Raw genomic sequence first — 57,671 nt, 5'->3', positions numbered from 1 at the left:
AGGCGATTATACTTATTTGCTATTTTTAATCTGTGGCTTGTCTGCTTTCTTTGTAGCCATAGGTTATAAGTATCGATTAGCAATTATTACCTTTTTTATCAGCTTTACATATATAGAGCTCATGGATAAAACCACGTATTTAAATCATTATTACTTTATAAGCATACTTAGCTTTTTAATGATTTTTTTACCAGCGAATGCCATTTTCTCACTAGACAATTATACTGCAAAGATTAGTTATAAAACTATACCGAAATGGACTATCGATGGTATAAAACTACTTTTAGGCATCGTTTATTTTTACGCAGGACTAGCTAAGATAAATAGTGATTGGCTACTAAAAGCACAGCCTTTAAAAATATGGTTGCCTTCTAAATACGATTTACCTCTTATTGGCGATACGTTAATGCAACAAGAATGGTTTTATTATGCTATGAGTTGGACAGGTATGTTGTACGATTTATTGATTCCGTTTTTCTTATTATACAAGCGTACTAGAGTTGCAGCCTTTGCAATGGTTGTCTTTTTTCATGTGTTTACACGAATATTGTTTCCAATCGGGATGTTTCCGTTTGTAATGATTGTAAGTGCATTAATCTTTTTCGATGCTTCATTTCATCATAAAATAATAAGCAAAATCAAGTCGTTACTAGCATTTACTTCCGCGAAAGCGAAAAAAATAGACTATAAAACCGTTTATAAAGTAAGGTATAGCAAGTTATTGCTACCAATGCTTGGATTGTTTTTTGTGGTGCAATTGGTGTTTCCGTTTAGATACCTATTATATCCTGGCGAACTGTTTTGGACAGAAGAAGGTTATCGTTTGTCTTGGCGTGTAATGCTAATGGAGAAAATGGGTAACACTACTTTTAAAATTAAAGATGGAGAAGGAAACTCGTTTCTAGTTAATAACTCAGATTTTTTAACACCTTTACAGGAAAAACAAATGAGTTTTCAACCGGATTTTATTTTAGAATATGCACATTATTTAGGCAATCATTTTACCAAACAAGGTCACAAAGGCGTAGAAGTATATGCTAAAAGTTATGTGGCTTTAAACGGCAGATTAAGTCAATTATTTATTGATGAAAGCGTAGATTTGTACCAAGAAAAAGAATCGTTTAAACATAAACACTGGATTTTACCATTTACAGATGAAATTAAAGGACTATAGCTTACTAATTATAACATTACTTATCACTTTTGTAACACTTGCTCAAGAGCAAATTACAGGTGTGATAGTAAATGAGCAAGGAGAAAAACTTAAAGACGTTGAGGTTTACAGTAAAAACTTAGGCCTTTTAGCAAAGTCTGATGCTAATGGATTTTTTAAAGTTGAAACAGAAGAAGAAAGTATTGTTTTAACTTTTTTTACATACGAATACAATGTGCTTGAGCAAACCATTAATGTTAGCAAGAATAAGAATGTAAAAATAACGTTATTACCTTTTGCAGAAACAACACTATCTGAAGTAGAATTAACTTCTAGAAAAGCACAAGCATTTAGTTTAAAACGCTTAAAAGATGTAGAAGAGACTGCTATTTATGCTGGTAAAAAAACAGAGGTGGTTTTAATAGACCAGTCTATGGCGAGTTTGGGTACAAACAATGCAAGACAATTATACAGTCAAGTAGCAGGTTTAAATATTTACCAAAACGACGATGCTGGTTTGCAGTTAAATATTGGTGGTCGTGGTTTAGATCCTAATAGAACAGCTAATTTTAATACACGCCAAAATGGTTACGATATTAGTGCCGATGTTTTAGGATACCCAGAGAGTTATTATTCTCCACCGGCAGAAGCTTTACAAGAAATTCAAATTGTTAGAGGTGCTGCTTCTTTACAATACGGAACACAGTTTGGAGGTTTGGTTAACTTTAAAACAAAAACACCAAATACTAAAAAGCCATTAGAGGTAATTACTAGAAATACTATTGGTAGTAATGGCTTGTATACTAACTTTACTAGTGCGAGTGGTACTAAAGGCAAGTTTAGTTACTACACTTATTTTAATTATAAAAAAGGAGATGGATTTAGAGATAATTCTAACTTCGAATCTAAAAATGTATTTGCACATTTAGGCTATCAGTTTAATGATAAAACTAAGATAGAAGGTGAGGTTTCTTATTTAAGATATTTAGCAAAACAAGGCGGAGGATTAAATGATTCTCAATTTGAAGAAGATCCCTACCAAAGTAATAGAGCACGTAACTGGTTTCAAGTAGATTGGTTGTTGTATAATTTAAAATTATCTCACCAGTTCTCTGAGGATACTAATTTTACTTTTAATGCCTTCGGATTAAATGCCTCTAGAAACGCTTTAGGTTTTAGAAGTAACCGTGTAGACCAACCAGATGCTAATGGAGTTAGAGATTTAATAAAAGGAGAGTTTAATAATTATGGATTCGAAACACGATTACTAACCAATTACAGTCTTTTTAATAAAAAGTCAATTGGATTGATTGGTGCTAAGTTTTACAAGGCTGAAAACACATCGGAACAAGGTCCGGGAAGTGATGGGTCTGATGCTAATTTCGATTTTCAATACGATACGTTTCCGAACTATAGTAATCAGTCAGACTTTACGTATCCTAATTTAAATGTTGCTGTTTTTGGTGAGAATATTATCTACTTAAACGATAAATTATCGGTTACACCAGGTTTTAGATTTGAATATATAAACACGCAAAGTGATGGTTTTTTTAGACAAATAAATACAGATGCAGCTGGTAATGTTATTTTAAATGAAAAAAATGAGGATGCATTAACTAGAGAACGCTCTTTTGTTTTATTAGGATTAGGACTAAGTTACAAACCAGGGACTAATTTTGAGTTATACGGAAACGTGTCGCAAAACTACCGTTCTGTTACGTTTTCCGATATTAGTATTGTTAATCCTGCGTTTACCATTAATCCAGATATTGATGATGAAAATGGTTTAACGGTAGATGCCGGAATTAGAGGAAAGTTAAACAATAAAATATCTTATGATGTTAGTGCTTTTAGCCTTTTTTATAATGATAGAATTGGATTTGTACAACGTGTAGGTTCAGATACGAGTGTAAAAAGCGAACGTGGTAATGTTGGTGATGCTGTTTTATATGGTGTAGAAAGTTTAGTAGAATTTAATTTAGAAAGTTTATTACTTAATAATAAAGACTATATCTTTAATTACTTTATTAACGCCTCTTTTGTAGACTCAGAATACACTAAGTCTGATGAGAATGGAGTAGAAGGTAATAAAGTAGAGTTTATACCTAATTACAATATTAAAACAGGAATAAGACTTGGTTATAAAGACTTCTTATCTAATATTCAATATACATACTTGTCGTCTCAATTTACAGATGCAACAAATGCTGTCGAAGGTAATTTAAGTGGTGTTATTGGAGAGATTCCTGCTTACAATATTCTTGATGTATCACTATCTTATAAATACAAGAAGTTTAAGCTAGAAGCAGGTGTAAACAACTTTTTAGATACTGCATATTTTACTAGACGTGCAACAGGATATCCTGGACCAGGAATTATACCTTCGGCTAATAGAAACTTTTATACAACGTTAGAGATTAAGTTTTAAAAGCGTGCTTATTTTAAAACAGTCTAAATACAAACTATTGACTTTCAGTGTGTTTTAAGTGTTTTTGAGATGTGATTTTCTTATATTTAAGAAGTATTAACCTTTAAAACAAGAAATTATGTCGATAAGAATAGGAAATAGTTGTGTTAATTGTCAAAGTTTAACTGCTAACGAAGTCTGTAAAGTACATGCCGTAAAAGTAAGCGATAATTATACTTGTGATAGTTTTGAAATGAAGGCTTCTTTAAAAAATGATCCTAATTGTAGTTCTTGTGCACGTTTTGAATCATCAAACTGTGCAAACCCACAAAAAGCAGCACCAGGAATGTTATGTTCTCAATGGGCGCCGCAAAATGCTCAAGCTTAATTTTTAATAATAGTTTAAATAAAAAAAGACACTTTTAAGTGGTCTTTTTTTATTTTTTAGTCTCCATCATTATCTGTGGAAGTAATAATTATGGATAGTATACTTCTAACATCTACACTAAATAGTATGCCTAATGCATCTAATTCTGTATGTAGTGTTTCTACTTGATTAGGATGAGATGTTATAGCATCGAATAAAGGTACAGGAATGGCATCAATAGCATTCTGCACATCATTAATCTTGTTTTGAATCGCTAAGTTTAAATCGTTGTTTTTAATAACATGATAAGTGTAATCATCGATACCAACTCCTTCTGTATTAAAATAAACTTCTTCAACACTATTTATGTTTTCTTTTAAAATACTTAAAGATAAACTACTAAAATAAGCCTGAGTTTGATCTGGGTTTGTAGCCTGAGAATTTTCTAAGCCAGCAGGTTTGCCTATTTTGGTTATTTTGGCAGTATCGATTAGGTTGTTTAAACCATTAAACAATCTGTTAAAAGAATCTCTAATGCCAGTCTCGTTATTATCTATAAATGTAGAGGCGTAATTTCCAGGCGTATTCCAAATACCTTGTAATCTTTTGGCTTGAAATTCGAACTCTAAAGCAGTAAATTTTAAATAGTTTTGCCTTTTCACCGAATTTATAAATTGAGTATTTAATGTTGTTACATCACTTCCAAATAATAAATACTCTAAACCAGATAGTGTTTTTATTTGCGGACTTAAACTAGCTACTAACTCTTCTGTAATAGCATCATTATTTGTAATAACGTTTTCTAAAGCACTAGGTAGAGTTGGCCAATTGTATAATGCCAAGTGCATAAACTGGTCTCTAACATCACCAATGTTAAAGGCGTATATTTTACCATAGGCTTTAGCAGTTGCTTTCCATTGGTTTCTTGCTAAATTTAAGTCTGTTTCTGTATAAGTAGTTAAGTAATTTTGTACCGTAGCGTTTAGAGTAATGCTTTCTGCTGTAAAAGTATCAATACTAGGTAATATTTGTTGATTTGTAACATCATCTAAAAGTTGCATAACATTAAATGCAACTTCTTGTTCTTGATCGTTATCACTATTACAGCTAAAAATTAATAATAGTAGTAGTAATACTTTAGATTTTTTTATCATAATTATAAAGAGTTTACAAAATCAATTAATTGTTGACGTTTTTGTGCAGATAGATTTTTAAAGTTTTGTTTAATTGTTTCGGCTTCACCACCATGCCATAAAATTGCTTCTTCTATGTTTCTTGCGCGACCATCATGTAAAAGATTAGTATGGTTGTTAACTGTTTCAATTAAACCAATTCCCCAAAGTGGTTGTGTTCTCCATTCATTTCCATTGGCATTAAAATCGTTTCTATTATCAGCTAAGTCGTCTCCCATATCATGTAATAAAAAATCTGAATATGGTTTTATAGTAATATTTTCTAGAAACTCACTTTCGGCATCTGTACCAGTTGTTTGGTTTATGGCATGACATCCAATGCAATTAAGTTCGGTAAAAAGCACTCTACCTTGCTGCACATCTTCATCTAAATAATTACGACGATTAGGTACTGCTAAATGCGCTTGGTAAAAAAGAACTTTGTCTAATTGGCTATCTGTAACTTCTGGAGTCCCTCCATTTGGAGCATCAAAGCAATCTTGTTGAGGTGAAGGACAGTTTTGTTCAGAAAAAATAGAAGTGGTTAATCCCATATCACCATGAAAAGCTCCTGCTATTTGTTGTTTTAAACTTGGTGCATTGGCTTTCCAACCATACTTACCTAAAGCTGTTGTATTTGTTTCATAATTATAAACAAAATTTGCACGACCTGAAATGCCATCGTTATCACTATCATTTATATCTTCAAATTTTATAATTTCAATGTCTGGCAAAGCCGAAATTAAACCTAAACCAATAGTTTGTTGTGCAACTCTAGGAGATGTGTTAACACCTGCTAAAGAACCAAATTGTTCCTCTTGAAAAGTATATATTGGTTTTTGAAGTTGATATTCACTACCATCTGCGTAAGTACCATTTATAATTTGATAGTTAACATTTATTTTAGTTTCGTATGGAATGCCATTATTAGCAAGATCTTGTAATTGTAAACCATAACCAGGAACAGGATTTGCATCTCCATTAGCATCTTGTCCGTCTAAACTAATACGCATTAAAAAGCCATTAGAATTTGTACCATTAATTAATGGAAATCCTCTACCATCTTTAAAGTGACAAGTAGCACAAGCCCGCGCATTAAATGTAGGGCCTAATCCATCTCTTCCAGTTGTAGAAGCAGGAGAAGATACCCAAGTTTGATTAAATAAAGAGTTTCCAGAAGCAAAGGTTGCTTGTTGTTGAAACGATAAACCATTAATCTCAAAACCAAAAGCGTTAGCGCTTGTAGAGTTAACACCTAATGGTCCTGTTAAGAATTCTTCTCCTTCTACATAATTAGATGTAGGTTCTAGTACGGCTATATAATCATCATTATTACAATTAAAGAAAGTTAAAACGAGTAAAGAGACAATGGTTAATTGGTATTTCATATTGCAATTGTTTTAAATAGAAAAATCTCGAAACTAAATTCGAGATTTTTTTAACTTTAGAAAGAGAATTATTTATAGACTAATTCCTATAGTTGTAGCTGATGCACTGATCTCGTCAGCCCAATCTTGAAGTGCTTGAACGCTTTGCATTACAACACCAAAGTTAGAATCTGTTGAGCTTTCTAAGGTTATTAAATAATCGAACGGTTGCGCATTGTTAGCGATAGCGTTTACTTTTTCCATTGCATTATCGGCAGCAGCTTTTAAGGCAGCTGCTTGTGTAGGGTTTGCTTGTTTTACTAAATCGTAAAATGATGCTCCATCAATAGCACTATATGCTCCAAAAACAACATTGTAAACACCTTTTGCATTTGCATAAATATCACGATGCGTATTGTCACTAAAACAAGAATGTTCATCTTCTTGACCTAATCCTCCAATACCGTCTGTAGAATCTACAGGAGCAATAATACGCTCAGAACTTAACTCATCACCAGCAATAAAAAAGGCACCGTTAATTAATTGTTGTAAAGCAATGTCTTGATTTAAATCATTAAAAACAGTTCTATATGTTCCACCTGTAGCCCAAGTAGTTGTTAGTGCATTTAAATCGCTTACTAATAAGTTAGTTGCTACTTGTAAATATAGTGCACGTCTATCTGCATTGGTAGCAGTGGTGTAATCTGTAAATTCTCTTAACCCAGGTAAGTCTTCAGAAGGCATTGTATTGTCTTGTCCCCAAAGTAAAAACTCAATAGCGTGCCATCCTGTACTTATAGATTTATCATTTTGTCCTTCGTTTAAACCAGAAATAGTTGTTTGATCTATTGAAATAGTAGTATCACTTATAATACTATCGTAATTGTTAGCGTAATCTTCTGTTCCAGAAGCAACATAATCAATATAACTTTCGTCTATTGGCCAAGCATTCATTTGTCCTTCGGTTCCTAAAGACCAAGAATCAGATTCTGTATCTATAGGTCCATTAGTTTCTCTAAAAGTCTCGGTTAAACCGTAAAATTCTCTAGCAGCTAACCATGAGGTTTTTGCTAAATCAAAATTAGTTTGGTTTGGAGTAGTTATAAAAGTATTGATAGCGGATTGCATACTTACTGCGCTATTATAACTGTCCAGGTAGGTTTGATAAACAATATCACCATAATTGTTTATAACATCAGATTTGCTGACGTTGTTTGTGTTATTTGTTGTATTGCTATCGTCATCACTACTACAAGAGAATAATGATAATGTTAAAGCAATGATAAAAGTTGATTTCAATAGATTGGTTTTCATGTTGTTGTTATTTAGACTTAATAAAAATAATGATGCAAATATATTTTTACTTGTAATACAAACCAAGCTATTTAGAATAAATCTTAATAATATTTGATATAATAACCTTTAGTTGTTTGTAGGTCAATCGTTTTATTTGTAATTATTTTACATTCTAAATTGAAAAACAGTATTTATTATATAATTATACATATCTTTACGCGCAATTAATTCCAATTGCAATGACAGCACACGAAAATAAGATAGTAGGTGAAGGTTTAACTTACGACGACGTACTATTAGTTCCAGCTTTTTCTGAAATTCTACCAAGAGAAGTCAATATTCAAACAAAATTTACACGTAACATTACCATTAACGTTCCTATTGTATCTGCAGCGATGGATACAGTTACAGAAAGTAGAATGGCAATTGCTATGGCTCGCGAAGGTGGGATAGGTGTTTTACATAAAAACATGACTATCGAAGAGCAAGCGGCTAAAGTGCGTAAAGTAAAACGTGCAGAAAGCGGTATGATTATCGATCCTGTTACATTACCACTTACAGCTGTGGTTTCAGATGCTAAAAATGCCATGCGTGAGCATAGTATTGGTGGTATTCCAATTGTAGATGATAATGGTAAGTTAAAGGGAATTGTTACCAATAGAGATTTACGTTTCGAACACGAAAACAATAGACCTATTGTTGAGGTAATGACGAGCGAAAACTTAATTACAGCTCCAGAAGGAACAAGTTTAAAAGGTGCAGAGACTATTCTTCAGAAAAATAAAATCGAAAAACTTTTAATAGTTAAAGATGAAATTCTTGTTGGTTTAATTACGTTTAGAGACATAACTAAAGTAACTCAGAAGCCAATCGCAAATAAAGATACTTATGGTAGATTACGTGTTGCAGCAGCAATTGGTGTAACAGGAGATGCAGTAGATAGAGCAGAAGCATTAGTAAATGCAGGAGTAGATGCTATAATTATAGATACAGCGCACGGTCACACAAAAGGTGTGGTTAACGTTTTAAAAGAAGTAAAAGCTAAGTTTCCAGGTTTAGATGTAGTTGTTGGTAATATAGCAACAGGAGAAGCAGCTAAATATTTAGTAGCAGCAGGAGCAGATGCCGTAAAAGTTGGTATTGGTCCAGGTTCTATTTGTACAACTCGTGTAGTTGCAGGTGTTGGTTTTCCACAGTTTTCGGCAGTATTAGAAGTTGCAGCAGCTATTAAAGGCTCTGGAGTTCCTGTAATTGCAGATGGAGGTATTAGATACACAGGAGATATACCTAAAGCAATTGCAGCAGGAGCAGATACAGTAATGTTAGGTTCTTTATTAGCAGGAACTAAAGAGTCTCCAGGAGAAACAATTATTTACGAAGGACGTAAATTTAAGTCTTACCGTGGAATGGGCTCTGTAGAAGCTATGAAACAAGGTAGTAAAGACCGTTATTTCCAAGATGTAGAAGACGATATTAAAAAATTAGTACCAGAAGGTATTGTTGGTCGTGTACCATATAAAGGAGACTTATTTGAAAGTATTCACCAATTTATTGGAGGCTTAAGAGCAGGAATGGGATATTGTGGAGCTAAAGATGTAGCAACACTAAAAGAAACTGGAAGATTTGTGAAAATTACAGCTTCTGGAATTAATGAAAGTCATCCACATGATGTTACTATTACTAAAGAATCTCCTAATTATTCTAGATAGAATTATAGGTTTATATAATATTGAAAAAGCACAACCATTGGTTGTGCTTTTTTTGTTTTCGAAAATAATATAACGTCACTCGAATATGATTCCGTTTTAATGAATTATATTCAACGTTATATTATTTTCGAAGTTAACAGATTTTTTTTACAAAGTCAAGCTTAAGTTTCCATATGTAAAGAGTGTTAATATTATTCTAAAGAGTCCAAAATACTTATGATTTTTTTTTATTTTAAACCAAGAATTAAATTAGAGCTATTGGCTATTTTAAAACGAAATAACTTTTAATTATTAATTCAGAAAAACATCAAAACGAAATGGCATGGAAATTATAGGAAATATTATAAAAGGAGCTATTAACTTAAAAGGTGCTTTAACACCAGAAATTAATCCAATTGAAGCACAAGAAAAAGTATTAAATAACTTGTTAGAAACGGCTAAAGACACGTTGTTTGGTAAGCATTATAATTTTGATGCTATTTTGAAAGCAGAAAATCCTTCTGTTTTGTTTTCTAAAAACATTCCTTATTTCGACTATAACGAAATCAACGCTAAATGGTGGAGTAAACTACACGCTGGAGAAGAGAATGTAACTTGGCCAGGAAGTCCATCTTACTTTGCATTAAGTTCTGGTACAACCGGAAAGACTAGTAAGCGAATTCCTGTAACAGATGCAATGTTAGACGCTATAAAACAAGCAGGAATAGATCAAGTTACCGCATTAAGCAACTTTAACTTGCCTGCAGATTTCTTTAGTAAAGAAGCAATGATGTTAGGTAGCTCTACAGATTTAATTGAAAAAGAGGATCATCTTGAAGGCGAGATTAGCGGTATTACAGCTAGTAACATTCCGTCATGGTTTAAAGGCTTTTATAAGCCGGGAGAAGATATTGCTAAAATAGATGATTGGGATAAACGTGTAGCCACAATAGCAAAACGTGCAAAAGAATGGGATATTGGCGCTTTAAGCGGAATACCATCGTGGATGGAGTTAATGCTAAAGGAAGTTATAGCATACCATAACGTAGAAAATATTCACGATGTTTGGCCAAATCTACAAGTGTTTACTTCGGGAGGAGTTGCTTTTGGTCCTTATCAAAAAAGTTTTAATGCATTATTAGGGAAGCCTATAACGGTTATTGATACTTACTTAGCATCGGAAGGTTTTTTAGCTTTTCAAGCAAGACCAGAAACAGATGCAATGCAATTGGTTACAGATGGCGGAATCTATTTTGAATTTGTACCATTTATGCCAGAGTATATTAACTCTGATGGTTCTTTAAAAAAGGAAGCGCCAAGTGTTCCTTTAAAGGATGTACAATTAAATCAAGATTACGTAGTAATTATAAGTACTGTTAGTGGTACTTGGAGATATCTAATCGGTGATACTATAGAATTTACAGATGTTGAAAGAGCCGAAATTAAAATTACTGGGCGTACTAAGTTCTTTTTAAATACGGTTGGGTCTCAATTATCGGTTAATAAATTAGATGATGCGATAAGTCATTTAGAAGAAACCTTTAATACTACAATTCCAGAATATACTTTGTGTGCTAAACGTTTTAATGATGGCTTTTACCATAGTTGGTACTTAGGGGCTGAAGGTCTAAAAGAAGATAATGCAACTATTGTAAAAGCTTTAGATGAATTTTTGAAAAACGCCAATAAAAATTATAAGGTGGCTAGAGGTAAAGCTTTAGAAGGTGTAAAAGTTGAGGTTATTAATACTGAGGTTTTTGCAAATTGGAGTGGTGCTAACAAGAAAAAAGGCGGACAAGTTAAAATGGAGCGCGTTATGGGAGAGGATAAGTTTAAAGATTGGGAAGCTTTTGTAGCCGAGCATTAAGATTTAGATAGCTCAGCATCTCTTTGGTTTATAATTTCCATAATTTCTTCTGGAGACAGATAATACCTTTTAATTCGTGCAATGTATTTTTTATCAATATTTGCTTGGTTTAAAATAAAGTCTTTGGTAATTAATATATACTTTTCCATACCAGATTTAACGGCATAAGTATCTGCGGTTCGTTCTGCTTCAGCAATATGGTTGTCGGATAAAATATACTTTAACCCAAACCAAATTAGATTTAAATTACTCCTATTTCTATAATCCATAACATGACCTAGTTCATGTCCAATCCAACCTATTAAAACATCTTTAGGCATATTTTTAGTGTAAAACACTTCGCCAGAAATATTTACAGTTTCACTTATATATATATTATAAGAACGCTTTCCTTTTAGTTTAAAAAAACTTCCAAAAGACGGTTGCGCTTGCATTGTAGATTTTTTAATATTCTTTTTAAACTCAAAATTTATTGATGTGTCTTTTAACTCTGGGTAAAAAGATAAAGCCGTGTGTATTTCGTCTTTTATAGATTCGGGTATAGTAGATTGTGAGTAAAGTGTATTAGTCATTAACAGTAGTATAATTAATTTAAATTTCATGCTCTTATTAAGGTAACAGATAATAATTTAATTACTAAATATTTAACTTTAAACTAAAATATTTTAACAGTATAATGCTTTAAAACGCTAATGTTTACTTTGTGTATTAAGAATTAATAAGAGTTTTTTATGTGAAGAAATAAGGTGTTCCTAATATAATTAAATAAAATATTACTCAGTATACACTTGACCACGATGTGGTTTTAATGCATCTCTAACAGGTTTCATTTCGTCTTCATTTACTACCATGTAAGCAATAGAATGAAAATCGTTAATAATTTCAAAACCAGTAATATTTAAGCTTATTTTTTCAATAGCTATATATTCTTTTAAATGTATTTCGTGATGTTGGGCAATTTTTAAACCATCAGGTCCTTTAAAATCCCATATTAATTTTAGTTTACGCATGTGCTACAGATGTGCCTTTTTCGGCAAAGTTTTTAAAATCGTTAAGGTAAATCATAGATTGTTTTTTTATAGACTTAGGAGCTAATAAAATCATTAAGCGCATATTAAAAGTTGTAGGTATAAGTTCGCTTTTGCAAATCCATTTAGTATGGCCATCTATTGTTTGTTTAAAATAATTGTGTTGTATGGTGTGCATTCCTTTTGTGTCGTAATGCATGTGGTATTCTTGAGGTAAAATGTTCTTGGTAACAGTTTCGAAAAGTGTTATTTTGCGTCTCCCAAAAGTGTAATTTAGTTTCATTTTCGCTCCAATTTCTCCAGGATCTCCAGAAATATGCTCAAAACTGTCTAGACCGCGTTGCCAATGTTTCATATTATTGTGGTTATCGAATTTTTCGATAAACTCCTCAATAGGAATATTTACAATAATTTGCGAAGTGTACTTCATTTTAATATAAATTGAAGTTGCAAAACTATGCAAATTACTAGCAGCAGTCATTAAAGCAACGCTAAATGATTTTTTTATTCGTTAAAAGGAATGTATTAGCAAACATTTAATGTAATTTACTTGCCAAGTAAGCCTGTTTATCTACAATAAACATTCTTTATCTATCGTTTGTTATTGTACTTGCATTATAGGCTAATATTGTTATTTTTGCAAGACTTTATAATATCTATATATAATTATGAGATTTAAATATTTAACATTCTTTTTTGCTTTTATTTTTGGATCAATCTCCTTAGCTCAAGCTCAAGATAAAGCAGTGCTTTTTACTATTGACGAAGCGCCAGTTTATGCTTCAGAATTTATGAGAGTTTATAATAAAAATTTAGATTTAGTTAAGGACGAATCTCAAAAGGATATTGATGGATATTTAAAGCTTTTTATTAATTATAAGCTAAAATTGCAAGAAGCAAAGCGATTAGAATTAGATGAAAAAACAAGTTATTTAAGAGAATTCGAAAGCTACAAAACGCAATTAGCTAAAAATTATGTAACCGATAATAAAGTTACAGATGCTTTAGTGGAGGAGGCGCATAATAGGTTGCAAACAGAAGTTAACGCAAGTCACGTTTTAGTTAGAATAGACGAAAATGCCAAACCACAAGATACATTAGCAGCGTATAACGAAATTGTAAAATTACGTGAACGTGTTATAAAAGAAGGTTATAAAAATGTGCAAAAGTCTGTGCATAATGGAAAAACAATCTTCGCAGAAGATTTAGGTTATTTTACAGCCTTTAAAATGGTATATGCTTTCGAGAATGCAGCTTACAATACAAAGGTAGGTGAAGTGTCACAACCATTTAGAACACGTTTCGGGTATCATGTTGTTACTGTTTTTAATAAACGTGAGGCTAGAGGAGAAGTTTCTGTAGCACACATAATGATAAAAACAGAAGCTGATGACAATAAAGAGAGCGAAACTAAAATTAACGAAATATATAAACGTATTCAGCAAGGCGAAGCGTTCGATGCTTTAGCAAAACAACTGTCTGAAGATAAAAGTACTTCAAGCAAAGGCGGAATGTTAAAACCATTTTCTAGCGGAGAAATTAGTGCAGAAGAATTCGAGGAAGTAGCATTCAAACTTAAAAACATAGACGATGTTTCTAAGCCTTTTAAAACGCAATTTGGATGGCACATTATTAAACTAAAGGGAAAAAAAGGAATTGCATCTTTAGTAGAAATGAAACCGGAATTAGAGTCTAAAATAAAAAGAGATTCGCGTTCTAAAGTTATTAACGATTCTAGAATTAAAGCATTAAAAGCAAAGTATACTGTTACAGAAAATGCTAACGCTTTAAACTATTTTAAAGGAATATTAAATAAAGACTATCTTAATAAAAAATGGAGTTTGCCAGAGGATTTAGAATCTGAGAAAGCGTTTGTTAAGATTCAAGAGAAAATAATAACTTATAAAGATTTTGGTCAGTTTTTAGTTAAGAATCAACGTAATTATAATAACTCAACCACTATCGCAGTTGTTTTAGATAAGGTTTATGAAAGTTTCTTAGAAAACGAATTGCAAAAATATCAAGAAGAAAATCTAATTACAGAGAATAGTGATTACGCTCAAATTGTTGCAGAATATAGAGACGGTTTGTTGTTGTTCGATTTAATGCAAACCGAAATTTGGGACGTTGCTAAAAATGATACTATTGCATTAGAAGACTATTATAATACACACAAAGACAATTATTACTATCCAGAACGTGTGGATGCAGTAGTAGCGTCTTCTGCTAAAAAAAGTATTATAAAAAAGATTGCTAAGTTAATGAAACAAGGTGCAGATACTAAGGCTATTAAAAACTTAGTAAACACTAAAGATCAAGTAAATGTTAGTTTCTCTTCAGGAGAAATGGATAAAGAACATCAAGCATTACCAAAGCAATTTAGTTTTAGTAAAGGAGTATCTAAAGTATATAAACATAACGATGGTTATATAGTTGCCAATGTTAATAGTGTTTTACCAAAAAGTTTAAAAACATTTAAAGAAGCTAAAGGTCGTGTTACTAGTGAATACCAAGAATTTAAAGAAGAAAATTGGCTTAAAAAACTAGCTTCATTATATACGGTAAAAGTTAATGAAGACGTTTTAGATAATGTAAAACAGAATTTAAAAAAATAATATGTTTAAACGAATTGTATTGTACGTAATTATTGGTTTAGCCTTCGCTTCGTGCGAATATTTTAAGCAAGCCGAAACTCAAGATGCAATTGCTCGAGTAAACGAGACTTATTTATATAAGCAAGATGTTGAAGATTTACTTCCCGAAAATTACACAAAGCAAGACAGTACAGTTATAGTAAATAATTTCATTAATAATTGGGCAACAGAACAATTATTGGTTCAAGGTGCAACTTTAAATTTAGACGAAAATACTCAGGAAGAATTTAACGATTTAATAAACCAATACAGAAGCGATTTATATAGTAAAGCATATTTAGAAGCCTTAGTTTATAAGAACTTAGATACTTTAGTTCTTAAAGCTGAAGCAACAAAATATTACGAAGCAAATAAACAAGCTTTCAAACTTAATGAAGATCTTATAAAATTTAGATACATTAATATAGACGAAAACAGACTCGATTTTAGCGAGGTTAAGCAAAAGTTCAAACGTTTTAATTCGAAAGATAAACGCGAACTAGATTCTATAGCAATTCAATTTAAATCTTATTCGTTAAACGATTCTGTATGGATAAGATTAGGTCAAGTAATCACTAAAATACCAACAGTTACTGCAGATAATAAAAATGAACTGTTAAAAAAAACTAATTTTATACAAAGCAAAGACTCATTAGGACTATATTTGATGCAAATTAACGATGTTTTACTTAGAAATGCCGAAGCACCTTTAGAGTACGTGCTCCCAACAATTAAGCAGATAGTAGTTAATAAACGAAAATTAGAACTAGTTAGACAGCTAGAAAAGGATATTACAAAAGATGCAATTAAAAATAAACAATTTGAAATTTACAATTAATTTGAAACACATAATAGCAGTTTGCTTAACACTTTTTGTCGCTAATGGAATATTAGCTCAAGAAATTATTGACGAAACAATTAAGAAAGAAGAGGTTGTAGATAGTATTAAGCCAACAACAGATATTAAAGTAGATGGTGTATCTGCTGTAGTTGGAGACTATATTATTTTAGAGTCTGATATCGATAAAACGTTTTTACAATTAAAAGCACAAGGTGGAGATCCGTCTGTAATTTCTAGATGTCAATTATTTGGAAAACTTTTAGAAGATAAATTATACGCGCACCATGCAATACAAGATAGTATTGTTATTAATGATGCCGAAATTCGTTCATATGTTGGGCAACAACTAGAGCAAATAAAACAACAAGTTGGTGGAGACATGCAAAAGGTTTTAGATTTCTACAAAAAATCTGACGAGCAGAGTTTAAGAGACGAAATGTTCGAGATTAATAAGTCGCAAAAATTAGGTTCAGAAATGCAACGTAAAATTATCGACGAAATCGAAGTAACTCCAGAAGAGGTACGTCAGTTCTTTAATAAAATACCTAAAGAGCAACGTCCTACATTCGGTACAGAGCTTAAGGTAGCGCAAATAGTTATTAAGCCAGAACCAACACAAGCAGAAATAGATAACGTAATTGTTAAGCTTAAAACTATTAAAAGAGAAGTTGAAGAAGGAGGGAATTTTAGATCTAAAGCCTTATTTAATTCAGACGATCCAGGTTCTAAAAAAGATGGTGGTGCATTACCTCCAATGAATAGATCTAGACCTAGAATGGTGAAAGAATTTAGAGAAGTTGCCTTTTCTTTACAAGAAGGTGAAATTTCAGAGCCGTTTAAAACACAATATGGTTACCACATTATATTACTTGAAAAAATTAGAGGACAAGAATACGATGTAAGACACATATTAATGATTCCTGAAGTAGCAGAAAGTTCTGTTAAAGCTGCAAAAGAAAAAATTGAAGAAACTAAGAAAAATATTGAAGAAGGTAATATCTCTTTTGCTGATGCTGCAAGGGAAGTTAGTGATGAAGTAGAAACTAAGTTTCAAGGTGGGCAATTAATTAACCCAGCAACTCAAGATTATAATTTTGAATTAACTAAAATAGATACAGAAATCTATGTAAAAATTCAAGATTTAGATAATAATACAATATCAGATGTTCTTGTAGATAGAGATGAAATTGGAAACGTACAATTCAAAATTCTTACAGTAACAGATAGAATAGACGAGCACGAAGCAAACTATGCTAGAGATTACCTTAAAATTAAAGAATTAGCGCTTAACGAAAAACGTTTGGATGCAATAGCAAAATGGCAAGAAGAAAAAATTCAAGACACTTATATTAAAATAACTGGATCTTATAGAGATTGCGATTTTACTAATAATTGGCTTAAAAAATAATATATAATAAAGAATGTCGGACGTAGCAGCTATCAACCAATTAGTAATAAAATATAACGCATTAAGACAAGAGATTGCAAAAGTAATTGTAGGTCAAGATGATGTTGTAAATCAAATATTAATTTCCATTTTTTCTGGAGGTCACGCTTTATTAATAGGTGTACCAGGATTAGCAAAAACGTTAATGGTTAATACCATTGCACAAACTTTAGGATTAGATTTTAAGCGTATTCAATTTACGCCAGATTTAATGCCAAGTGATATTCTTGGTAGTGAAATTCTAGATGAAAGCCGAAATTTTAAATTTATAAAAGGTCCTATTTTTGCTAATATTATTTTAGCCGATGAAATAAACCGTACACCTCCAAAAACGCAAGCCGCTTTATTAGAAGCTATGCAAGAGAGATCTGTAACGGTTGCAGGACATAATTACAAATTAGATTTACCTTACTTTGTATTAGCAACACAAAATCCAATTGAGCAAGAAGGAACTTATCCTTTACCAGAAGCACAATTAGACCGTTTTATGTTTGCTATTAATTTAGATTACCCAACGTTCGACGAAGAAGTGCAAGTAGTAAAAGCAACTACAAATGCTTCTAAAGCATCTGTAAATGCATTATTTAATGCACAAGAAATTATAGATTTTCAACAATTAATTCGTCGTATTCCTGTAGCAGATAATGTTATAGAATATGCTGTAAAAATGGTAGCTAAAACAAGACCTAATAAAGATACTGCAGCAGATTTAGTAAAGCAGTATATAGATTGGGGAGCAGGACCAAGAGCTTCTCAAAACTTGATTTTAGCAGCAAAAACACACGCTGCTATAAATGGTAAATTTTCTCCAGATATTGAAAATGTACAAGCTGTAGCTACAAGTATTTTGCGTCACAGAATTATTAAAAATTATAAAGCTGAAGCTGAAGGCGTAAGTGAGGAACAGATTATTCAAAGTCTGTTTTAAATGAAAGCTAAGCAGTTTATTCTTCCATTAGTTATCTTCATATTAGGAATTATCCTTACCATTATTGGTGCTTTATTCAAAATTCAGCATTGGCCTTATGCTCCACAAATTCTAACACTAGGAACACTTGCAGAAGTCATTGGTTTAGTCTTTTTTATAGTGGTCTTAATCAAGTATTTTTTAAAGAAATAGTCAATAACTATTCATTAATAGTAAAATATTATTTTACAAATTGCCTTCTTATAAATAGAGTAATTGACTTTTCTTATTAATTTGATGTTTTTTTGACATTCAAATTATCATTTTAATAATAAACAGAAGTATTAAATTAATAATACTGAGTTATTCGCAAACGTTTTCGGATTGCGTTACAAGTTTTTAAATTCTTCAATATTTTGTACTTTTGAATTCCAATTTTAATAGACCGTATAACGTTTTTTTAATCTTAAAAAGATGTTTGAAATTTGGAAAACAATAAAGCGTACTAACACAGCTTTCTAAGCTGAACAAAAACAGAACTAATTCTATTATATGAACATTTATAACGATTACCTTAAGCAGATCGAAAACCGAAAAGAGCAAGGGCTTCATCCGCAGCCAATTGATGGTGCTGAATTACTTAGTCAAATCATTGAGCAAATTAAAGATTTAGATAACGAACATAGAGAAGAATCTCTTAACTTTTTTATCTATAACGTTTTACCGGGTACCACAAGTGCTGCTACTGTTAAAGCAAAGTTTTTAAAAGAGATTATTTTAGGAGAATCTATAGTAAAAGAAATTACACCAACTTTTGCATTAGAACAATTATCACACATGAAAGGTGGACCTTCTGTAAAAGTATTGTTAGATATTGCTTTAGGTAACGATGCTGATTTAGCAAAACAATCGGCTGAAATTTTAAAAACTCAAGTTTTTCTTTACGAAGCAGATACAGATCGTTTAGAAGAGGCTTTTAAAAGCGGTAGTGAAATAGCAAAAGATATTATTGAAAGCTATGCTAAAGCTGAGTTTTTTACTAAGCTTCCAGAAATAGACGAAAAAATTGAAGTAGTAACTTACATTGCAGGTGTTGGTGATATATCAACAGATTTATTATCTCCAGGTGGTGATGCGCATTCAAGATCAGATCGCGAATTACATGGTCAATGTATGTTTGAGCATAATAAAGACATGCAAAATGAATTATTAGCTTTAAAAGAACAACATCCTGATAAACGCGTCATGCTAATTGCAGAAAAAGGAACAATGGGAGTTGGTTCTTCAAGAATGTCTGGTGTAAACAACGTTGCCTTATGGACAGGTGTTCCTTTTAGCAAATATGTACCATTTATTAATTTTGCACCAGTAATTGCTGGTACGAATGGTATTGCTCCAATTTTCTTAACTACAGTTGGTGTAACAGGTGGTATTGGTTTAGATCTTAAAAACTGGGTACAGCAAAAAGATGCTGAAGGAAATACAGTAAGAGATGAAGATGGTGAACCAATATTAAAAGAAACGTATTCTGTAGCTACAGGTACAATTCTTACCATTAATACCAAAGAGAAAAAATTATATAACGGAGATAAAGAACTTAAAGATATTTCTGCAGCATTTACACCACAAAAAATGGAGTTTATGAAAGCAGGTGGTTCTTACGCAGTTGTTTTTGGTAAAAAACTACAAACATTTGCAGCAAAAGCTTTAGGAATTGAAGCGCCTCAAGTATATGCTACCGCAAAAGAAGTGTCTATTGAAGGTCAAGGTTTAACAGCTGTTGAAAAAATATTTAATAAAAATGCAGTAGGAACTTCAGGAGCAACATTACATGCTGGTTCTTACGTGCGTGCAGAAGTTAACATTGTAGGTTCTCAAGATACTACAGGATTAATGACTTCTCAAGAATTAGAGATGATGGCTGCTACAGTTATTTCTCCAATTGTTGATGGAGCATACCAATCAGGTTGTCATACAGCTTCAGTTTGGGATGATAAGTCTAAAGCAAACATTCCAAGATTAATGAGTTTCATGAACGATTTCGGTTTAATTACTGGTCGTGATCCTAAAGGGAAGTATTTTCCAATGACAGATGTTATCCATAAAGTACTTAACGATATTACTGTTGGTGATTGGGACATCATTATAGGTGGAGATTCGCATACACGTATGTCTAAAGGTGTTGCCTTTGGAGCAGATTCAGGAACAGTTGCTTTAGCACTTGCTACAGGTGAGGCTTCAATGCCAATTCCAGAATCGGTTAAAGTAACCTTTAAAGGACAAATGAAGTCTTATATGGATTTCCGTGATGTTGTTCACGCAACACAACAACAAATGTTAAAGCAATTTGGTGGTGAAAATGTATTCCAAGGACGTGTAATTGAAGTACACATTGGAACACTTACTGCCGATGAAGCCTTTACTTTTACAGATTGGACGGCAGAGATGAAAGCTAAAGCATCTATTTGTATTTCTGAAGATGATACCTTGATTGAATCTTTAGAGATTGCAAAAGGTCGTATCCAAATCATGATTGAAAAAGGAATGGATAATGCTAAACAAGTACTTAAAGGTTTAGTTGATAAAGCAGAAACTAGAATTATAGAGCTTAAAACGGGTATGAAACCTTCTTTAAGACCCGATGCTAATGCAAAATACCATGCAGAAGTTATTATTGATTTAGATCAAATTGTTGAACCAATGATTGCTGATCCTGATGTAAATAACGAAGATGTTTCTAAACGTTACACACACGATAATATTAGACCATTATCTTACTACGGAGGAACTAAAAAAGTAGATTTAGGTTTCGTAGGATCTTGTATGGTTCACAAAGGAGATATGAAAATATTAGCTCAAATGTTGAAAAACGTAGAAGCTCAATATGGAAAAGTAGAGTTTAAAGCACCTTTAATAGTTGCACCTCCTACTTATAATATTGTAGATGAATTAAAAGCAGAAGGCGATTGGGAAGTTTTAGTAAGATACTCTGGTTTCGAGTTCGATGACAATGCGCCTAAAGGAGAAGCACGTACAGGATACGAAAACATGTTGTACTTAGAGCGTCCAGGTTGTAACTTATGTATGGGTAACCAAGAAAAAGCTGCACCAGGAGATACTGTTATGGCGACTTCAACACGTTTATTCCAAGGTAGAGTTGTGAAAGATTCTGGCGAGAAAAAAGGGGAGTCATTATTATCATCTACTCCAGTAGTAGTTTTATCTACAATTTTGGGTAGAACACCAACTATGGAAGAATACGAAGCTGCTGTTGATGGTATTGTTTTAACAAAGTTTAAGCCTTCTACAAAACAGTTAGTAAGATAATAACAAACGGATTAAATAGTATTAAAAGCCTGAATTTTAGATTCAGGCTTTTTTTATTGTTAAAACTTAAAAAATTACTAGCATAGAAAATTTCTATTTTAGAATCAATCTATAATAGCTTTGCAGCTTTTAAAGCCAATCTCTATTTTGTATATTAGTAGAATAAAATTTAAAAATAAATAGTATGGCATTCGATATTGATATGATTAAGAAGGTTTACAGCCAAATGGCAGAACGCGTTGATGCAGCTCGTGAAGTTGTTGGTAAACCGTTAACACTTTCAGAGAAAATTTTATATAATCACCTTTGGGATGGTAAAGCAACTAAAGCTTTTACTAGAGGTGAAGATTATGTAGATTTTTCACCAGATCGTATTGCTTTACAAGATGCAACAGCTCAAATGGCGTTGTTGCAATTTATGCAAGCAGGAAAAAGTAAAGTTGCTGTTCCTACTACTGCACATTGCGATCACTTAATACAAGCAAAAGACGGTGCTTCTACAGATTTAAAACATGCTAATGATGTTTCTAGTGAAGTTTTTAATTTCTTAGAATCTGTATCAAATAAATACGGTTTAGGTTTCTGGAAACCAGGAGCAGGAATTATTCACCAAGTGGTATTAGAAAATTATGCATTTCCAGGAGGAATGATGATTGGAACAGATTCTCATACCGTTAACGCCGGTGGACTAGGAATGGTTGCTATTGGAGTTGGTGGTGCAGATGCTGTAGATGTTATGGCAGGAATGGCTTGGGAACTTAAATTTCCTAAATTAATTGGTGTTAAATTAACAGGTAAATTATCAGGTTGGACAGCACCAAAAGATGTGATATTAAAAGTAGCAGGAATTGTATCTGCTAAAGGAGGAACAGGAGCTATTGTTGAGTACTTTGGTGAAGGAGCAACTTCTATGTCTTGTACAGGAAAAGGAACTATTTGCAATATGGGAGCGGAAATAGGAGCAACAACTTCTACTTTTGGTTACGATGATTCTATGGAACGTTATTTACGTGCTACAGATAGAGCAGATGTTGCAGATGAAGCAAATAAAATTAGACCATATTTAACAGCTGATGCTGAAGTTTATGCTAATCCAGAACAATACTTCGATCAAGTTATAGAAATCAACTTATCAGAATTAGGGCCATTATTAAACGGACCTTTTACACCAGATTTATCAACTCAAATTGGTAAAGATATGGGTGCGGCTGCAAAAGCAAACGATTGGCCAATAAATGTTGAATGGGGATTAATAGGGTCTTGTACAAACTCTTCTTACGAAGATTTATCTCGTGCGTCTTCTATTGCACAACAAGCTATAGATAAAGGTTTAAAAATGAAATCAGAATTAGGAATTAATCCTGGTTCAGAAAAAGTAAGATATACTGCAGATAGAGATGGTATTCTTGGAATATTCGAAAAACTAGACGCTAAAATATTTACAAATGCTTGCGGACCATGTATTGGGCAATGGGCAAGATATAGCGATCCTAAAAATGCACCTAAAAATAGTATTGTACACTCTTTTAATAGAAACTTTGCTAAGCGTGCCGATGGAAACCCAAATACACATGCCTTTGTAGCATCTCCAGAAATTACTGCTGCAATTGCAATTGCAGGTCGTTTAGATTTTAATCCGTTAACAGATAGTTTAATTAATGAAAACGGAGAAGAAGTAATGTTCGATGAGCCTACAGGATGGGAGTTACCTCCAAAAGGTTTCGAAGTTAAAGATAATGGTTTCTTAGCGCCTATGGCAGATGGAAGCGGAGTGGAAGTTGTTGTTAGTCCAACATCAGAACGTTTACAATTATTAACACCATTTACTCCAATTGGAAGTGAAATTAAAGGTGCTAAATTATTAATAAAGGCATTTGGAAAATGTACAACAGATCATATTTCTATGGCTGGACCTTGGTTACGTTTCCGTGGACATTTAGATAATATTTCTAATAACTGTTTAATAGGTGCAGTTAACGCATTTGGTAAGAAAACCAACTTTGTTAAAAATCAATTAACAGGAGAGTTTGGTGGTGTGCCAGATACGGCAAGAGCATATAAAGCTGCAGGTGTTCCTACAATTGTAGTTGGAGATCATAACTATGGTGAAGGATCTTCAAGAGAGCATGCAGCAATGGAGCCAAGACACTTAGGTGTTGTAGCTGTTATTGTAAAATCTTTTGCACGTATTCACGAAACAAACTTGAAAAAACAAGGAATGTTAGGTTTAACATTTGCTACAGAAAGTGATTACGATTTAATCCAGGAGGATGATACATACAACTTTGTTGATATGGCTGATTTTGCACCAGGAAAACAATTAACACTAGAAGCTGTTCATGCAGATGGTAGTAAAGATATTATTATGCTTAATCATACATATAACCAACCTCAAATAGATTGGTATAATGAAGGTTCTGCATTAAATTTAATAAAGAAAGAGAATGCATAATTAGCACTTCTTATTACAATTTAAAAACTCCTAATAATCTTTAGGAGTTTTTTTTATGCTGTATTGTAAGTAATATCGATAAAAATAGACCAATAACTATCTATTAACCAACAAGCAATATATTATGAATTCACTTTGGTTTTTTGAAGATACAAACCTCTTCAAAGTATTATGTCCACATAAGTTTAAAGCATATAAGAAAGATCACGATTTCGATGCTTATAAAAAGAAAGACTACATTTATTTCACCGAAGATTCTGCAAACAAAGTTTACTTAATAGAAAAAGGTAAAGTTAAAGTTGGCTATTATAGTGAAGACGGTAAAGAGGTTGTAAAAGCAATATTATCTAAAGGTCAGCTGTTTGGTGAAAAGGCTATTTTAGGAGAATTAAAACGTGATGAGTTTGCGCAATCTATAGATAATAGTACTTCAATTTGTCCAATAAGTGTAGATACTATGCATGAACTAATGAGGGATAACCAAACGTTTAGTTTTAAGGTGTATAAGTTTATTGGCTTTAAATTTAAAAAATTAGAAAGACGTCTTCAGCTTTTAATGTTTAAAGATACTAAAACAAGATTGTTAGATTTTTTAGATGAACTGTGTGTGGATTATGGATACGATTGTCCAAAAACTGGAGATCACGTCATTAAGCATCCTTACACTCAAAAAGATATTGCCTCTTTAATTGGAACTTCTAGACCAACTTTAAATATTTTAATTAATGAATTAAAGGAGGCCAAGATTTTAGATTTTAATAGAAATGAAATTACCATGTATAAAAGAATTGCCTAGTTATAAGAATCCCTTTTTTTTCAATTAAAAATTGAATAACATCAAGAGCTGTAGTGAAAACTATGGCTCTTTTGTTTTTATTTAATATTTTTTTATAAAAATCAAGTTGTGTTAGCTAGCTAACATTTAGAACGAAGTTGCTAGCTTAATTTTGTAATAACAAATACAAACTTTAAAAAAACAGCAATGATTAAAAAAATGATTTTAGGAGCTTTGGCATTAGGATTTTTTGCCACCTCTTGTAGTAACGACGACGATGCAGCAGTAGCAGTATCAACAACTTCTGGTTTAACAATTGATTTTAGTGGGTTAGAAGCACTTGGAGACGATTTTGTATACGAAGGTTGGGTTATAGTAGACGGTAGCCCAGTATCGACTGGAAGATTTAGTTCTGTAGATTTTCCACAAACATTTCAAGTAAATACTTCTCAATTAAATGCAGCAACTACCTTTGTACTTTCAGTAGAGCCAACAGTAGATCCAGATCCATTACCAGCAGCTACTAAGGTATTAGCAGGAGACTTTTCTGGAGATGCAGCAATGGTAAGTACGGGTATTGTAGGAGATTTTACTACTTCTTCAGGAGCTTTCTTTTTAAGAACACCAACAGACGAAATGGGAACTAATAATGGAAACGACGAAAGCGGTGTATGGTTCGGAACACCAGGAGCACCACCAACAGCTAACTTTACACTGCCAGTTTTACCAGAAGGTTGGGCTTACGAAGGTTGGGTAGTAGGAGAAACAGGTCCATTAACAACAGGTACTTTTACAGAATTTAATACAGCAGATAATAATGCTCCATTTAGTGGAGATTCAGCAGGACCTCCTATTCCAGGAGAAGATTTCTTTCAAGAAGCACCAGCAGGAGAAACTTTTCCTTTAGATGTTAGAGGACGTACTGTTGTTATTTCAGTAGAACCAGTTCCAGATAATTCACCAGCACCTTTTGCGTTAAAACCATTAGTTGGTACAGCAGGAACAGAAGTTGCACCAGCAACTCATGATTTTGGTTTAAATTTAGGGTCTTTACCTACAGGAACAGTAACAAGATAAAAGTATTAAAAAATACTATTGTAGACTCGAGTAAATTAGATTTATTAGAGTAAGTAGTATAGTTTGTTTTTTATTAGATTTGAAGCGTTAATTATATAATTAACGCTTCATTATTTTTAGAGCTATGGGAAAAGGAAAAATTTCAATTAAAAATGTAATCTTTATAGTAATTATTGCTTTAATGGTTATTCCACAAACAAGACAACAAATTCAAATAGCATTACATACAGTAATAGCTAAATTAAGTCCAAGTGTAGAGAAAAACGAAGATTATAAACAAGTAAGTAGTTATAACTGGCAGTTACAGGATTTAGAAAGTAATAGTTTTCAATTAAATAAAACAAAAGGGAAGATTATATTTTTAAATATGTGGGCAACTTGGTGCCCTCCATGTATTGCCGAAATGCCTTCTATTCAAGAATTGTATAATGATTATGGCGATAAAATTGAATTTGTTATAGTATCTAACGAAAAGCAGGAAGTGATTAAAAAATTCTTAGAAAAAAAGAATTATAATTTTAAAACATACACACCTCTATCTCGTGCTCCAGAAACGTTTAACGTATCAAGTATTCCTAGAACTTTTTTAATAGATAGTGAAGGAAATATTATTATTGATGAATCTGGTGCCGCAAATTGGAATAGTGAAACTGTTCGTAAAACTATAGACGAATTGCTTAAATTATAACGTTTTAAAAAAGGCTTTTATAAATGCTGAAGAAAATAACGATTTCATAATTTTTAATTCTTCTAAAAATGAAGATTCCTCGTCTAAAAATCTAAACATTGTTTCAATAGAGTTTTTATCATAAAATTGTTCGAAAAGCCATTCGCCTTTTTCATTTTCATCGTGTAAAACTTTCAAGAAAATCTTATCGTAAAACTTATATTTCAATTTAAATAAGGCAGTAGATGCAGGCTTGTTTTGTTTTAAATTTTCAGTTATTATTTCAACTTTTTTTTCTGTATGTTTAAAAGAGTATCCTGTTGAGCCTTTTACCCAACCACCAGCAGTACCAATTTTTGTTATATTTTTAGTTGAATAATTTTCGAAAGGAAAATTCGTCATCGGTATCTTTCCGCTTTCAGTTTCAACTATTCTATAATTTTCAATTTTTAAAATACTTTTAATATACTCTTCTATGTACTTATCGTAGGTTTCTTCATCTACTAAATTAGGAGTAAAATAAGTAAATTCTACAAGAGCTTTGGTTTTAGAAAAAGGCAAAACATAAGTAAATGTTGTTTGCTCTCCATCTTTAAGCCTGTAATCCATCATTGTAAACTGTTCTGGATTAAATACTGGTGTTTTACTTTCAATTATCCAACCTTTAAAATGCTGAATAACTTTGGTGTAATTATTTAATTCTGAAAAATAGTCTTCTGCAATTCTACTATCAAAAATATGATGAGCAGAGTAGGAGTTAGATGTTGTTTTTACAATTGGTTTGGCAGAATCTTCAACTAAAAGAACTTCATCTGTAATAAAATGAATATTAGATTTTTTTGAAAGTATACGTTTGGCTTCAGAATAAAAATCTAAAGCACGTATGGTTTTATAAGTATAAGGATTAAGGTTTAGAGTAATCTGTTTTTCCGAAGAGTAGAACATTGCTTCTTCCCACGATTTTTCAATAATATTATCCCATTTACCTTTTCCTTTTTCCCAAAAACTCCAAGTTTTATCGTTCTCTTGCTTGGTAGACTTATCTATTAAAGCAATCTGTTTTTCTTCAAAAAAAGGATCTTGAGCAAATGATAAAGCTAACTGTAAACCAGCAAGACCGTTACCAACAATAATATAATCGTAAGACTCTCTATTATTCATTCAACAGAGCTTATCGCTTAAAATATTTAAACGGAACAAATAGCATCCCAAAACATTCTCCATCTCCTTTTCCTAAATGTTTGTGGTGCATTTTGTGAGCACGTCTTAAACCTTTGGCATACCAATTATTAGAATTTCTTAAAAGTTTAAAACGTTGGTGAATAAAAATATCGTGAACAATAAAATATGAAGCACCATAGGCCATTATACCTAGCGCAATTGGTAGGCAATACCAAACACCTTCGTAACTCCAAAGGTAAAAACAGGTCATGCTTACTATGGCATAAAAAATAAAAAAAGCATCATTACGCTCAAACCAACTATCATGATCTTTGTGATGATGATCTTTGTGTAAAGACCATAAAAAACCATGCATAATGTACTTATGTGTAAACCAAGCCATAAATTCCATGGCACTAAATGTTGCTAAAAAAACGAGTATCCAGAATAGAGTTTGCATTACAATAAATTTAGTTGATATTTTACGTAACTCCTAGTTAAAAGTTCTACTTTTTTATAATTAGGAACTCTTACTCGGGTATTTTTTATATCTAAAGCGGGTGTCTTTTTTAGTTTTTTTAATAGCTGACTGTAATAGCGGTAAGCCATAAAAACACCAAATTTGGCTTCGATAGGTAGTAGTTTTATACCTTCAAGGCCTTTAGAAAAGTCATTTTCAATATCTTTAATAATCAATTCTTTTGCAATTTCATCAAGATTATTTAAATCTGTATTTGGAAAATATGTGCGTTCTAAAACATCGAAATCTGCTTTTAAATCTCTTAAGAAGTTTACTTTTTGAAAAGCAGAACCTAACGACATTGCAGAACTTTTAAGTTTGTTATATTCTTCTGTATTTCCATTAACAAAAACTTTTAAACACATAAGTCCAACAACATCTGCAGAACCATAAATGTAATCGTTGTATTCGTTTTCGGTTAAATATGTCGTTTTAGTGAGATCAAGTTTCATACTCTTCATAAAAGAATCTACCATATGCTTTTCAATATTATACTTATGGTAAGTATGTTGAAAGGCATTAAGAATAGGATTTAAACTTATTTTATCTGCTAAAGCGATTTCTAAATCTGCTTCAAATCTTTTAAATAATGTTTCCTTATCATAATCATGAAAGGAATCTACAATTTCATCAGCAAACCTAACAAAGCCATAAATATTGTAAATATCTTGTCTTATTGTAGTCGCAAGCATTTTGGTTGCCATAGAAAAAGAAGTGCTATAAGATTGAGTTACAATCTTACTACAGCTATTAGAAACGGTATCAAATAATGCTTTCATAAATTAATTATGGTGTTTTTTAATTAATCCTGCAACTAACTTTCCAGAAATAAGAGCTGGAGGAACACCAGGTCCAGGAACTGTTAATTGACCAGTAAAATATAAGTTATCAACTTTACTACTCTTTAAATTAGGTCTTAAAAAAGCAGTTTGTAATAAAGTGTTTGCCATTCCATAAGCATTACCTTTATAAGAGTTGTAATCTTTAGTAAAATCGTTTACGCAAAAAGATTCTTTAAAAAGAATGGAACCTCTAACTTTTTGAGAGGTTAAGTTCTCAAAACGAGTTATAATTTTTTCAAAATATTGCTCTCTTAATGTTTCGTTATCTTCTATTCCGGGAGCTAACGGGATTAAAAATATTCCTGCCTCTTTTCCATTTGGAGCAGAACTATCATCTGTAATACTAGGGAAACTTGCATAAAACAATGGGTTTTCAGGCCATTTTGGATCATCGTAAATATCTTGGGCATGAACATCAAAATCAACATCAAAAAATAAAGTATGATGATTTACATTTTTTAATTTTTTATCAAAACCAACATAAAATAGTAATGATGAAGGCGCAAATGTCTTTTTGCTCCAATATTTTTCAGAATATTGTCTGTATTTTTTGTCAAGTAAAGTTTCACTATGGTGGTAATCTGCACCACTTAAAATAATATCAGCTGTATATGTTTCTCCGTTAGAAATAATACCTGTAGCTTTTCCATTATCTACTATAATTTTATCAATCGGACTTTCAGTTTTAATAATAACTCCAAGAGATTTAGCTAAAGCTTCCATGGCAAGAACTACTTGGTACATTCCTTTTTTAGGATGAAATGTCCCTATTCCAAAATCAGCGTAATTCATGAAACTATAAAAAGAAGGAGTATTGCTTGGTTTAGCACCTAAAAATAGAACTGGAAATTCTAGTATTTGAGCTAATCGTTCATTTTTAAATTCTTTTCTAACGTCTCGCTTTATAGTACTTAAAAATTGACTTATTTTTTTTATGGTAACAGGAGTTACTAATTCTAAAGGTGAAACGCCCGGTCTGTAAACTAAATCTTTTATTGCAACATCGTAGTTGTTTTGTGCGTTGTCAATAAATTTTTTTAGTTTTTTGGAACTTCCTGCTTCTTCTTTTTCGAAAGCTGAATATATTTTTTCTATTGTATCTTCAATAGTGATATAATCATCTTTTCCAAAATAGACACTGTATGCTGGATTTAGTTTTTCTAAAGTGTAATAATCTGATGGTTTTGTTTTGAAGTCATTAAAAAATCGCTCAAAAACATCAGGCATCCAATACCATGTTGGCCCAATATCAAAAGTGAAACCGTCTTTTTTTAATTGTCTTGCCCGACCACCAATAGTGGCGTTTTTTTCAAAAATAGTTACTTCGTTACCTGACTGGGCTAAGTAGCACGCAGCAGATAATGATGAGAAACCAGAACCTAATATGTGTATAGTTTTTTTCATTTGTTTAACAAATATAATAAATAATTAAACAAAACTGTTTTTTATCTATATCGAGTTTAATAAACTTTCTATTGAGTTAAATTTATAGATGCCTTTTGGAAACTTTTCTTCATTAAGAATACTTGTTTTATAACCTAATATACAAAGATTTGCTTTTCCATTATTCGTAATTTGTTTATTAAAATTATTTATGTAAGAGTACATATCCTTATTATCAGGTTTAACCGTAAAGTAAGTTATAAACGTAATATCTTTAAAAAGAGTTTTAAAATTGCTTAAATTATCTAAAGGAACACTTTCTCCAAGATAAATAGTTTTGTAACCTCTACTTATTAGTTCATAATTTACAAATAATAAACCAATATCATGAATTTCATTTTCAGGTAAGAATAAAACGAATGTTTTAGTTTCATGCTTAGGAGTAGAGTTTGTTAGTCTTTCTATATTAATTAATACTTTTTGTTTTACTAATGTAGAAATGAAATTTTCATGAGCAGGTATTATAGTATTCGTTTGCCACAACAAACCAATGTCATTAAATAGTGGTAAGAAAATAGAATAAAATATATCTTTAAACGCTTTCTTTTCTATTTGTTTATCGTAAGTTTTATTAAACAAGACTTGGTCAAAATTTAACATTGAAATCTTTAGTGCATTTATAGCATCATCTTCATTTTTCTCTAATAAAGCAATTTCTTTAACTTTTTCAGTAATGTCTTGTTCGTTTAACTCTGCTATTTTAGATATTTTTATACCATTATTGTTTAGGTAAGTAATATTTAAAAGTTTCTGTAAACTTTCAAGATTATAGTTTCTAATGTTAGTGTCAGATCTATTGGGTTCAAGTAGCATGTATCTTTTTTCCCAAATTCTTATAGTATGTGCCTTGACGCCAGAAAGGTTTTCAAGATCTTTAATGCTAAAGTTTGTTTTAATATTGTTCATAGTATTGCTAAAATAGTTAAACAAAATAACACAATAGTGTTAAGTATTAAAATTTTTAAAACAAATTGTAAAATAAGAAGTTGAAGAGTAATCTAAAAAGAAGAATTTAATTGTGCGCACGAGAAGATTCGAACTTCCACGATCATAATAATCACTGGCCCCTCAAGCCAGCACGTCTACCAATTCCGCCACGTGCGCTAAATTTAAAGTAAAAAAAAGTTAAGCAAAATAGCTTAACTTTTTTAGTGACCGGGCTGGGGCTCGAACCCAGGACCCTCTCCTTAAAAGGGAGATGCTCTACCAACTGAGCTACCAGGTCATTTGTAATCGGATGCAAATATATAAATTTTATGATAATGAGCAATAATATTTGCAATTTGCTTATTAAAAAAATAAAAGAAGCTAAGATTGACTTAACTTCTTTAGTGACCGGGCTGGGGCTCGAACCCAGGACCCTCTCCTTAAAAGGGAGATGCTCTACCAACTGAGCTACCAGGTCATTCGTTATTCGGGTGCAAATATAGAACCTTTTATTAGTATTGCAAGCGTATTTATATTTTTTTTTTGTTTTTTTGTTCTCTCAAATTATAGTTGTTTAATAATCAAATAATAAAGGCGAAAATGAATATTGTTTTAATTGGATACATGGCTTCTGGAAAGTCTAAAATTGGGGTTGAATTAGCAAAAACATTAAACTATACCTTTCAAGATTTAGATAATGCTATCGAAAAAGGTGAAGATAAAACTATAAAAGAAATCTTTTCAGACTCAGGAGAATTGTATTTTAGAAAGAAGGAGAAGGAGTATTTAGATATTTTAGTTAAAAATTCTAGTAATACAGTAATTTCTTTAGGAGGTGGAACACCATGTTATTATAACACTATGGAAAGCTTATTAGCTAATAAAGATTTAAAAACAGTGTATCTAAACGCTAGTATTCCTGTTTTAGCTAATAGACTTAATAATGAAAAATCTAAAAGACCATTAATATCTCATATTAAAACAGATGAGTTATTAATGGAGTTTATAGGTAAGCACCTTTTTGAAAGAGGCTCGTATTATAATATGTCAGAAGTGAAAATAAATGCTAACGGAAAGGCAGACGATATAATAGAAGACATTTTACTTCAATTATTTTAAATTTACTTCAAAGTTTTTATCTTCTAGAATTACTTCAACATGCTCGTTTAAAGAAGTGGAAAGAGAAATGCCTTTAAAATCTGCTTTAACAGGATATTTTTTATGGTTTCTATTAACTAATACAGCTGTTTTAAATTTCTTTAGTGGAACATCTAAAAAATGTTTAACGCCATATATTAATGTTGTGCCAGAGTTTAAAACATCATCAATAAGAATTACCGACTTGTTTGTGTAATCTTCTTTAGAAATTGATGTTTTTATTGCTTCTAGTGGGTTTTTCTTATCTATTATTACTTTACACAGAATTGGCTTTATTGGAGATATTTTACTTAAAACTGATTTTAGTTTTTTTGCTAAAATGTACCCATTAGAATCTATTCCTGCTAAAATAATTTCAGTTTCATTACTATTAGCTTCATAAATTTGATAGGCGATTCTTCTTATTTTATGTGTTATCTCATCATGAGAAAGAATGCAATTTTTTAAAGTAGTCATGTTTTGCTGTTTTAATTTAAATGGAAGTTATTCTTCTTCGTTTTCTTTATAGACATCATCAATGGCTCTTCTGTCTTTTTTTGTAGGTCTTCCTGTTCCTTTTTTTCTATAATAATCTTTTGCAAATTTAAGAAGTTCTTGAGATTCGAAGGCAGATTTGGGTGTAGTATCTACTCTATAAATATCAACTAGTTTTGCTCCAACGCGGTTTAGTGGGATATCTAAAACAGAAACAGTGTAGTTAATTTGATTCTTTCTTAACTCAATTTTATCTGTAGGGTAGACTTCTCTACTAGGCTTAACAACTTGTCCATTAATCTTTATGTGTCCTTTTTTACATGCTGTTGTAGCTATATTTCTAGTCTTGAAATACCTAACACACCATAAATATTTGTCAATTCGCATATAATTTAACTTAATTCTACGTTAATGATATTGTGCAAAATTATTATATAGTTTATCTTGCACCCAAAAATAAGCAAAAATGAATTTAAGAAAATTTTTAATTCCAACTTTATCTATACTATTTGTTGGGTTCTCATGTGGATCAGATGATGATGCTGGCTTCGAAACTATTGCAATAAGAGATAGACAAGAAGTTTACGATGAAAACGAAGAAGAGATTATAGCCTATTTTGAAACACACTTCTTTAATTATGAGGATTTTGATTTTACAGATGCTGCAAATCCATCAAATAATGAGTTTTCTGTAATTTTAGATACTATTTCTTTGGCTAATAGCACTCAAGATAAAACACCTATTATTTATTATTTAGATCAAGCAGAGGGTGTTTACCCAAGGTTAGATATTAAAACAGTTGAGCAAGATGATATAGATTATAAACTTTATATATTAAAAGTTAGGGAAGGAGAAGGAGATAGTGTAAGCCCATTAGATAGTGCTGCTATGGCGTATAGTGGTACAACTCCAGATGGTTCTGTTTTTGATAGTGCTGTTGGTGTTGAAGAAGGACAACCTTTTAATTTAACAGCTGTTGGAAGTGTTGGGGGTGTAGTAGCAGGTTTCAAAGAAGGAATAGTAGAATTTAAAACAGCTACAAGTTATATAGAAAATACAGATGGTTCAATAACATATAAAGATCATGGTATTGGAGTAGTCTTCATGCCTTCAGGATTAGGTTATTTTTCTAACCCAGTAGGTATAATACCTCAATATTCACCACTATTTTTTAATTTAAAAGTAATTTCTAGAAGTAATACAGATTACGATTTAGATGGAATACCTTCTCATTTAGAGCATCTGGATGGAGATTATACTGAAGAAGATGACGATACTGATGGAGATGCTCTTGTGAATTTTATAGATAATGACGATGATGGAGACGGTGTATTAACTATAGATGAAGTTCAACAAAAGGAGTACGAAGACGACGGAACAAATCAATTCATGTCTAAGGCAGAAGCTCAAGCTTACTTTACTGCGAATGCGGCTATAGATGAAATTCTCATTAGTATTGAAGCAGAACAAGATGGTACATACACATTGCATACATTAATTGTCCCTGCAACAATCGTAAACGGTGTTTCTGTACCAAACTATTTAAATTCTGATATTACAACAGAGTTAGAATAGAGTTTACATTTAATATTAAAAAAGCACTATCAATGCATTTAGCTTTTTTAATGTCAGATATTTTATAGTTTAATAGAAAGACTTAATATTAATTGGTTAGATCTTGTATCTAACCTTCCTACGTTTACTGTAGAATTATTTGTAATAATGGTTGCTTCATTATCTGTAAAACTACGTTCGTAACGTAAATCTATTCCAACAGAATCAAAATTTAAAGCGACTCCAAAGTTTAAGCCAATAGTAAAATCATTTTCTATATCATCTATTTTTACATTTTCAATATTTGAATCTAAAATATATTGAAATGCAGGACCTGCAAAAACACTTATTGGTCCTAAAATTTTAATACCAACTAAAACAGGAGCATCAATACGTTTTTGCTCAAAATCTCCAGTATCATATTCACTAGTTGTTTTAGTATACATAAGTTCTGGTTTTAAGTAAATTTTATCACCTAGTTTACCAAATATACCAATGTGATAGCCTATAGCTCGTGTTGGATCCTCAGAAGTATTACTAATGGAATTAAAATAATCGCCATTAGCATTGTAATTTACACCACCTTTAATACCAAACCCGCTTCCATTTTGTGCTACTGATGATGAGATAATAGCTAAAATAAAAATTACTGATAAGTATATTTTCTTCCTTAAATCACTTTTATCATTTAAGTGACTTTGATGCTTTTCAAAATTCCTCATAATTATCGCTTTTTAATGTGAATTATAGAATTAAACGAAAATCGTGCCAATATATTTTCTAATGCTATTAGATTTTAAGATAATACTAAATAAAAAAGAGGCTAAAAATAATTATTTTTAGCCTCTTTAATATTCAATTTTTATAGAGTACTATTTTCTTTTAATAACTTTTTCGCAAGCTTTAATAATAGCGTCCGCATTTAAACCGTACTTTTCCATAAGTTGAGCTGGTGTTCCAGACTCTCCAAAGGTATCGTTAGTTGCAATAAACTCTTGCGGAGTGGGATTGTGTTGAGATAATACTCTTGCAACACTCTCTCCAAGTCCACCTAAGTGGTTATGCTCTTCAGCAGTAACAATACATTTTGTTTTGCTTACAGAGTCTAAAATTGCTTTAGCATCTAATGGCTTTATAGTGTGTATATCTATAACTTCAGCAGATATTCCTTTTTCATTTAAGGTTTTAGCAGCTTCGAGTGCTTCCCAAACTAAATGTCCAGTTGCAACTATAGTTACATCAGTACCATCTACTAAATGTAATGCTTTTCCGATTTCAAAATTTTGATCAACCGGAGTGAAGTTTGCTACTTTTGGTCTTCCAAAACGCAAATAAACAGGCCCTTTATGTTCCGCAATAGCAATAGTTGCAGCTTTAGTTTGGTTGTAATCACAAGTGTTAATTACAGTCATTCCAGGTAACATTTTCATTAATCCAATATCTTCAAGAATTTGGTGAGTTGCACCATCTTCTCCTAAAGTTAAACCTGCGTGAGATGCACAAATCTTTACATTTTTATCAGAATAAGCAATACTTTGTCTTATTTGATCATAAACACGACCAGTAGAAAAGTTAGCAAAAGTTCCTGTAAATGGTATTTTTCCTCCAATAGTTAAACCAGCTGCAATACACATCATGTTTGCTTCTGCAATTCCTATTTGAAAAAAACGTTCTGGATTTTCTTCAATAAATTGATCCATTTTTAATGAACCAATTAAATCTGCACATAATGCAACTACATTTGGGTTCGTTCTTCCTAATTCTGTTAATCCTGCTCCAAATCCTGAGCGAGTATCTTTATTTCCTTGATTTTCGTATGTTTTCATCTTTGTCTCTTAATTTGAAGGATTAATAATCTCCTAAAGTTTCAGGATTTTGTGCTAAACCAATTGCTAATTGCTCATCGTTGGGTGCTTTTCCATGCCAAGCATGTGTATGCATCATGAAATCAATTCCATTACCCATAACTGTTTTTAATAGTACACAAACAGGCTTCCCTTTTCCTGTTAAAGATTTTGCTTCTGCCATTCCTTTTAAAATAGCTTCTATATTATTACCTTCTTCAATTTCTAAAACAGTCCAACCAAATGCTTCAAACTTATCTTTTATACTACCCATAGGTAATACTGTATCTGTAGAACCATCAATTTGCTGTCCGTTTAAATCAATTGTAGCAATTATGTTATCTACATTTTTTCCTGCAGCATACATAATAGCTTCCCAATTTTGACCTTCTTGTAATTCACCATCTCCATGTAAACTATAAATTAAATGATTGCAACCATTTAATTTTTTAGCTTGTGCTGCACCAAGTGCTACACTCATACCTTGTCCTAAAGAACCAGATGCTATACGAACACCAGGTAATCCTTCATGAGTAGTTGGGTGTCCTTGTAAACGTGTGTTTAATAATCTAAAAGTATTTAACTCTTCTACAGGAAAATAACCAGATCTTGCTAAAACACTATAGTAAACAGGTGAAATGTGACCATTAGATAGGAAAAATAAATCCTCTCCAATACCATCCATGTCGAAACCTTCTTTTCTATCCATTATTTCGTTGTAAAGCGAAACAAAGAATTCTGCGCATCCTAAAGAACCTCCTGGGTGTCCAGAATTTACTTTGTGAACCATTCGTAAAATATCTCTACGAACTTGAGTTGTAATGTCTTCTAATTGTTGTGTGTTTGCCATTGTTTTTAGCTTGATTTATAAAGTATCAAAAATAACTTTTTTATAGAAGTAATACAAAGATAGAGTGAAGGCATTTATTAACGAATTGATACGATTTGCTAACAATTTCAAACTTTTTATAATTTTATTAAATGTTTAAGAACGTATGTTATTTTGTTAATTATCTTTACAAGCTGAATATTTCCATTAATATGACATTCGAATTAAAAGGTAAAGACGCACAAAGTAGTGCAAGAGCTGGAGTACTTACTACAGATCATGGTGTAATTGAAACACCAATTTTTATGCCTGTTGGCACAGTTGCATCTGTAAAAGGAGTACACCAACGTGAGCTTAAAAATGATATTAATCCAGATATTATTTTAGGAAACACCTATCATTTATATTTAAGACCTCAAATAGACGTTTTAGAAAAAGCTGGAGGTTTACATAAATTTATGAACTGGGATCGTAATATTTTAACCGATTCTGGAGGTTATCAAGTTTATTCTTTATCTGCTAATAGAAAAATTAAAGAAGAAGGCGTAAAGTTTAAATCTCACATAGATGGAAGTTACCATACATTTACACCAGAAAGTGTAATGGAAATTCAACGTAGCATTGGTGCCGATATTATTATGGCTTTTGATGAGTGTACACCATATCCATGCGATTATAATTACGCCAAACGTTCTATGAAAATGACACATAGATGGTTGGATAGGTGTATTAATCATTTAGAAAAAACACCTTTTAAGTACGATTATTCTCAAGCTTTTTTTCCAATTGTACAAGGAAGTACTTATAAAGATTTGCGTAAGCAATCTGCTGAGTACATAGCAAATGCAGGAGCGGTAGGTAATGCCATTGGAGGATTATCTGTTGGAGAACCAGCAGAAGAAATGTATGCTATGACAGAGATAGTAACAGATATTTTGCCAGAAGATAAGCCACGATACTTAATGGGAGTTGGTACACCTATTAATATATTAGAAAATATTGCATTAGGAGTAGATATGTTTGATTGTGTTATGCCAACAAGAAATGCAAGAAACGGAATGTTGTTTACAGCACACGGGTCTATAAATATTAAAAATTTAAAATGGAGAGACGATTTTTCTGCTTTAGATGAAATGGCTATTACATGGGTCGATACAGATTATTCTAAAGCTTATGTAAGGCATTTATTTACAGTAAACGAAAGATTAGCAGCGCAAATAGCAACGATACATAACTTAGGTTTTTATATGTGGTTGGTTCGTGAAGCGAGAAAACATATCTTGGCAGGAGATTTTAGAACCTGGAAAGATATGATGGTAAAACAAATGGATAAAAGACTTTAATATTGAAAATACTTGACTGGTACATATTAAAACGATATTTACTCACATTTTTAATGATGATATTACTGTTTATTCCTATTGGAATAACAGTGCATCTTGCAGAAAAAATTGGTAAAATATTAGAGCGCGATGCTCCTTTTGGAGAAGTTATGATATATCTATTAGATTTCACTGTGTACTTTGCGCACTTATTGTTTCCGTTATTTCTATTTCTTTCGGTAATATGGTTTACTTCCAAATTAGCTAATAATACAGAGATTGTTGCTTTTTTAAGTTCGGGAGTTTCATTTTCAAGATTTTTAAGACCTTATTTAATTGGAGCTACTATTGTTGGATTGATATCTATTGTTTTAGGTTTATATCTAGCACCAAACGCTAGCAAAGGTTTTAACGATTTTCAATACAAATATTTAAAAGGAAAGAAAAGTACTCAAAATCAGAAACTCTATAAACAGATTAATGATAATGACATTATTTACGTTAGTAGTTTTGATGCATCCAGAGCTCAAGGTTTAAATTTCTCTTTAGAACATTTTGAAGGAGATAAAATGACTTATAAAATTAACGCAAACAGTATTAGATATATGCAAGAGGATTCTATTTATATAATGCGTAATTACTTTAAGCGTACTGTAACAGATGGAAAAGATATTCTTGAAAGTGAAAGAAGAAAAGATACTATTTTTAGTTTCGAGTTAGAAGATTTAGTTCCAGATGATTATATAGCAGAGACGCTAAATTATATAGATTTAAAACGTTTTATTTCACGAGAAGAAAAAAGAGGATCTTCCAATATTGGGAGGTATAAGTTAGAATTGTATAGAAAATGGAGTTTACCGGTTTCTGTATTTATATTAACTATTATAGCTGTTGCAGTATCTTCTATAAAGAGAAGAGGTGGGATGGGAGTAAACCTTGCTTTTGGTATTACAATTGCTATGATATTTGTATTCTTCGATAAAGTCTTTGGTACTATGGCTGCACAATCTGATTTTTCACCATTAATAGCCGTTTGGTTTCCAAATGTTATTTTCGGTATTTTAGCAGTTATATTATTATACAATGCTAAACGATAAACTCAAAAATTATTTACACCTACATTTTTTAGTCTTTATAGCTGGATTTACAGCTATTCTAGGAAAGCTTATTACTATAGAAGCAGTTTCTTTAGTATGGTATCGTATGGTAATTGCGATTATATTTATGTTTGTTTACATAAAAATAGCTAAAATTGATATTTCAATAAAAAGAAAAACACTTACTAAATTCTCTATTGCCGGAGTTATTATTGCATTACATTGGATTACTTTTTTCGGATCTATAGATGCTTCTAATATTTCAATAGCATTAGCAATGTTTTCTACAGGAGCGTTTTTTGCTTCGTTTATAGAGCCAATAGTCTACAAAAGAAAAGTTATTTGGTATGAAATTTTATTCGGAATTATAGTAATTATAGGCATTGCAATTATTTTACAGACAGAGATGAAGCATATAACCGGAATTATATTGGGTATTTCGTCAGCCTTTTTTTCATCGTTGTTTGCAGTGTTAAACGGTAAATTTCTTGAGAAAGATTCAGCAACAAAAATTTCATTTTACGAGTTTTTAGCTGGTGTTATTTTTATTTCACTTTTTATATTAATATTTGGAGATGGTTTCTCTGTAGAATATTTTCAATTAAATAGTCAAGATTTTATTTATCTACTAATTTTAGCTACTATTTGTACAACCTATGCTTTTATCGCATCAGTATATGTAATGAAGCAAATTAGCCCATATACAGTAGTGCTTACCTATAATTTAGAACCTATTTATGGTGTTGTTTTGGCACTTATTATATTTCCACAAACAGAGACTATGACGCCTTCGTTTTACTATGGAGCACTTATAATATTGACTACCGTTTTATTAAACGGAATAATAAAAAACAAAAAAGCCTTTAAAAATAAGAGGAGACAAAACGAAAAATTTGTGTAGTTTTGTAAGCTAACTAAGAAATTATATTAATACAATTCTCAATGGAATATTTAGAATTTGAATTACCAATAAAAGAGCTAGAAGACCAATTAGGCAAATGTCAAATTATTGGTGAAGAGAGCGATGTCGATGTTACAGAAACTTGTAAGCAGATCGAGAAAAAGCTTGTAGCGACTAAAAAGGAAATCTATAAAAACCTAACACCTTGGCAGCGTGTACAAATGTCACGTCACCCTAATAGGCCTTATACTTTAGATTACATTAAAGCTCTATGTGGAGACTCTTTTTTAGAGTTGCACGGAGATCGTAATTTTAAAGACGATAAAGCCATGATTGGTGGTTTAGGTAAAATTGGTGACCAGAGTTACATGATTATTGGTCAACAAAAAGGATACAACACTAAAACAAGACAATATAGAAACTTTGGGATGGCAAACCCTGAAGGTTATCGTAAAGCTTTACGCTTAATGAAATCTGCTGAGAAGTTTGGTATTCCTGTAATTACACTATTAGATACTCCGGGAGCTTATCCAGGTTTAGAAGCAGAAGAACGTGGTCAAGGTGAAGCTATTGCTAGAAATATTCTAGAAATGACTCGTCTTAAAGTGCCAATTATTACAATTGTAATAGGAGAAGGTGCTTCTGGTGGAGCTTTAGGTATTGGAGTAGGAGATAAGGTACTAATGTTAGAAAACACATGGTATTCTGTAATATCTCCAGAATCTTGTTCTTCAATTTTATGGAGAAGTTGGGAGTATAAAGAACAAGCTGCCGAAGCTTTAAAATTAACTGCTAACGACATGAAAAAAATGAAGATAGTAGACGAGATTATTAAAGAGCCTTTAGGAGGTGCACATAGTAATAGAGATAAAACATTTTTAGCAGTTAAAAATGCTATCGAAAAAACTTTTGATGAGTTAAAAAACTTATCACCAAAAGATTTAGTTGCTCAGCGTATGGATAAATATTCTCAAATGGGAGTTTACAAAGGCTAACAGTAATAAATACTTATAATATTAAAATCTGAAAGTTACTCTTTCAGATTTTTTTATGCTTATTAACAATATTATTAACTTATTAACAGTTAAATTGTTAATGAGGTGTGAAGATTGATTATCATTAAAAGTCACATCCTGTTAACAATTGTTTTACTTTCGCTTAACATGAAGCAACCACAAAATGTATCTGGATATAAAGTAGATAAAAGTACAATTATCTCTCTTGAAAAAGGAAAAATACCACCACAAGCCCTTGATTTAGAAGAGGTTGTGCTTGGTGCTATGATGATTGATAAAAAAGGTGTAGATGAAGTAATCGATATTTTAAGTGCTGATGCATTTTATAAAGAAGCACATCAACATATTTTTGAAGCTATATTTATGTTGTTTCAAGAAAGTCAACCTATTGACTTATTAACAGTTTCAACACAGTTAAAAACAAATGCAAAGTTAGATCTAGCTGGAGGCGATTTTTACCTTATTTCTTTAACACAAAAGGTGTCTTCTTCTGCACATATCGAATTTCATGCACGTATTATTTTGCAGAAATTTATTCAGCGAAGCTTAATTAAAATTTCAAGTGAAATTATAGAAACGGCTTACGATGAAACGCAAGATGTTTTCGATTTGCTGGATATGGCCGAATCTAAGTTGTATGAAGTAACTCAAGGGAATATTAAAAAATCGAGTGAAACAGCACAAGATTTAGTAATACAAGCCAAAAAGAAAATTGAAGAGATTTCTAAGAAAGATGGAATGAGTGGAGTGCCTTCTGGTTTCGATAAACTCGATAAATTAACCTCTGGATGGCAACCAAGTGATTTAATTATTGTTGCTGCACGTCCAGGTATGGGTAAAACAGCCTTTACTTTAACAATGGCTAGAAATATAGCCGTAATGCATAATGTTCCTGTAGCTTTTTTCTCTTTAGAGATGGCTTCTGTACAGTTAATAACAAGACTAATTTCAAGTGAAACAGGATTGTCTTCAGAAAAACTAAGAACAGGAAAATTAGAAAAACACGAGTGGGAACAATTAAATGTTAAGGTAAAAGCACTTGAAAAAGCACCTTTGTTTATTGATGATACACCATCACTTTCTATTTTCGATTTACGTGCAAAAGCAAGGCGTTTAGCTTCGCAGCATGGAATTAAAATGATAATGATTGATTATCTACAGCTTATGACGGCTGCAGGTAGTGGAGGAAACAGGGAGCAGGAGATATCGACTATTTCTAGAAACTTAAAAGCATTAGCAAAAGAATTAGAAGTTCCAGTAATTGCACTGTCGCAACTTTCGCGTGCTGTAGAAACGCGTGGAGGTAGTAAAAGACCTTTACTGTCAGATTTACGTGAATCTGGAGCAATTGAGCAGGATGCTGATATTGTATCATTTATATATAGACCAGAATACTATAAAATTGATGAATGGGATGATGACGACCAATCTCCTACAGCAGGACAAGGTGAGTTTATTGTTGCAAAACATAGAAATGGTGGATTAGAAAATATTCGTTTAAAGTTTATTGGAAACTTAGGTAAGTTCGACAATCTTGATGATTTTGATACGCCTTTTTCATCTGGTCAAGAGTTTCATAGTAAAATGAATGGAGGTGATAATGAAAATACATTCAAAGCAGATAATTTTGCAGCTTCTCCCGAAGATGCATTTGGAGCTCCAGACGATGAAGTACCTTTTTAAAAACTACTGTTAAATTTTATAAATAAAAGTATACATTAAATTATCTTTACTTAAAAATAAGTGTAACAATAATGGATAAACTCCGCACCACAAATTATTTACTTTTAATTATAGTAATTCCTATAGTGTTTTATTTACTTAAAACACTATCCTTTATTTTTGTGCCATTGGTTTTTTCAATGTTTATAGCCTTATTATTTTTGCCACTTATGCGTTTTTTAAAACGTAGAGGAGTACATAAAATTATTAGTATTTGTATTGTATTATTAATTATAATACTTGGTACTAAGTTTGGAATAGAGCTAGTTAAATTATCTAGCAAGCAGATAATGGAAAGCGATTCTTCCTTTCTATTAAAAGCAGAAACTAAAGTTAATGATTTAGTCTACGAAGTAGAATCTGTTTTTGGTACAGACACTATAAAAAAAGATAATGCAAAATTATCGCGTTTTCTTAATAAAGAAGCAATTTTTAATAATTTTGGTAACACTTTAAGTGTTGTTAGTAAGTCGCTTACAGCTTTGTTAATGACTGTGTTTTTTGTTGTTCTTTGGTTAGCCGAATCTATAAATATTGAAAACCTTTTAAATAAAACTTTATTAAAGAAAAGGCACCAATCTATAAAAACATTTATTAAAATTGAAAACGATTTAATAAAATTTATAAAAGTAAAAGTGTTAGTTAGTTTTTTAACAGGTGTGTTTACAGGCCTAGCATGTTATTTTTTTGATGTTAGCTTCCCAATTTTTTGGGGATTATTTGCTTTCTTAATCAACTTTGTACAAATGGTTGGTTCTTTTATTACAGTTATTTTACTATCTATTTTTGCCTTTGTAGAATTAGAAGTTTCAAGTACATTATTGTTTTTTATTATTGCAATTGCAGGTGCACAAGTACTTTATGGTAGTATATTAGAGCCTATTTTTATGGGTAAATCTTTTTCTATAAATGTTATTACAGTATTAGTCTCTTTAATGTTTTGGGGATTTATTTGGGGTGTTCCAGGCTTAATAATGGCAATTCCTATTACTGTGTTCCTTAAAATTATTTTCGAGCAATTTTCTAGTACAAGAGAGATCGCTAAGCTTATTTCTGGATAATTAATTACTGCAGTTTCTGCTATACCATTTTTAGAAAGGAATAATTTTTTGATTATCTTTCAACTAGATTATTTTAATGCAAATCAATTTTTGAAATAATTATCTACAAGGCAATGAAAAAAATACTATTCATATTAATTCTTCTAATTTCAAGTCAAAGTTACGCATCGTATATTTTGATACCTATGGATGCAGAAACTCAGGAAAACCATTTAAAAGCATACGGTATAACTTATTGGACATTAGCTAAAGACATTAAAGTAAAATGGTTATTAAACTATAGAGGTGGTTCTTTTTTGTTACCGGACACTAATCAAATTCAGAAAGAATGCAAAATTAGAGGTGTTAGTTTTGAAATTTTAAGTAGTGATAGAGCAGAAGGTATCCTTAAAGAAATTAGTAGTCCTAGTAAAAACATGGAAGCTGTAGTTTTAGAAAAAGCACCAAAAATAGCAGTATACACACCAAAAGGAAAATTACCTTGGGATGATGCCGTAACAATGGTATTAACTTATGCTGAGATTCCTTATGAAACAATATATGATGAAGATGTTTTAAAAGATGAACTGATCTTGTACGATTGGTTACATCTTCATCACGAAGATTTTACAGGACAGTTTGGTAAGTTCTATTCAAGATATAAAACAGCAGCTTGGTATATTGAAGAAAAAAAATCTGCTGAAGATCTAGCAACAAAATTAGGTTATAGTAAAGTCTCTAACGAAAAACGAGATGTAGCATTAAAAATTAGAGATTACGTTGTTGGAGGTGGTTTTATGTTTGCTATGTGTAGTGCAACAGATAGTTTTGATATTGCATTGTCGGCAGAAGGTGTGGATATTTGCGAACCAATGTTCGATGGAGATGCTAGTGATGCTAACTACCAATCTAAAATACAGTACCACAAAACCTTTGCATTTAAAGATTTTATATTAGAACGTAGTCCATTAGTTTACGAATTTTCTAGTATAGATATGACTCCAAAACGAAAAATACCAAAACAAACGGACTACTTTTCTTTAATGGATTTCTCGGCAAAATGGGATCCAATACCAACTATGTTATGTCAAAATCATACAGCTTTAGTAAAAGGTTTTATGGGACAAACAACATCCTTTACTCGAGAACAAATTAAGAGTAACGTACTTGTTTTGGGTGAAAACAGAACAAACGGAGAAGCAAAATACATTCATGGTATTAAAGGAAAAGGTTTTTTTACATTTTATGGAGGTCATGATCCTGAAGATTACACACACAAAGTAGGCGACCCGAAAACAGAATTGGATCTACATCCAACATCTCCAGGTTATAGATTAATACTTAATAATGTATTATTTCCTGCTGCTAAAAAGAAGAAGCAAAAGACCTAGTATGAGATTTTTATTGCTTTGTATTTCATTTTTAATATTTCATTTATCATTTTCTCAAAATGATAATATTGTAGATTTTGGTCAGAATTTAATTCATGAAAATAAATTAGACGAAGCTATAAGTTATTATAATAAACATGTAATAGAGCCTGCAAATCAAAAACAAAAAATTAATCTTCTTTTAGGGTTAGCAGAAATTTATAAGTTACAGCTAGATTATGATACAGCCAACGATTATTACATTAAGGCTTTTGATAACATTAAGACCATTAATAATAATCAGTTAGAATTCTTATACTATGTAAAAATGGCAGAGTTTTTTAGAAAGAGAACAATGCTTGTAGAATCTGCGGCAGAACTGGAAAAAGCAGCATACATTTTAAAGGATTATAAAGTTCAAGTTCTTTATTTAGCTAAATACTACAATCGGAAAGCAGCAATTTTTACAGAGTTTTACCATATAAACGATTCAACGCTTTTTTATGCCAATAAATCACTGAATCTTGCAAAAAAAATAAAAGACGAAGATAATGTGTTTTATTCTTTACTAGAAATAGCAGGTGTTTATGAGCGTAAAAAAGAATATAACACATCAATATTCTATTTAGAAGAAATAATTGAATTTGCAGAAAGTAATAATATGGAGCAACAGGAAGCTGATGCTTATATAAGTTATATAATGGCTTTAGCTAGAAACAATCAATTGGAGAAAGCATTGAAAAAGGCTTTATATGCAGCTAGCTTTTCTAAGGAAAATGACTTATTATATAATGAAATAATCTTTAATGAAAATATTCAAAATTTATATTTTAGACTCAATAATACCGAAAAAGCATACGAGTATTTAAAATACAGACTTGAGCTTACTACTAAGTATAACGAAATTAAAAAAGAAGAATTATTATTAAACATTGAAGGTAAATACAGACTTAAAGAACAAGAGAATCAAATTAAAATTAATACTCTTGAAATTCGCAATAAGAATAAAGAGTTAGTAGCAAATAGAATAAATTTATATGTAAGTATAGGCTTGTTTTTGTTTGCTTTTTTTATAATTGCTGTTATCACCTATTTTCTTAAAAGAACAAGGAAAAGTAACAAAAGGCTACAATCTTTATCCCAAGAAAACGAATTTTTGTTAAGTGAAGCCAATCATCGTATTAATAATAATTTACAGTTGGTAGTTATTCTTATTACCAATCAACTAAAAAAAACTACAGAAAAAGAAGGTATTCATTTAAAAAATATTTTAACTAAAGTTGAAGCTATTTCGACCTTGCATAAACATTTGTATAAAAGTGAAGACAAAAAAAAGGTGGATACTGCTAGTTACCTTAACGATGTGAAAATTAGTTTCTTCGATGTGTTTAAGGACAACGATATTATAACTAATTTTAATATTGCTTCCGTAGAAATTCCTATAGATCATGCAATGTATTTTGGGCTTTTACTTACAGAACTATTAATAAATTCTATAAAACATGCTTTTTATAAGCAAGATATTAAGACAATAGATTTTGAATTACAAGCTATTAATGGTTATTTATTATTCAATTATACAGATAATGGAACAACTAGTTTAAATAAAACAATTACACCAAAACTGATTGATAAGATATGTCGTCAATTAGAAACGGATTATAAAATAAGTACAAGCAATGGTTTTGCTTTTTCTCTTTCAAAAAAAATAATCAATGAATAAGCTACTTAATACTAAAATTCTAATAGTAGAAGATGAAATTATTATAGCCGATTATATTAAAGATCTGTTGCAAGAAGAACAATTCACAAAAATTACTATCGCAAATAATAAAGAATCAGCCTTAAAGGAAATGACTTCCTTTTTACCAGATATTATCCTTATGGATATTAATTTAAAAGGAGTAAATGAGGGCATTGAATTAGCAAAAGCAAAGAATAGTAATGCGACCATCATTTTTATTACAGGTCAACACGATTTAGTATTAATGAATGATGCTTTAAAAACAAATCCGGACGCTTATTTAACCAAACCTTTAAAAAAAATAGATTTATTGGCTTCTATTAATTTGGCTATGCATAAAAAACAAAGTCAAACATTTCAGTTTAAAGATGGTTACGATATAGTTAGTTTAGATTTTAATGCTATTAAGTACTTTATAGCAGAAGGTAATTATGTAAACATTCAAACCGTTTTCAAAAAATTTACTATTAGACAATCGTTAAGTACTATTTTAGAAAAATTACCATCACAAGTCTTTAGCCAAACACATCGATCTTATGTTGTAAATAAAAATAAAGTAGAGAGAGTTACTTCAAACGCTGTGTTTATAAATAGTGTAGAAATTCCACTTTCTAGAACCTACGCAAAGCAATTTAAATAGTCGCTTACATACAAAATATCGTATTTCAGCCCTTATTAGTTATAAGTCATAGGTTAAAAGTTAGTTTTAGCATCCTTAATTAATCTAACAAATTTATAATTTATGAAATTAAAACTTTACTTTTTTTTACTGGCTTTTATATGCCTTAATATGGCTAAAGCTCAAAGCTATGATCATGTTTATAACAAGGTCATTGGAATTTATCAAGAATCAAATTGGGTGTCAGGCCAAGAGTATGAAATAGAAAATTTTTCAAATTTTTCAAAATGTCATAATAATATAAGTGTTGGCTATACATTCAATCTAGAGGCAGGTAGATATGGAACAGTTAATATGTATGTTGTAAATAGTTCTGGAGAAAATTTGGTGAATTCAATAAGTGTAACTAACAACCCTATTAGTGGAACATTTACAATACCTGTAGGTTTGTTGCCTGTAGATCAATTTTTAATCAAGTGGCAAATTGGTAATACAACTTCTTCTAATTTTATTTACGAAAACTTTACGTTCACAGTAACAAGTCCTGAAGCATCAATGCCAACCGTGCCATTGGTAGAAAATGTTTATTATTCTGTCGGAGAAGCTGCAACAGCTTTATTTGCAAATGGATCAAACCTTAAATGGTACACATCTAATTCTGGAGGAATGCCAATTACTACAGCTCCAGTACCAAATACAAATGCTAATGGCGTTACAACCTATTGGGTGACACAAAGCGATGGCGCAGGTTGTGAAAGTAAAAGAGAACCATTAAATGTTTATGTAGGTGAACTTGCTACGCATTTAAATTTTGATGGTGTAAATGATTATGTCCAAGTACCTTCTGGAATAAATTTAGCAAATTCATCATTTACAATAGAGTTTTATGCTAAACGTAACTCAACTAATACAGATAGTTATATTTTGACACAAGGCTTTGAAGCAAATAATAACTTATTACATATTGGTTTTAGAAATAATAATGATTTTACCTTTGCTTTTTGGTATAATGATATAAATATTCCTGCTACTAATTATTTAGCAGATAATGAGTGGCACCATTGGTCTTGTGTTTACAACATGACGGATGCTACTAAAGAAGTATATCAAGATGGTATTTTAGTAGGTTCAAGTTCAGGTGGAGCTCCTTATACAGGTAGTGGTACTCTTCAAATAGGTGTAACAGTTAATAATCAGTACTTTTTTAATGGTGATTTAGATGATATTCGTATATGGGATGTAGCTAAAACAGCTGATAAAATTAATGCTAGTAAAAACTGTGAATTACAAGGTAATGAAACAGGTTTAATAGCTTATTACAAATTTAATCAAGGTCTTGATGCTAATGATAATACAAGTGTTACAACCTTAACAGATGCAACTTTAAGTGCAAATAATGGAACTTTAACTAATTTTAGTTTAACAGGAGCGACTTCTAATTGGTTAGCTGGTTCTCCAGTAACAACAGGATCAATAATTCCTTCTGAAGCAACAGTTACAACACCAGTAACATATACTCAAGGAGATATTGTAACTCCGTTAACAGCAACAACAGGATCTAATGGAACTGGATTAATGTGGTACACATCAGAAACAGGTGGTTCTGGATTATCAACAGCACCTTCACCAAGTACGGCAACTATTGGGGCAACTTCATATTGGGTTTCAAGTTCTAATGCTAATGGATGTGAAAGTAAAAGAACAGAAATAGTAGTTAATGTTTATGCTCCAGCAACGCACTTAAATTTTGATGGCTCTAATAATTATATTCAATTAGAAAATGAATCTAATTTTGATTTTACAACTGAAATGACTGTAGAACTTTGGGTGAATTCAAACGTGTTGCCTCAACAATGGGATGCTTTAGTCGTTAAAGGAGATGATAGCTGGAGATTACATTTAAATGATTCAGGAACTGTGAATTTTACCTGTAGTGGAATAACACCTACACAAGAAATTAATTCAACTACAAATATAAACGATGGAAATTGGCATCATATAGCTGCAACTTTAGGTGGTAACGCTATTAAGATTTATATAGATGGTATATTAGAAACTCAAGCTATCGCTTTTGGGATTATTAATAACAATACACAGACTGTGTTAATTGGAAACAATCCAATATATCCTGGTCGTTTTTTTACAGGTAATATGGATGATATTCGTATTTGGAGTGTTGCAAGAACAGCTGATCAAATTAATGCTGGTAAAAATTGCGAATTACAAGGTAACGAAACCGGTTTAGTAGCTTACTACAATTTTAATCAAGGTATCGACGCAGCAGATAATACATCGGAAACAACTCTATTAGACGCAACATCAAATGGAAATAATGGAACTTTAACTAATTTTACTCTAACAGGAATGACTTCTAATTGGTTATCAGGTTCTCCAGTAACAACAGGATCAATAATTCCTTCTGAAGCAACAGTTACAACACCAGTAACATATAATCAAGGAGATACTGCTTCACAATTAACAGCAACAACAGGATCTAATGGAACAGGATTAACTTGGTATACTACAGTAAGTGGAGGAATGGGAGACGTAACTGCTCCAACACCAGATACATCTACAGTTGGTTCTACATCACATTGGGTAACTAGTACAAATGATAATGGTTGTGAGAGTGAGCGTTCAGAAATAGTTGTTAATGTGGAAGAAACATTAGGAGTTAATGATAATAACGAACTAAGTAACATCAGCATATATCCAAATCCTAGCAGTAGTTTATTAAATATTTCTAATATAGACGGAATTGAATTACAGTTATCTATTTACGATATTAACGGTAGATTATTGTTAAGTAAAACATGTAATCAAGAAATTAATACAGTAGATATTTCGTCATTTAGTAATGGAATGTATTTATTAAAAATGAAAACCGATTTTGGTGAAGTTACTAAAAGAGTAATTAAAGACTAAGTTTTCCTATTATAACAAGTATAAAGAGTCGCAGAAATGCGACTCTTTTTTGTTATAAATACAAGATTAAATCCAAACATAATTTCTTACTTTTAAACAAAATCAAAACGCATGTCAGCAAAAGAAGATATTTTAAAGAAAATACAAATCCTTATAACTAATCATTTTAAAACACCAGAGGAAGCTTTTCGTTTTTTTGACGAAGATGCAAATGGTAAATTGTCCAAATCTGAAATTAAAAACCTGCTTAAAGAAGCAGAGATTAGTGGTTTCATTCGTGGTATTGTTAGTTCAAAATTAATTGAAGGATACGATAAAGATGGAGACGAACTTATAAATTGGACAGAATTTCAGGTAGCAATTAGTGAAATTTCAAATTAATTACACGTGAAAAATTACATTTTTCAGTTTCTGGAATTATTATTACAAACTATTATTTTTTGGGTACTTGCATTTTGTATATTCATTTTTATTCGTTATTTCGCAATAGGCTCAGAGGAAGGGCTTATAGTAACTACTTATCATATATCAGATATATTATTTTTTGGTCTATTATCAGGAGTACTTGTAGGTATTTTATTTGCTGTTGTAGAATTTCTTTTCGATAAATTTCTTTCCAAAAATTTATCGTTAGCTCTAGTTTTAGTTCAAAAGTTATTAATATATTTTATTGGTATTATATTTTTACTCAATTATGTTTTTCCATTAGCAGAAAACGAGTTGAATTTAAATCTTACTACAGAAGGAGGTTGGTGGAAAAACAGTAAGATTTTCTGGATTATAGTTGGCTACTTTTTAATCTGTTCTATAGTTTTCTCATTTGTGAAAATTGCAAACGATAAGTTTGGAAAAGGAGTCTTCTTTAATTTATTAATAGGTAAGTATAGAAAGCCAAGAGAAGAGAAGCGAATTTTTATGTTTCTCGATTTACAAGCGTCTACAACAATAGCCGAAAAACTAGGTCACTATAATTATAGCGAACTAATACAAGATTGCTTCTACGATTTAAATAGAATTGTTACAAAATATGATGCAGAAATATACCAATATGTTGGTGATGAAGCAGTATTAAGTTGGACATACAAAAGAGGAATTAAGAATAATAATTGTGTTAAACTATTTTTTCATTTTCAAGACAGGATTAAAAAAAGAGAAAAATATTATCTAAAAAAATACAATCTTGTTCCTGTATTTAAAGCTGGAATTCATGGTGGAAAGTTAATAGTAACAGAAGTAGGTACTGTTAAAAAAGAGATTGCATATCATGGTGATGTTATTAATACATCTGCAAGAATTCAAGGTGAATGTAATAAGTATAAAGAGTTACTATTGTCTTCTAATATATTAATTAATGATTTATCGCTTTCATCAAAATATAAAGTTGAATTTATAGGTAAGATAGAACTAAAAGGAAAAGAAGAGAAGTTAAATATTTCTGCAATTAGAGCGTTTTAACTTTTTGTCTAGCGTTAAGCATTTGTTTTAAAATATATTCAACACCGTTTTCATTATTACTTTTTGTTTTAAAATTAGCTACAGCCTTAACATTAGAATGTGCATTTTCCATCGCATAACTAAACTTTGCGAGTTTTAACATTTCAATATCATTATTATAATCGCCAAAAACCATAGTTTCTTCGGGTGTAATAGTATGCTTTTTCTGTATTAAGGAAATAGCATGACCTTTATTAGCTAAGTTTTCAGAGATATCCACCCAATGATTTGCACTAACTTTCACCTTGAAGCGATCTTCAATATGTTTAACATGAGGGTAAATAAAGCGTTCAGAACTTTCTTCATGAAATAAAGCAACTTTGTATATGGGCTCTTTAATTTCAGATGCATTTGATATTAAACTGTATTTAGGATAATATTCTTTTAGTAAATCTAATAGTAATATTGAGTCGCTTAAAACATAAGCTTGATTTTTAGCACAGAAAACAGCATGAGAATCCTTTATATTTTTTATTAATTCACTAATTTCTTTAAAGTGATCATTTGCTATAGGGCTAGATAGAAAGAGTTCATCGTTTTTAATCGCGATTCCACCATTTTCCGAAACTATAATAATATCGTCTTTAATTTTAGCAAACTTATTTACCATACTATAATAGGGGCGACCACTTGCTGCAACAAATAGAATGCTCTCAGATTTTATCTGTTCAAATAGCTCAAAAAACACATCACTTATTTCATGCTTAGAGTTTAGTAAAGTACCATCAAGATCTGTAACTATTAACTTTACTTCAGAAAAATCCATCATCATATTTGTTTAAATTTTGAGTCAAAGATAATTACTAACCTTTATTTTGTGCTAACATTAGTATTAAGTTAACGTAAATCAAGCACAAAAAAAAGTCCGATTCTTTCGAATCGGACTCTCTATCATATAAGTGAAATGATATTTATTCAATTGGCAAAATGCCCTTATTTAATTTTGTTCACAATTGCTTCAAAAGCACCTGGGTGATTCATAGCTAAATCAGCTAAAACCTTACGGTTTAATTCGATATTGTTAGCTTTCATCTTACCCATAAATTGAGAATAAGACATACCGTGTAAACGAGCTCCAGCGTTAATACGCGTGATCCATAATGCACGAAATGTTCTCTTTTTTACTCTACGGTCTCTGTACGAATATTGCATCGCTTTGTCAACCGCATTTTTTGCTACTGTCCAAACGTTTTTACGACGTCCGAAGTAACCTTTTGCTTGTTTAAGCACTTTTTTTCTTCTGGCTCTTTTGGCAACAGAATTTACTGATCTTGGCATAATTTTAATGTGTTTTGTAGTAGGCGGTCAATAAAACTGACACTTTGTTTAAATCTAAGTTTGCCTAACTCCAGGGTTTATAAATAATTTGTAACCGAATTAAGGTAATGTTACTTTAAACGTAGCATTACTTTAATATTGTTCTCATCTGCTTTATGTACTAAACCATCATGAGTTAATTTAAGCTTACGTTTCTTAGACTTCTTTGTTAAGATGTGACTCTTAAACGCGTGCTTTCTTTTAATCTTTCCAGTACCTGTAAGCTTAAAACGCTTTTTAGCACTAGATTTTGTTTTCATTTTAGGCATCTTGTTTCCTAGTTTTAATTATTTCACTTATAATATCTTATGTTGGGTTTCAATCAACACTTTTAGTATTAGGTTAAAAAGTTTAACGCTAATAAAAAATTACTTTTTAGGAGCAATAAACATAGTCATTCTTTTTCCTTCCAATCTTGGCATTTGTTCTACTTTACCAAGTTCTTCTAGGTCTTGTGCTAAACGCAACAATAAAATTTGACCTTGCTCTTTAAACACAATAGAACGCCCTTTAAAGAATACAAATGCTTTTAATTTAGCACCTTCTTTTAAAAACTTCTCAGCGTGTTTCTTTTTAAATTCGTAATCATGATCATCCGTTTGTGGACCAAAACGAATTTCTTTAATAATTACTTTTGTCGCTTTACTTTTTAAAGCCTTATCACGTTTCTTTTGTTCGTAAAGAAACTTCTTGTAGTCCATAATTTTACACACAGGAGGATCCGCCTTTGGAGAAATTTCCACCAAATCAAATTCTTGTTCCTCAGCCATGGCTAAAGCTTCTCTTGTTGTATAAATACCAACTTCGACGTTTTCTCCAACTAGACGCACTTTCTCTGCTCTAATTTTTGAGTTTATTCTGTGTTGGTCTTCTTTAATGACTCTTAAAGGGCCTCTCGATCTTTTTCTACGTATTGCTATGACTTTATGTTTTTAGTTAAACGATTAATTTTTTTATATTAAAATTGTTTTAATGTCTTATTTATTTCTGTTTTAACAATTTCTGAAAACTCATCTACACTTATCGTGCCCAAATCGTCTCCACCATGTTGTCTTACAGATATCTTGTTTTCATTCTCTTCATTCTCTCCTATGATAATCATATAGGGCGTCTTATTCATTTCAGCCTCTCTAATTTTCTTACCAATAGTTTCACTGCGGTTATCTACAAGAGCGCGAATTTCGTGTTTTTCTAGCAAATTTAAAACTTTTTCACCGTATTTCTCATATTTCTCACTAAGAGTTAATATAGAAACTTGATTTGGCATTAACCAAAGTGGAAAATTACCACCTGTATGCTCAAGTAAAATAGCGATAAAACGCTCCATACTTCCAAAAGGAGCACGGTGTATCATTATCGGTCTGTGTAACTCGTTATCACTTCCTTTATATGTAAGTTCAAAACGCTCAGGTAAATTATAATCAACCTGTATTGTACCTAGTTGCCATTGTCTACCTAAAGCATCCTTTACCATAAAATCTAATTTAGGACCATAAAAGGCTGCTTCACCAGTTTCTATAACATAATTTAGATTCTTATCCTTTGCTGCACTAATAATTGCTTGTTCAGCTTTTTCCCAATTCTCAAGACTTCCAATATATTTTCCTGGATTTTCAGGATCTCTAACAGAAACTTGAGCAGTAAAATTCTCAAACCCTAAAGAACCAAATACATAAAGTACTAAGTCAATAACATCTTTAAATTCTTTATCCAATTGGTCAGGAGTACAAAAAATATGTGCATCATCTTGAGTAAAACCTCTTACACGAGTTAAACCATGTAATTCACCACTTTGTTCATATCTATAAACAGTACCAAATTCTGCAAAACGTTTAGGTAAATCTTTGTAAGACCACTGCGTTGCGTTATAAATCTCACAGTGATGTGGGCAATTCATTGGTTTCAATAAAAATTCCTCATCCATTTTCGGCGTTTTTATAGCCTGAAAACTATCCTCTCCATATTTTTCATAATGTCCAGAAGTAACATAAAGTTCCTTTTGTCCAATATGCGGAGTCATTACCATTTCATAACCTGCCTTTTTCTGTGCAGCTTTTAAGAAATTTTCTAAACGCTCACGTAAAGCAGCACCTTTCGGCAACCATAAAGGTAAACCGGCACCAACTTTTTGCGAAAACGTAAATAACTCTAATTCTTTACCTAGTTTTCTATGATCACGTTTTTTAGCCTCTTCTAATAAAGCCAAGTATTCAGTTAGCTCTTTTTGCTTAGGGAAAGTAATACCATAAACACGAGTTAATTGAGGTTTTGTTTCATCACCTCTCCAATAAGCACCAGCAACCGATAATATTTTTGTTGCCTTTATAATACCTGTGTTAGGTATATGTCCACCACGACACAAATCTGTAAAAGTAGAATGATCGCAAAAAGTAATAGTGCCATCTTCTAAGTTCTCAATCAATTCAGTCTTAAAGGGATTGTCTTTATATAACTCTAAAGCTTCCGCCTTACTAGCACTTCTCATTTTAAACTCATGTTTACCACGAGCAATCTCCAACATTTTGTTTTCAACCGTTTTAAAATCCTTATCAGTTAAAACATTTTCTCCAAAATCTACATCATAATAAAAGCCACGCTCAATAGCAGGACCAATAGTTAACTTAGCATCTGGATAAAGCTCCTGTATAGCTTGTGCTAGTACGTGAGCACTAGAATGCCAAAAAGCAGTTTTTCCCTCATCATTATTCCAAGTATATAATATCAAAGAACCATCGGTGGTCAAAGGCGTAACGGTTTCAACGGTTTCTCCATTAAAACTAGCCGAAATAACATTTCTAGCTAAGCCTTCGCTAATGCTTTTAGCAACATCCATAGGTGTTGAGTTCGCTTCAAACGATTTAACACTCCCATCAGGTAAAGTAATCTGTATCATATATAAGTTTAAATTCAGTTAACAAAGATAATAGGTTATAAACACACAAACAATACATATACGTAAATTATCTTTATTTCTATTAGGGCGTTACCTAAAGGTCGGGCTTTTCACTATATCTTTTTGCTAAAAAAGCAAAAAGGATGCCGTTTCAATCCCTAACGCGCTATCTATGTAAACTATTATTAACACAATAATAAAGTAATTATAATACAGCAGTTTCACAAAACCAATAAAGTGAGTAAAAGAACCAAAAATCAAGGTATAAATAATAAGGACAAAGTGAGTAATAAAATTTCAAATAAAACAGCACTTCAACTCCTTGATTATTAATTGTTAAAACCGTGTTTAAAAAAGAATAACAATAAACAGTAAAATAAAGCTTGTGTAAGTAAAAAACAGTTGTACATTTGCAGCCGCTTAGCGCCGCAGTCACAACGACAAGGTATAAAGCGAAGTTCCTAAACAAGACGAAATAAAATAATACAAAAAAGATTCAAAAAATTCTTTTTATATTAAATAAAGGTTGTAAGTTTGCAGCCGCTTAAAACGTCAACGTTAAGAGCAAAAAAGTTCAGTGAAATATCGGTGTTTAAAAAGAGAAAAAAGTTTTTTAATTTTTTAATCAAAAAACATTGCACAGAATTAAAAAGGGTTTTACATTTGCAGCCCGCTAAGTAAATTAAATTTTAGTTAGCAAATACAAGATAAGAAACAAGTTCATACACATATTGAATTGACAGCGTAAGTTTATAACTGGAAACGGTTATAGACAAACAAGAGAATAAACCATTCGAGTACTAATTTAATTTCTTTGGTTGTTAAGCATATTAGTGGAAACACTTAAAAATTTAACGATGAAGAGTTTGATCCTGGCTCAGGATGAACGCTAGCGGCAGGCTTAACACATGCAAGTCGAGGGGTAACAGAGTAGCTTGCTATTGCTGACGACCGGCGCACGGGTGCGTAACGCGTATAGAATCTACC

Annotated in this window: 50 protein-coding genes, 3 tRNA genes and 1 rRNA gene (1 of these 54 running past the window's edge); 30 read left to right on the top strand and 24 right to left on the bottom strand. The window is 31.4% G+C overall.

Features of this window, described 5'->3' with window-relative positions:
* The 3 genes from ASC41_RS03950 to ASC41_RS03940 all read left to right on the top strand — a co-directional run.
* Window positions 1-1,174, top strand: partial view of an HTTM domain-containing protein gene (locus ASC41_RS03950; RefSeq protein ID WP_055435338.1) — the 3' portion only. It extends 191 nt beyond the left edge of the window; only the last 1,174 of its 1,365 coding nucleotides appear in the window; its start codon lies off the left edge, out of view; its stop codon occupies window positions 1,172-1,174.
* Window positions 1,155-3,581 (top strand): TonB-dependent receptor family protein, encoded by a 2,427-nt coding sequence (locus tag ASC41_RS03945; protein ID WP_083477133.1) that lies wholly within the window; start codon window positions 1,155-1,157, stop codon window positions 3,579-3,581. The genes ASC41_RS03950 and ASC41_RS03945 overlap by 20 nt, the downstream gene beginning before the upstream one ends.
* A gap of 118 nt (window positions 3,582-3,699) precedes the next feature.
* A complete protein-coding gene (locus ASC41_RS03940; protein WP_055435337.1) occupies window positions 3,700-3,948 on the top strand; it encodes a hypothetical protein in 249 nt (82 codons plus the stop codon).
* A gap of 56 nt (window positions 3,949-4,004) precedes the next feature.
* Here the strand turns inward: ASC41_RS03940 and ASC41_RS03935 are convergent, their stop codons facing one another.
* From ASC41_RS03935 to ASC41_RS03925, 3 genes are all read right to left on the bottom strand, one after another.
* Window positions 4,005-5,081 (bottom strand): imelysin family protein, encoded by a 1,077-nt coding sequence (locus ASC41_RS03935; protein ID WP_055435336.1) that lies wholly within the window; start codon window positions 5,079-5,081, stop codon window positions 4,005-4,007.
* A 2-nt stretch (window positions 5,082-5,083) separates the two neighbouring features.
* Entirely contained in the window at window positions 5,084-6,487 is a 1,404-nt protein-coding gene (locus tag ASC41_RS03930) for a di-heme oxidoreductase family protein (protein ID WP_055435335.1), read from the bottom strand.
* Between the two features lie 72 nt (window positions 6,488-6,559).
* A complete protein-coding gene (locus ASC41_RS03925; RefSeq protein ID WP_055435334.1) occupies window positions 6,560-7,780 on the bottom strand; it encodes an imelysin family protein in 1,221 nt (406 codons plus the stop codon).
* 221 nt (window positions 7,781-8,001) lie between these two features.
* Between ASC41_RS03925 and guaB the strand changes: the two genes are divergently transcribed.
* On the top strand, window positions 8,002-9,471 hold the full coding sequence (gene guaB, locus ASC41_RS03920) for an IMP dehydrogenase (RefSeq protein ID WP_055435333.1): 1,470 nt from the start codon (window positions 8,002-8,004) through the stop codon (window positions 9,469-9,471).
* Window positions 9,472-9,793: 322 nt separating this feature from the next.
* Window positions 9,794-11,317 carry a GH3 family acyl-acid amido synthetase gene (locus ASC41_RS03915; protein ID WP_055435332.1) on the top strand — a complete coding sequence of 508 codons (1,524 nt, stop codon included), beginning with the start codon at window positions 9,794-9,796 and terminating at the stop codon, window positions 11,315-11,317.
* On the opposite strand, the gene ASC41_RS03910 is transcribed toward ASC41_RS03915, so the two are convergent.
* The 3 genes from ASC41_RS03910 to ASC41_RS03900 all read right to left on the bottom strand — a co-directional run bounded on the left by ASC41_RS03910 (window position 11,314) and on the right by ASC41_RS03900 (window position 12,775).
* Window positions 11,314-11,889 carry a hypothetical protein gene (locus ASC41_RS03910; RefSeq protein WP_055435331.1) on the bottom strand — a complete coding sequence of 192 codons (576 nt, stop codon included), beginning with the start codon at window positions 11,887-11,889 and terminating at the stop codon, window positions 11,314-11,316. The genes ASC41_RS03915 and ASC41_RS03910 overlap by 4 nt on opposite strands.
* A 201-nt stretch (window positions 11,890-12,090) precedes the next feature.
* Window positions 12,091-12,327: a hypothetical protein gene (locus ASC41_RS03905; protein WP_055435330.1), complete on the bottom strand. Its 237-nt coding sequence runs from the start codon at window positions 12,325-12,327 to the stop codon at window positions 12,091-12,093.
* The gene (locus ASC41_RS03900) at window positions 12,320-12,775 is read right to left on the bottom strand and encodes an SRPBCC family protein (RefSeq protein WP_055435494.1); all 456 of its coding nucleotides are present in this window, start codon (window positions 12,773-12,775) and stop codon (window positions 12,320-12,322) included. Before ASC41_RS03900 ends, ASC41_RS03905 begins: the two co-directional genes overlap by 8 nt.
* Window positions 12,776-13,013: 238 nt before the next feature.
* Between ASC41_RS03900 and ASC41_RS03895 the strand changes: the two genes are divergently transcribed.
* From ASC41_RS03895 to ASC41_RS03850, 10 genes are all read left to right on the top strand, one after another.
* Entirely contained in the window at window positions 13,014-14,960 is a 1,947-nt protein-coding gene (locus ASC41_RS03895; RefSeq protein WP_055435329.1) for a peptidylprolyl isomerase, read from the top strand.
* A 1-nt stretch (window position 14,961) separates the two neighbouring features.
* Window positions 14,962-15,816, top strand: a complete 855-nt coding sequence (locus ASC41_RS03890; RefSeq protein ID WP_055435328.1) for a hypothetical protein — start codon at window positions 14,962-14,964, stop codon at window positions 15,814-15,816.
* 1 nt (window position 15,817) lies between these two features.
* Window positions 15,818-17,227 (top strand): peptidylprolyl isomerase, encoded by a 1,410-nt coding sequence (locus ASC41_RS03885; protein WP_338034455.1) that lies wholly within the window; start codon window positions 15,818-15,820, stop codon window positions 17,225-17,227.
* A 13-nt stretch (window positions 17,228-17,240) separates the two neighbouring features.
* Complete coding sequence (locus ASC41_RS03880) at window positions 17,241-18,194, top strand: AAA family ATPase (protein ID WP_055435326.1); 954 nt, start codon at window positions 17,241-17,243, stop codon at window positions 18,192-18,194.
* Complete coding sequence (locus ASC41_RS03875) at window positions 18,195-18,386, top strand: GldL-related protein (protein WP_055435325.1); 192 nt, start codon at window positions 18,195-18,197, stop codon at window positions 18,384-18,386.
* A 339-nt stretch (window positions 18,387-18,725) separates the two neighbouring features.
* On the top strand, window positions 18,726-21,500 hold the full coding sequence (locus ASC41_RS03870) for a bifunctional aconitate hydratase 2/2-methylisocitrate dehydratase (protein WP_055435324.1): 2,775 nt from the start codon (window positions 18,726-18,728) through the stop codon (window positions 21,498-21,500).
* 184 nt (window positions 21,501-21,684) lie between these two features.
* Window positions 21,685-23,952 (top strand): aconitate hydratase, encoded by a 2,268-nt coding sequence (locus ASC41_RS03865; protein WP_055435323.1) that lies wholly within the window; start codon window positions 21,685-21,687, stop codon window positions 23,950-23,952.
* Window positions 23,953-24,076: 124 nt separating this feature from the next.
* Entirely contained in the window at window positions 24,077-24,748 is a 672-nt protein-coding gene (locus tag ASC41_RS03860; protein WP_055435322.1) for a Crp/Fnr family transcriptional regulator, read from the top strand.
* Window positions 24,749-24,934: 186 nt separating this feature from the next.
* The gene (locus tag ASC41_RS03855) at window positions 24,935-25,804 is read left to right on the top strand and encodes an anti-sigma factor (RefSeq protein WP_055435321.1); all 870 of its coding nucleotides are present in this window, start codon (window positions 24,935-24,937) and stop codon (window positions 25,802-25,804) included.
* A 124-nt stretch (window positions 25,805-25,928) separates the two neighbouring features.
* Entirely contained in the window at window positions 25,929-26,492 is a 564-nt protein-coding gene (locus tag ASC41_RS03850) for a TlpA family protein disulfide reductase (RefSeq protein ID WP_055435320.1), read from the top strand.
* On the opposite strand, the gene ASC41_RS03845 is transcribed toward ASC41_RS03850, so the two are convergent.
* The 8 genes from ASC41_RS03845 to ASC41_RS03810 form a co-directional block, all read right to left on the bottom strand.
* Entirely contained in the window at window positions 26,487-27,632 is a 1,146-nt protein-coding gene (locus ASC41_RS03845; protein WP_055435319.1) for a lycopene cyclase family protein, read from the bottom strand. The genes ASC41_RS03850 and ASC41_RS03845 overlap by 6 nt on opposite strands.
* 10 nt (window positions 27,633-27,642) lie before the next feature.
* Window positions 27,643-28,092, bottom strand: a complete 450-nt coding sequence (locus tag ASC41_RS03840; RefSeq protein ID WP_055435318.1) for a sterol desaturase family protein — start codon at window positions 28,090-28,092, stop codon at window positions 27,643-27,645.
* Window positions 28,092-28,931 (bottom strand): phytoene/squalene synthase family protein, encoded by an 840-nt coding sequence (locus tag ASC41_RS03835; protein WP_055435317.1) that lies wholly within the window; start codon window positions 28,929-28,931, stop codon window positions 28,092-28,094. Before ASC41_RS03835 ends, ASC41_RS03840 begins: the two co-directional genes overlap by 1 nt.
* Window positions 28,932-28,934: 3 nt before the next feature.
* Window positions 28,935-30,398 (bottom strand): phytoene desaturase family protein, encoded by a 1,464-nt coding sequence (locus ASC41_RS03830; protein ID WP_055435316.1) that lies wholly within the window; start codon window positions 30,396-30,398, stop codon window positions 28,935-28,937.
* 45 nt (window positions 30,399-30,443) lie between these two features.
* Entirely contained in the window at window positions 30,444-31,343 is a 900-nt protein-coding gene (locus ASC41_RS03825; RefSeq protein WP_055435315.1) for a MerR family transcriptional regulator, read from the bottom strand.
* 113 nt (window positions 31,344-31,456) lie between these two features.
* A tRNA-Leu gene (locus ASC41_RS03820) sits at window positions 31,457-31,541 on the bottom strand.
* 48 nt (window positions 31,542-31,589) lie between these two features.
* A tRNA-Lys gene (locus ASC41_RS03815) sits at window positions 31,590-31,662 on the bottom strand.
* Window positions 31,663-31,769: 107 nt separating this feature from the next.
* Window positions 31,770-31,842 (bottom strand) — tRNA-Lys (locus ASC41_RS03810).
* 122 nt (window positions 31,843-31,964) lie between these two features.
* Between ASC41_RS03810 and ASC41_RS03805 the strand changes: the two genes are divergently transcribed.
* Window positions 31,965-32,483, top strand: coding sequence for a shikimate kinase (locus ASC41_RS03805; RefSeq protein WP_055435314.1), 519 nt, complete (start codon window positions 31,965-31,967; stop codon window positions 32,481-32,483).
* On the opposite strand, the gene ASC41_RS03800 is transcribed toward ASC41_RS03805, so the two are convergent.
* Complete coding sequence (locus tag ASC41_RS03800) at window positions 32,475-32,978, bottom strand: phosphoribosyltransferase family protein (protein WP_055435313.1); 504 nt, start codon at window positions 32,976-32,978, stop codon at window positions 32,475-32,477. The two genes, ASC41_RS03805 and ASC41_RS03800, sit on opposite strands and share 9 nt — an antisense overlap.
* 27 nt (window positions 32,979-33,005) lie before the next feature.
* Window positions 33,006-33,383, bottom strand: a complete 378-nt coding sequence (locus ASC41_RS03795) for an RNA-binding S4 domain-containing protein (RefSeq protein ID WP_055435312.1) — start codon at window positions 33,381-33,383, stop codon at window positions 33,006-33,008.
* A gap of 79 nt (window positions 33,384-33,462) precedes the next feature.
* On the opposite strand from ASC41_RS03795, the gene ASC41_RS03790 reads away from it, so the two are divergent.
* Window positions 33,463-34,572, top strand: a complete 1,110-nt coding sequence (locus tag ASC41_RS03790) for an FKBP-type peptidyl-prolyl cis-trans isomerase (protein WP_055435311.1) — start codon at window positions 33,463-33,465, stop codon at window positions 34,570-34,572.
* A 62-nt stretch (window positions 34,573-34,634) separates the two neighbouring features.
* Here ASC41_RS03790 and ASC41_RS03785 read toward each other — a convergent pair whose 3' ends face one another.
* From ASC41_RS03785 to ASC41_RS03775, 3 genes are all read right to left on the bottom strand, one after another.
* Window positions 34,635-35,273 (bottom strand): outer membrane beta-barrel protein, encoded by a 639-nt coding sequence (locus ASC41_RS03785; RefSeq protein WP_055435310.1) that lies wholly within the window; start codon window positions 35,271-35,273, stop codon window positions 34,635-34,637.
* A gap of 150 nt (window positions 35,274-35,423) precedes the next feature.
* Entirely contained in the window at window positions 35,424-36,377 is a 954-nt protein-coding gene (locus ASC41_RS03780; protein ID WP_055435309.1) for a transketolase family protein, read from the bottom strand.
* Between the two features lie 22 nt (window positions 36,378-36,399).
* A complete protein-coding gene (locus ASC41_RS03775; RefSeq protein ID WP_055435308.1) occupies window positions 36,400-37,245 on the bottom strand; it encodes a transketolase in 846 nt (281 codons plus the stop codon).
* 191 nt (window positions 37,246-37,436) lie between these two features.
* Here ASC41_RS03775 and tgt point away from each other — a divergent pair, with 191 nt between their 5' ends.
* The 12 genes from tgt (at window position 37,437) to ASC41_RS03715 (ending at window position 52,435) form a co-directional block, all read left to right on the top strand.
* Window positions 37,437-38,567 carry a tRNA guanosine(34) transglycosylase Tgt gene (tgt, locus tag ASC41_RS03770; protein WP_055435307.1) on the top strand — a complete coding sequence of 377 codons (1,131 nt, stop codon included), beginning with the start codon at window positions 37,437-37,439 and terminating at the stop codon, window positions 38,565-38,567.
* 2 nt (window positions 38,568-38,569) lie between these two features.
* The gene (locus ASC41_RS03765; RefSeq protein WP_083477132.1) at window positions 38,570-39,643 is read left to right on the top strand and encodes an LptF/LptG family permease; all 1,074 of its coding nucleotides are present in this window, start codon (window positions 38,570-38,572) and stop codon (window positions 39,641-39,643) included.
* Window positions 39,630-40,544, top strand: coding sequence for a DMT family transporter (locus tag ASC41_RS03760; RefSeq protein ID WP_055435305.1), 915 nt, complete (start codon window positions 39,630-39,632; stop codon window positions 40,542-40,544). The genes ASC41_RS03765 and ASC41_RS03760 overlap by 14 nt, the downstream gene beginning before the upstream one ends.
* Window positions 40,545-40,585: 41 nt before the next feature.
* Window positions 40,586-41,539: an acetyl-CoA carboxylase carboxyltransferase subunit alpha gene (locus ASC41_RS03755; RefSeq protein WP_055435304.1), complete on the top strand. Its 954-nt coding sequence runs from the start codon at window positions 40,586-40,588 to the stop codon at window positions 41,537-41,539.
* A 168-nt stretch (window positions 41,540-41,707) separates the two neighbouring features.
* Window positions 41,708-43,243: a replicative DNA helicase gene (gene dnaB / locus ASC41_RS03750; RefSeq protein WP_055435303.1), complete on the top strand. Its 1,536-nt coding sequence runs from the start codon at window positions 41,708-41,710 to the stop codon at window positions 43,241-43,243.
* A 71-nt stretch (window positions 43,244-43,314) separates the two neighbouring features.
* A complete protein-coding gene (locus tag ASC41_RS03745) occupies window positions 43,315-44,343 on the top strand; it encodes an AI-2E family transporter (protein WP_055435302.1) in 1,029 nt (342 codons plus the stop codon).
* A gap of 185 nt (window positions 44,344-44,528) precedes the next feature.
* Entirely contained in the window at window positions 44,529-45,713 is a 1,185-nt protein-coding gene (locus tag ASC41_RS03740) for a hypothetical protein (protein WP_055435301.1), read from the top strand.
* Window position 45,714: 1 nt separating this feature from the next.
* A complete protein-coding gene (locus ASC41_RS03735; RefSeq protein ID WP_055435300.1) occupies window positions 45,715-47,415 on the top strand; it encodes a tetratricopeptide repeat-containing sensor histidine kinase in 1,701 nt (566 codons plus the stop codon).
* Window positions 47,408-48,076 carry a LytR/AlgR family response regulator transcription factor gene (locus ASC41_RS03730; RefSeq protein WP_055435299.1) on the top strand — a complete coding sequence of 223 codons (669 nt, stop codon included), beginning with the start codon at window positions 47,408-47,410 and terminating at the stop codon, window positions 48,074-48,076. The genes ASC41_RS03735 and ASC41_RS03730 overlap by 8 nt, the downstream gene beginning before the upstream one ends.
* Before the next feature lie 150 nt (window positions 48,077-48,226).
* A complete protein-coding gene (locus tag ASC41_RS03725) occupies window positions 48,227-50,980 on the top strand; it encodes a LamG-like jellyroll fold domain-containing protein (protein ID WP_055435298.1) in 2,754 nt (917 codons plus the stop codon).
* Window positions 50,981-51,091: 111 nt separating this feature from the next.
* Window positions 51,092-51,361, top strand: a complete 270-nt coding sequence (locus tag ASC41_RS03720; RefSeq protein ID WP_055435297.1) for an EF-hand domain-containing protein — start codon at window positions 51,092-51,094, stop codon at window positions 51,359-51,361.
* 6 nt (window positions 51,362-51,367) lie between these two features.
* Window positions 51,368-52,435, top strand: coding sequence for an adenylate/guanylate cyclase domain-containing protein (locus tag ASC41_RS03715; protein ID WP_055435296.1), 1,068 nt, complete (start codon window positions 51,368-51,370; stop codon window positions 52,433-52,435).
* Here ASC41_RS03715 and ASC41_RS03710 read toward each other — a convergent pair.
* The 5 genes from ASC41_RS03710 to thrS all read right to left on the bottom strand — a co-directional run bounded on the left by ASC41_RS03710 (window position 52,422) and on the right by thrS (window position 56,684).
* The gene (locus tag ASC41_RS03710) at window positions 52,422-53,240 is read right to left on the bottom strand and encodes a Cof-type HAD-IIB family hydrolase (RefSeq protein WP_055435295.1); all 819 of its coding nucleotides are present in this window, start codon (window positions 53,238-53,240) and stop codon (window positions 52,422-52,424) included. The genes ASC41_RS03715 and ASC41_RS03710 overlap by 14 nt on opposite strands.
* 167 nt (window positions 53,241-53,407) lie before the next feature.
* The gene (gene rplT / locus ASC41_RS03705; RefSeq protein ID WP_055435294.1) at window positions 53,408-53,752 is read right to left on the bottom strand and encodes a 50S ribosomal protein L20; all 345 of its coding nucleotides are present in this window, start codon (window positions 53,750-53,752) and stop codon (window positions 53,408-53,410) included.
* Window positions 53,753-53,862: 110 nt separating this feature from the next.
* Window positions 53,863-54,060 (bottom strand): 50S ribosomal protein L35, encoded by a 198-nt coding sequence (gene rpmI, locus ASC41_RS03700; RefSeq protein ID WP_055435293.1) that lies wholly within the window; start codon window positions 54,058-54,060, stop codon window positions 53,863-53,865.
* A gap of 99 nt (window positions 54,061-54,159) precedes the next feature.
* Window positions 54,160-54,669, bottom strand: a complete 510-nt coding sequence (infC, locus tag ASC41_RS03695; RefSeq protein ID WP_262494949.1) for a translation initiation factor IF-3 — start codon at window positions 54,667-54,669, stop codon at window positions 54,160-54,162.
* Window positions 54,670-54,749: 80 nt separating this feature from the next.
* Window positions 54,750-56,684 (bottom strand): threonine--tRNA ligase, encoded by a 1,935-nt coding sequence (thrS, locus tag ASC41_RS03690; protein WP_055435291.1) that lies wholly within the window; start codon window positions 56,682-56,684, stop codon window positions 54,750-54,752.
* Window positions 56,685-57,538: 854 nt separating this feature from the next.
* On the opposite strand from thrS, the gene ASC41_RS03685 reads away from it, so the two are divergent.
* Window positions 57,539-57,671, top strand: a 16S ribosomal RNA gene (locus ASC41_RS03685); the annotation flags it as partial.

It is taken from the genome of Lacinutrix algicola, assembly GCF_001418085.1.
Taxonomy (GTDB): domain Bacteria; phylum Bacteroidota; class Bacteroidia; order Flavobacteriales; family Flavobacteriaceae; genus Lacinutrix; species Lacinutrix algicola.
The sequence above is the reverse complement of the archived record's forward strand: the minus strand, read 5'-3'. Positions and strand labels throughout refer to the sequence as shown.

Bases quoted from the DNA above. Each gene is read 5' to 3' on its own strand.
- ASC41_RS03745 (WP_055435302.1), top strand. From the start codon at position 43,315: ATGGATAAACTCCGCACCACAAATTATTTACTTTTAATTATAGTAATT.
- ASC41_RS03860 (WP_055435322.1), top strand. From the start codon at position 24,077: ATGAATTCACTTTGGTTTTTTGAAGATACAAACCTCTTCAAAGTATTA.
- ASC41_RS03895 (WP_055435329.1), top strand. From the start codon at position 13,014: ATGAGATTTAAATATTTAACATTCTTTTTTGCTTTTATTTTTGGATCA.
- ASC41_RS03720 (WP_055435297.1), top strand. From the start codon at position 51,092: ATGTCAGCAAAAGAAGATATTTTAAAGAAAATACAAATCCTTATAACT.
- ASC41_RS03835 (WP_055435317.1), bottom strand. From the start codon at position 28,931: ATGAAAGCATTATTTGATACCGTTTCTAATAGCTGTAGTAAGATTGTA.
- ASC41_RS03855 (WP_055435321.1), top strand. From the start codon at position 24,935: ATGATTAAAAAAATGATTTTAGGAGCTTTGGCATTAGGATTTTTTGCC.
- ASC41_RS03800 (WP_055435313.1), bottom strand. From the start codon at position 32,978: ATGACTACTTTAAAAAATTGCATTCTTTCTCATGATGAGATAACACAT.
- ASC41_RS03710 (WP_055435295.1), bottom strand. From the start codon at position 53,240: ATGGATTTTTCTGAAGTAAAGTTAATAGTTACAGATCTTGATGGTACT.
- ASC41_RS03805 (WP_055435314.1), top strand. From the start codon at position 31,965: ATGAATATTGTTTTAATTGGATACATGGCTTCTGGAAAGTCTAAAATT.
- thrS (WP_055435291.1), bottom strand. From the start codon at position 56,684: ATGATACAGATTACTTTACCTGATGGGAGTGTTAAATCGTTTGAAGCG.
- ASC41_RS03940 (WP_055435337.1), top strand. From the start codon at position 3,700: ATGTCGATAAGAATAGGAAATAGTTGTGTTAATTGTCAAAGTTTAACT.
- ASC41_RS03740 (WP_055435301.1), top strand. From the start codon at position 44,529: ATGGATGCAGAAACTCAGGAAAACCATTTAAAAGCATACGGTATAACT.
- tgt (WP_055435307.1), top strand. From the start codon at position 37,437: ATGACATTCGAATTAAAAGGTAAAGACGCACAAAGTAGTGCAAGAGCT.
- guaB (WP_055435333.1), top strand. From the start codon at position 8,002: ATGACAGCACACGAAAATAAGATAGTAGGTGAAGGTTTAACTTACGAC.
- ASC41_RS03875 (WP_055435325.1), top strand. From the start codon at position 18,195: ATGAAAGCTAAGCAGTTTATTCTTCCATTAGTTATCTTCATATTAGGA.
- ASC41_RS03880 (WP_055435326.1), top strand. From the start codon at position 17,241: ATGTCGGACGTAGCAGCTATCAACCAATTAGTAATAAAATATAACGCA.
- ASC41_RS03930 (WP_055435335.1), bottom strand. From the start codon at position 6,487: ATGAAATACCAATTAACCATTGTCTCTTTACTCGTTTTAACTTTCTTT.
- ASC41_RS03725 (WP_055435298.1), top strand. From the start codon at position 48,227: ATGGCTAAAGCTCAAAGCTATGATCATGTTTATAACAAGGTCATTGGA.
- ASC41_RS03905 (WP_055435330.1), bottom strand. From the start codon at position 12,327: ATGCGTAAACTAAAATTAATATGGGATTTTAAAGGACCTGATGGTTTA.
- ASC41_RS03845 (WP_055435319.1), bottom strand. From the start codon at position 27,632: ATGAATAATAGAGAGTCTTACGATTATATTATTGTTGGTAACGGTCTT.
- ASC41_RS03795 (WP_055435312.1), bottom strand. From the start codon at position 33,383: ATGCGAATTGACAAATATTTATGGTGTGTTAGGTATTTCAAGACTAGA.
- ASC41_RS03730 (WP_055435299.1), top strand. From the start codon at position 47,408: ATGAATAAGCTACTTAATACTAAAATTCTAATAGTAGAAGATGAAATT.
- ASC41_RS03865 (WP_055435323.1), top strand. From the start codon at position 21,685: ATGGCATTCGATATTGATATGATTAAGAAGGTTTACAGCCAAATGGCA.
- ASC41_RS03825 (WP_055435315.1), bottom strand. From the start codon at position 31,343: ATGAACAATATTAAAACAAACTTTAGCATTAAAGATCTTGAAAACCTT.
- ASC41_RS03900 (WP_055435494.1), bottom strand. From the start codon at position 12,775: ATGAAGTACACTTCGCAAATTATTGTAAATATTCCTATTGAGGAGTTT.
- ASC41_RS03785 (WP_055435310.1), bottom strand. From the start codon at position 35,273: ATGAGGAATTTTGAAAAGCATCAAAGTCACTTAAATGATAAAAGTGAT.
- ASC41_RS03935 (WP_055435336.1), bottom strand. From the start codon at position 5,081: ATGATAAAAAAATCTAAAGTATTACTACTACTATTATTAATTTTTAGC.
- rpmI (WP_055435293.1), bottom strand. From the start codon at position 54,060: ATGCCTAAAATGAAAACAAAATCTAGTGCTAAAAAGCGTTTTAAGCTT.
- ASC41_RS03790 (WP_055435311.1), top strand. From the start codon at position 33,463: ATGAATTTAAGAAAATTTTTAATTCCAACTTTATCTATACTATTTGTT.
- ASC41_RS03830 (WP_055435316.1), bottom strand. From the start codon at position 30,398: ATGAAAAAAACTATACACATATTAGGTTCTGGTTTCTCATCATTATCT.
- rplT (WP_055435294.1), bottom strand. From the start codon at position 53,752: ATGCCAAGATCAGTAAATTCTGTTGCCAAAAGAGCCAGAAGAAAAAAA.
- ASC41_RS03840 (WP_055435318.1), bottom strand. From the start codon at position 28,092: ATGCAAACTCTATTCTGGATACTCGTTTTTTTAGCAACATTTAGTGCC.
- ASC41_RS03755 (WP_055435304.1), top strand. From the start codon at position 40,586: ATGGAATATTTAGAATTTGAATTACCAATAAAAGAGCTAGAAGACCAA.
- ASC41_RS03925 (WP_055435334.1), bottom strand. From the start codon at position 7,780: ATGAAAACCAATCTATTGAAATCAACTTTTATCATTGCTTTAACATTA.
- ASC41_RS03915 (WP_055435332.1), top strand. From the start codon at position 9,794: ATGGAAATTATAGGAAATATTATAAAAGGAGCTATTAACTTAAAAGGT.
- ASC41_RS03890 (WP_055435328.1), top strand. From the start codon at position 14,962: ATGTTTAAACGAATTGTATTGTACGTAATTATTGGTTTAGCCTTCGCT.
- ASC41_RS03870 (WP_055435324.1), top strand. From the start codon at position 18,726: ATGAACATTTATAACGATTACCTTAAGCAGATCGAAAACCGAAAAGAG.
- ASC41_RS03775 (WP_055435308.1), bottom strand. From the start codon at position 37,245: ATGGCAAACACACAACAATTAGAAGACATTACAACTCAAGTTCGTAGA.
- ASC41_RS03910 (WP_055435331.1), bottom strand. From the start codon at position 11,889: ATGACTAATACACTTTACTCACAATCTACTATACCCGAATCTATAAAA.
- ASC41_RS03945 (WP_083477133.1), top strand. From the start codon at position 1,155: ATGAAATTAAAGGACTATAGCTTACTAATTATAACATTACTTATCACT.
- ASC41_RS03760 (WP_055435305.1), top strand. From the start codon at position 39,630: ATGCTAAACGATAAACTCAAAAATTATTTACACCTACATTTTTTAGTC.
- ASC41_RS03850 (WP_055435320.1), top strand. From the start codon at position 25,929: ATGGGAAAAGGAAAAATTTCAATTAAAAATGTAATCTTTATAGTAATT.
- dnaB (WP_055435303.1), top strand. From the start codon at position 41,708: ATGAAGCAACCACAAAATGTATCTGGATATAAAGTAGATAAAAGTACA.
- ASC41_RS03780 (WP_055435309.1), bottom strand. From the start codon at position 36,377: ATGAAAACATACGAAAATCAAGGAAATAAAGATACTCGCTCAGGATTT.
- ASC41_RS03735 (WP_055435300.1), top strand. From the start codon at position 45,715: ATGAGATTTTTATTGCTTTGTATTTCATTTTTAATATTTCATTTATCA.